The sequence below is a fragment of the bacterium genome, from assembly GCA_035454885.1.
Classification (GTDB): domain Bacteria; phylum UBA10199; class UBA10199; order JACPAL01.
The window spans coordinates 1-53939 of record DATIGE010000038.1 but is presented as its reverse complement, the minus strand read 5'-3'; the positions used below and the strand labels follow the sequence as shown (position 1 = coordinate 53939).

Here is a 53939-nt window from a genome sequence, read left to right as displayed (position 1 = left end):
GACGCGGCCGTCTAGTCGGACTTGGAGATCAGGGTCCAGGAATCGCGTATGACCCCGAATTCTTCGCGTTGGATCCAACGTTCGATCGCCCTCTTCTGGTGACGATTGGGCCTGGCCATCCAACGGACCCCTACCGGGATCCGGACGTCTTCGGCGGAGGGCCGGCCGGATGTGTAGATTTCGTAAAGCAAACGGGCCTGCGTCCCGATCTCGGGCGATCCGATCTCGTAGACGGTGCCGCGGGGCGAATTCCTTTCCGGCATCTGATAGACGAAACCCGCGAAGGCCCCGTTGTGGGCGACGGAAACGAAGATCACCGGCACGGGCATCAGCCTTTCCAACTCCTCCCGCGAGCCCGACTGGGCCGCCCGCGTCATGGATTCTGTCCAGAGCATGGTCACTCCCATGACGGCGCCCTCCGGCGAAGGCAGGACCTTTCGCGCATATCGGGCGTTGGATTCGTGCAAGGAAGGATCGATCTCGTGGATGACGCCTCCGTCGGTCCGGCGGCGGCGCATCGTGGTCCGCGGCAGGACGGGCTCGCTCCCGTGAATCGATTCCAGGAGGAAACGGATCTCCGAAGGCTGACCGGAGAGGTCCGGCCGACGCTCGCCCTCCGCATGCCGGTCCAAGCCCTGGACGACCAGCCGCTCGGGGCCGTAGCCGCTCAGATAGAATCTCCTCAAGTCGTGGCTGTAGACGAAGAAGGCATATTCCATCTCATCCGAGACTTTGAGGGGTGCAGTGTCCGGTTTGCGCTCCGTCGGCTGGACCGATCGCAAGACGCCGTAGCGTGGATCGAAGGCCGCGCGAAAATACAGAACACCGGCCTGTCCCGTCGGCGAATAACGCGTGTGGCGATAGCGCAAGGCCCGGAAAAGGGCGACGCCCAGCTTCTCGCGCCATGTCCAAAGCCGTTTTCGCGCCCGAGACGCAAGAAGAGATTCGGAGCGCCAGAGTGGAGGAAGAACCGATGATGAACTTTCGGCGTTCCTCGTCAAGGCAATCAACTGCCGGAGAGCGCCTTCTTGCGTTTCCCGGTCAGCGAGAAGCGCACGCAGACGGTCCGCCTCCGAGACATCCAAGCCCGGTCGGTCATCCGGGCAGGCATGCTGAAGGAGGTTCAAGGCCAGGCGCGCGGTAGGAAGGGCCGACGCGCTCTCTCCAGCCCTGACGAAACCGTCGATTCGGTTGCCGAGCAAGAGCAATTGATTCCAGACACCCGAGACCATGAACGCTCCGTGGCCGCATTATCGGTCCGGGAGGCCCCGGGTTGCTTACGGAATTTCCCCTACTCTGTGGGTTTCAGAAGCTGTTTCAAGGCGGCAAACCTCGAGTCCCCGGCCTGGGCGGAGCACCCGCAGGGGCCGAGGTTCAGGTTCTTGCCGCAGCGGGGGCAGAGCCCCTTGCAGGTCTCGGAGCAGAGGTACCGCAGGGGGATGTCCAGGACGAACATCTCGCGGAGGATTTCCGAGAGGTCGATCTCCTCGCCCTTATAGAAGGAGAAGGCGACGTCGTCCTCGTCCAAGCCCTCCTCGCTCTCGCCTTCCTCGAAATGCATCTGGTTGCGGGGCGCGAGGTTGACGTGCAGAGGGACCGTCGTATGCTTTTCGAAGACCTCGAGGCAGCGGTCGCAGGCCGGTTTGAGGTCGATTTCGGCGGTGCCGGAAACTTGGACGTTGTCGCTCGTCCGGAGCAGATGGAGGTTCAAACGGGCGGAATTGCCTTTCGGGAAGTCCTCCTCGAAGGCCTTCTCCACGACCTCCTCGAACCACCGGTCCTGAGCCTGGGACGAGGACGCGTTCAGCTCCATCCCGTCTTCGGGAATGTCGGGAACCTTGATTTTCATATACTTCCTAGGCCGCGTCGCGGCGGGGGCTGCGGATCAGAGACGCGAATCCGTAAAAGATCTTGTGCGCCAGATCCCCCATGGTCGGCAAATACTTGTGGGCATCGACGAGGATCTTGTCCGGATCGCCTCCGGAGGCGATGACCTGCTTGCGGGACCATTCGCCCTGGAGCCAGTTGCGGATCATGTCTTCCGTCATCTCCACGTGGAACTGGAGGCCGACGGCGTTGCCGTTGAAGCAGAAGGCCTGATTCTTGTAGTTGTCGTTCCAGGCGAGGCGATAGCCTTCGGAAGGAATCTCGAACGTGTCGCCGTGCCAGTGGAAGACCATGTGGGGCTTGGCCGGGTCGATTTGGAAAAAGCAAGGGTTGCGCTTGTAGAACCAATCGTCCAGACGGATCGGGAACCAGCCGATCTCCGGCCGGTCACCCGGAAACACGCGCCCACCCGCCGCCTCCGCGATCATCTGGGCCCCCAGACAGACGCCCAGGATGGGCTTTTTCTGGCGGAGCATCTCCCGGACGACCATGAGCTCTTTTGCGATCCACGGATACTTGTCCTGCTCGTAGACGCCCATCGGCCCGCCTAAGATGATAAAACCACCGTATTCCTCGAGCTTGACGGACGAGGGCCACAGCGTCTCGCCGGAGACCATGAGGGTCTCCCAGGGAAGATTCGCTTTGTTGAGTTCTTCTTCAAAGACGCCGAGCCCCTCGTTGGGGGCGTGTTGAAGGACGAGGATTTTGTTGGCCATGTGGTTCTCCAAATTATTCCCGATACGACGCGAAGGACGATTCGGTCTCCCAAACCCTCACTTCCTCGATCGGCAATTTTTTTTCTCTGCAATAAGCGTAGATTTTCTGAGCGATCGCCTCGGCGGTGGGATTCACATCAAAGACCGTCACGGGCTCGCCGAGCTTTCTCAAAGGCTCCAGCAAGGGGTCGTCCTTGCGGAGGAGCATGCGATGGTCCAAAGTGTCGTCGATCCAGGTCTTGACGATCTCCTTCAAGTCCCCGAACTCAAAAAGGATATAACGCCCGTCCAGCGTGTCGCCCTTCAAATGGATCTCGGCCCTTCCGTTGTGGCCGTGCGGGTGCATGCACGGGCCGTCGTAGCTCATCAGGCGGTGGCCGTAGCAGAAGGTGATTTCTTTGCAGACCTTAAACATACATTCGGGCGAACATAAGGTTCGTCCCTCCGCCTTTCGTTAGAAGCCTTTGAGAAACTCGCCGCCGTCAACCAAATGGTAGCTCCCGGTGATGAAATCCTGCTCGGCCAGAAAGACCGCCGCCCGCGCGATATCCTCCGGACGACCCCAATGGCCCACCAGAATTTTGCGGGCGGCCGCGCGCCGATCCGCCGTTTTCAACCACGGAGGCGGGAGAATTGCGCCGGGGCAAATGGCGGTGACTAAGATCTCCGGTGCCAGGGTCCTGGCCAGCGCCTGCGTCATCGTGATTAATCCCGCCTTGGAAACGCAGTAGGGGAGAAAGTCCTTATAAGGCCGAAGGGCGGCCCAATCGGCGATGTTGATGATGCGCCCCGCGCCCTTCTTTTTCATCGCGGGGGCCAGCGCCTGAGCGAGAAAGAACGGGGCCTTGAGATGGATGGACAAGACGTCATCCCAGTTCTTTTCCTCGATCTTCGCAAAGGCGATCGGATAAAAAATGGAGGCGCTGTTGACCAAAACATCCACGACCCGGACGTCCTTGAGAATCTCCCGGCACATGCGCCGGGTGTCGTCCATGTCCGTCAGGTCCGCTGAATAGATTCGGGTTCGGACCTTCTTTTTTCGGAGCTGCTTCGCGAGCTTCTCGGCCTCGTTCCGCGAACGATGGCAATGGAGCAGAATGTTCGCCCCGCGATCCGCGAAATGCCGGGCGATAACCGCGCCGATCCTCTTAGCGGCGCCGGTGACGAGGACGTTTTTTCCTTTCAGATCCATGAGGGCGCGGTATGTAGCGGAAACGATGAAAAAGGGCAAGATCGCGGTCTTGGCGAGCGGGGGGATCGACAGCAACGTCCTCTTGGCCGAATTGGCGAGGCGGGGACATGCCATTTATCCCGTCTATACGCGTTTCGGGCTGATCTGGGAGAAGGCCGAGCTCCATTGGTTGAAAAGATACTTGCGAGCCCTCCCCCCGAAGCTCAGGCGCCGGATCCGTCCGCTGACGATCCTGAACCAGCCGGTGTGCGACCTCTACAGGAACGGCTGGGCGTTGACCGGGCGCGGGACGCCCGGATACCGGTCGGACGATCGAAAGGTCTACCTGCCCGGACGAAACCTCCTCTTTCTCTCCAAAGCCGCCCCTTTTTGCGTCCTTCGCGGCATCCGGGCGATTGCGGTGGGAACGCTTGTCAGCAATCCCTTCCCGGACGCTTCCAAGGCCTTTTTTCAAAGCTTCGAGCGTTCGGCCTCGATCGCCCTCAAATCACCCTTCAAGATCCTCACCCCATTTTCCGGCCTGAAGAAGAGGCAAGTGATCCGGAAGGGACGGGGGTTGCCGCTCCACCTCTCCTTTTCCTGCCTGGCCCCAAGGGGATACAAGGTCTGCGGTCGTTGCAACAAATGCGCCGAGCGAGAGAAATCCTTCTCATGAACGCGACCTGGTGGAAGACACAGTCCGATCGCGGGCCGTTCACGGGTTACGGCTTGGAGAGGAAGGTGCCCCGCGAAGTCAAAGGCCTGATCCGATTGCTCCGGTTGAAAGATCCCAAGGCCATCCTGGATCTTTGTTGCGGGTCCGGACGACACGCCATCCCCCTGGCTCTCCTCGGCCACGATGTCACGGGATTCGACTGGTCCCGGCGGCTCCTGGCGGAGGCGCGTCGCGCGGCCCGTCGGTCGGGGGTTTCCCTGAACCTGGTCCGCGGCGACGCGCGGCGTTTGCCGTTCCGAGGCCGATTCGACGTCGTCATCAACATGTTCACGTCGTTCGGTTATTCCGAATCGGAAGACGAGGATCTGCGTGTCCTTCGGGGGGTCCGCAAATCTCTCAAAAAAGGCGGGAGTTTTCTGATCGACGTCCTCAACCGCGAATGGCTGGTGAGGCATTTCAGCCCGAGCTTTTCACAAAGGAAGTCGGAGGGTGGAATCATCAAGGCCTCCCATCGCCAAGACTTCGACCTCAGGACAGGCCGCCTGACGACGGAACGATCGCTGCTGCTCGTTGACGGGAAGGTCGTCCGGAGCGTTTTAAGCTTTACCGTTTATTCCCTCCGCGAACTTTCGCGCCTGCTCGAAGCGGCCGGTCTCCGCCTCGAAGGGACCTATGGGGATTTCGCGGGCCGTCCTTACGGCCTGGACACCAAGCGGATGATCCTGGTCGCACGGACATGACTCACAAGATTCTCGAATAGCCCTCAATCCCCTGCTTCCACACCGGCACCCCGCAGTAGCGGTCGCCCTCGGGGCAGTACGGGCGCTCGCCCGCCTTCATGCGGAGATAACACGGCGCCAGGATGTGTTCGGCGATCTTCGGATGGACCTCGTGCACCTGCCTCAACTCGTCGATCGTCGCGAAAAAGATCTCCTCCTGCGCCGTGTAGCACGACCGGGCCTTCCACTTGTGGTGGAGGTTCAGGAGATCGCCGGACTCTTCAAAACGGATCGGAAAGGCGTTGGGCAGGAGATACAGGGCGAACTCCGGCGCCACGCCGTCGTTTAGGAGCCGGTTGATCGTTCCGAAGAGAGTCTTCATCGTGTCGGCGTAAACCTCCCGAACTTCCTCGTTCTCCCGGACCAGCATCGGCTCGATGTAATCCGGCTCTCCTGAGTAATGCGCCCAGAGGACGGGACGCGACGCCGGCGTCATCCGGTGGCGCTGGTCCTGAGAGTCCGCCGTGTGCGAGATCTTTTTCCGGAACGTATAATGCGGATGCACCATCGCCCGCGTGAGCTTGGCCATCGTCGTCACGTTCAATGTGTCTCCGAAATAGCGGTTCTTCGAAGGATTCAAGAGCAGGTCGATGGCGTCGTCGTCCGATAGCCTGTCTCGCGTCAGCCCCAATGTATTCCGCACCGACTGTGAGAGGGAGTCCTCCGCGTTCTTCTTGTAATCGACCAGCTTCGAGACACGCCCCCCGAGAGATCCGTCGAATTCGGCGATGAACTCCTTGGCATGATGATCGTGGCCCCCGTTGCCGTCGAACTCGCGGAAGATTTTGTATTCCGGCGTCTCATCCAACGGCATGGGGTCCTTGAGATCCTTTTCGAAATCGGGATCGACCTTCAGGACCTCCTCCACCATGCGCCCGACAACGTGACGCTGCTCGAAGGGCGTGTCGAAGATGCCGCAGAGCCTCCGGTAACGCAGGAGAGTGAGGGCGCTGATCGAATGATAGAGATAGGCGTGGGTCGCCACCGGCAGGACGTAGCGCGCCACTTCATAGGCCCGTTTCTTGAGGGAGACGCCGTAATCGACGCCGTTCTTCGCGCGCGCGGGAAAGAGCCCGAAGAAACGCCTTTGGATATCCGGCATCAGGAGCTCGATCAGCTTGAGATACCGGTCCGTGGCGAAATCGACGGTCTCCGTGTAAGCCCGCGCCCGCCTCTCCCCGACAGGCGGAATCGTGTAGTGACCGCGCGCGACCTTCACGTAGCGCTGACTCACCTGCTCGGAATTGTAATAAGGATGGCTGTGCAGGAACGACCAGATGAACTGCCGCGAGACCTTGTCCAAGGCGAAAACGAACTGGGCGTGCTGGCGGGTGGTCAGGTGGCCGGCGGCGAGGGTCGACCCGCCGATCTTGTCCCGGAGGGCCAGGGCCTTCTCGTCCCTCGTCACGTCCTCGCGCGTGATGATGCCTTTTGCGGAATAGCAGGTCCGGGCCGTCGCGATCGCCAGGTTATAAGGCTCGGAGATGACTCCGGCGAGGGTGACGACGGGCGGTTCCGAGAGAAAGGTTCGTTCAGTCACGGTGCCGGGACGCTAGCTTCGCCCCGGACGTAAATCAAGGGCTCCTCCGCGCTTACGCCACCACCCGGTTCCTCCCTGCCGATTTGGCCGCGTAGAGCTTCTGGTCCGCGCGGGCGATCAGGCCGTCGAGATCCTTCGCCTCCGCGGGATAGGCCGCCACGCCGCAACTGATCGTCAATCCGTGATCGTGCGCGGCGGCGGCGGCGCGGAACCTCTCCGCGATCGCAGCGGCCTTGATCCCGTCCGTCTCGGGGAGCACGAGGGCGAACTCCTCGCCGCCGAAGCGCGCCGCAAGGTCGTATCTCCGGCTGTTCCTCTTCAGGAGGGCCGCCAAGGTCTTCAACGCCTCGTTGCCCGCAAGGTGCCCGTACGTATCGTTGAACTCCTTAAAATGGTCGATGTCCGCCAAAATGAGGCTCAAAGGCTTTCCCATCCTCCCGGCGCGAGTTAATTCTTCCTGGACGCGTTCCTGAAAGGCGCGAAAATTCAGGATGCCCGTGAGCTCGTCCGTCGTCGCCTCCAAGACGAGTTCTTCTTTCTGCTTCTTGATCGTCTCCGCCATGCGGTTGAAGGCGCGGATCAGGTCGGAAATTTCCCCGAATCCTCTGACGGGAATCGGCTTCTCCCACTTCTCCGCCTCCAGGAGCCGAACGCCGCGGGCGAGCCCCGTCAGGGGCGCGCCCAAGAGAGTCCAAATCAACGCGATCACGCCCGCCAGGGCCGCGAGGGAAGAGGCGAGGAAGATCAGGTCCTTTTCTTGCTGGGTCTGCGCGACGCGGCGTCCTTGCTGGACGATCTGCTCTTGAGCCTCTTCCTGCACCTGCTTCAGCGCTTCGATCTCGGAGAGAATCTGCCGGTAGAGCCCTTCCACGCGCTCCTTCTGGGCGGACATCAGCATGGATTCGCCCAGGAGGCTGCGCGTTTGCTCAAAATAAAGCTTCGACAGCGCGTCGATCCCCGATTTCTTGTCATGGAAAGCCTCCCGGCCGAACCGCGAGAGGATGTCATTGAACCGGCGCCGGTTCGATTCGAGCTTCCGCCGGTGACGCGCTTCCGGGGCCTGCCAGACCTCCTGCCAAATCGAGTGGTATTCCTGGACGACGTCCTGGAGATCCTCGATCTGCTCGACGTCCCTGCCCGCCTCGGCGGCCACGAAATTCGCGGCGTCCCGGATCTCCGCCACCGCCTCCACTTGGTAAACGCGCAGGGCGAACCAAAGACCGACGATCAGCAAGAAAACGATGACAAGGAGGCTTCGGACGGTCAGAAAGCGAGACGTGGTCAGGCCCATTTGATGGAACACCCCATGGCGTGGGTCAGGGGTGTGCGAATTTCGCGGCCGGCGGTTAAGTCCTCGAGAGCGTTCCTGAGATCGTGGGTCTTCGCCCCCTTGGCGTCTTGGTGATTGTCGTCCAGGCGGCCATGATATCGGAGTTTTCGCGCGGCGTCGAAGACGTAGAACTCCGGCGTGCAGGCGGCGTCATAGGCGCGCGCGGCTTCCTGGGATTCGTCCCTCAGATAGATCCAGTTGATGCCGATCTCCTTGGCACGGACGACCATCTTGTCGAAGCTGTCGTCGGGATAATGAACGGTCTCGTTGGCGTTGATGCCCGCGAACTGAACGCCTTTAGAAGCGAATTCCCTTTGAAGCGCGATCACGCGGCCGTCCCATCCCTGGACGTAAGGGCAATGGTTGCAGGTGAAGAAAACGACGAGAACCCGCTTGTCCTTAAAAGAAGCCAGCGAATATTTCTTGCCGTCGACGGCGGGCAGGTGGAAATCCGGCGCCCCGTCGCCCAAGCGAAGCCTGCAACTGTCCTTGGAGGGTGTTGCCATAAGGAGAGAATTATTCCGGAAAAAACGGAGAAAAGAAAGGGATTAGGTCGCTAGGCAGCGGCGGAGTCGAGTTCCTCGGACGGGTACGCATCCCGGTCGTCCCGGCGGTTCCGTCCCCGTCCGTCGCGCGAGCCGCCGCCTTCACCGTCGTCCGAATGCGAGCCGCCATGCTGGTCGTTCGCGGAATCGCGGCGCGCCAGGCGTTCGACGCCCCGGTCGGTCGCGCGGCCGTCGGCGCGGACGGTCACGGTGCCGCCGCCCACACTCACGCCTTGGAGATACTGTTGAGGCACGGGCACGAAGGCCACGATCGGACCGTATCCGAACTCGGGACCCGCGCGGTGGTCGTCGGAACCCAAACGGAAAAGCGAGAGCGCGCGGAACGAGCCGCTGAAATCGCTGAAGCGCGAGGGGCCTTCCCGATCGCCGCCGGAACCAAAGGAAGCCCCGTCGGCGACGGCGGGACGGATCGCGACTTCGATGCGCCGGCGTTCCGGGTCGTAACGGAAGCTCAGCGGAATCGACGACGTCTCAAAGGGCGATGCCGAACCGAAGGTTGCGCGGTAGGTCCGCAGGACGTCCGCCGTTGCGCGGCGGACTTCATAGACCTTCGAAGCGAACGCGGCCGTCGGATTCGTCAACTGATTTACGAGACCCGACGACGACGCATCCGTCGTCACGGGAAGGCGGTCGAAGAGATTCTGGAAGAACCCGGCCTCGGCGCGAACGTCGGAATGGCGAGGCGCCTCGAGGGCCCCCAGCGCCGCAGCCGGCAAGAAGGCGGGCATCGCGAGCGTGAAGGCGCTGAGCGCGACCGGAACGGAGGCGGCCGCGACCACCGGAAGGGCCGCGGCTTCATCGGAGTCCGACGGAACTAGGCCTCCGGAAGAAACCGGGCGATCACCCGCCGGGAGATTCACCGTCACGGCGAGAAGAGATTCTCCGGAGACGCCCAAACCCTCGGCGGGCGGAATTAAACCGTTAGCCCCCGGGACCGCACCGGCGCCCGTCGCTGCCACGAGGGGAGCCCCGCCGGAACGCGGCTCGGAACCCGAACCGGGATTCCCTCCGCCGGTGGAACCGCGGCCGCTGGAGTCGCTTCCGTTGGAGGATCCGCCTTGAGGCGGGAGCGAGCCTTTGACTTCGGAAAACGCCTGTTGGGCCCCAGTGAACTCGCCGGGATTCTCCTGGCCGATCTTTTCCAGGGCCTCGTGGACGCGATCGTTGAACTCCGCCTCTGCCTCAGGCCCCTGGGCGCGCGCCTGACGGGCGGCCTCGCGAAGGGCGGCGCGTCCCTCGTCGTGCATCGTCGGGTCGCACGACGCGGACTGGCGCAGGATCTCGTCCAGATTGTCCGGATTGCTGGGATCAAAGCAGACTTGGAGGGCGGGATCGTCCTCCGCGGTGACGCTGCAGGTGGCCGCCTCCGGAACCGAAGTCGCGCGGAAGACGCTGGGGGACGTGAAATGTCCGTTGCTGGAGACGAGGCGGGATCCCGCCTCGGCGAGGGCCAGCTCACTCAGGGGGGCAACCGTGCTGCTGACGCCCGTATCCAGGTAGGCGTCGGTCCCGTTGACGCCGACCAAGGTGACCGTTTGGCCGTTCCACAGAACGGCGTTCCCGATCAGTCCCAACTGCTGGATTTGTGCCGCCTCAAGACCCATAAAAAACGCGGACGTAGGACTCCTTACTGAAATTATCGGTCCCAGACCCCGACGTGTTTCGGCACTTTACCTGATTTTTTGCCGCCCTGCAGCAGAAAAATAATAAAGTTTGATCATTTTGATAATAATTATTCAAAGTAACAATAATCATAATAGTTACAAGCTTTTATACTTATATATTTCCAACATGGAGTTGGATTTGTTAAGATTTGCGTTATGAATCAGGGCTCAGAAGAATCCGGCCCCTCCTTCTTGGAGACCTACCGGGCCAAACACCAGCACCCGGTCAACCGGGTCCTGCACACGGCGGGGATTCCGATGATCGTCCTCTCACTGGGGGTCGTCTTTTGGGATTGGCGCTGGGGATTGGGGCTGTTCGCCCTAGGATGGATCCTTCAGTTCGTCGGTCATGTCTTTGAGGGCAAGGCGCCCGCGTTTTTCTCGAACCCGATCCATCTTTTGGTGGGGCCGGTTTGGTGGGCAAAGAAGATCATTTCTCGAGATCGTTCAAAAACCTCTGCAAGCGCCCCTTGATCCCCGCTTCGATCTGGATCTCGTCTCCGGTCCGGTAGAGCTCGCGCACCTTGCGGATCAAGCGATCGTACTCGCCGTCGATCTGCTCCAGGTCCACGTCCATGAGCTTGGGCCACTCCCGCTTGAGATATGGCTTCACGGCCTCCCAGTGTTTTTGCATGCGGTTCGGTGTGTTCATTTAATGAGTCGATCCGCTGTCGGCTCCTACACCTGCAATCGGGTACCTCTTGTTGTCAACGATTAGATAAAAATGGTCCCCGTGCGAATCGTACTGAATGTGCCTGGCCAGATCGAGATAGGACTTGCGGTTGAACCGCGCCGTGAAGGCCCCGCCCCGGACCTTGGCGTAGAGGACGTTATGAGGGCCGACATAGAGCGTCGCGGGGTCGAGGCTTTCCTCATAGCCGCCGGGGAACTTGAGCAGAACGGCATCCGCACGCACCTCCACGTCCTGGACGACGTACGGCACGTCTTCCGCCGTGATGAGACATTCCTCGCCCTGACAAAGGACATGGCAACGGCCATCAGACATTCTCTCCATCTTCTTCATGAAGAGGTTGAGGACGTCCGGGTCGTCGAATTCCGCGCCCCCATGCCAGAGACGTCCGTCGGAATCGATGAAGTAGTGCCAAACCCTCTCAGGTTCCTGCGGGGTGGGCATGAAGATAGGATAACGCGGCCGACCTATGGCTTCAAACCGGGATTCGGATGCTTCTTCTTAGGCGGGTCTTGCGGCGACCGGGGCGTCACCGCCGGGTTGTTCTTGAAGAGGGGCGTGAGTTCCGCGTTCACCTTCGCCCATTCCGGGGCGTCGTCGACCGAGGCGACGATGGCCTCCACCGGGCATTCCGGCAAGCAGGCGCCGCAATCGATGCAAACGTCCGGGTCTATCACCATGAATTTCTCGCCCTTGTAATCGCCGGGGTAGATGCAATTGACGGGGCAGACATCGACACAATCTGCGTACTGTTCCCCCAAACACTCCTGATTGATGACATAAGGCATGAATTCCTCCTCGGAATGACGCAAATCTAAGAGATCGTTTATGAGCCGTCAAGTTTTCTCAGGGCGTTCTCGATGCGATCGGCAAGATCAAAATCAATCCGCGTGAGCCCGCTCGCCTTCTGGCCGTCCGCCGTCCTCGCGTCGTGCGTCGTCAGCGTCAACTTCACCTTTTTATAGGCATGGAGGGTCATGTCCGGATGATGGTCCATCCCCTCCGCCAACTCCCCGACCCGGTTCACGAACCTCAAGGCCTCCGCAAAGCCCTTGAAGGAGAATTCCTTTTGGATCGCCTCTCCAACAAGCGCCCAACCATTCGTATTGATTAGCCTTTTTTTAATTTCTTCTTGGTTCAGCAGAACCGCCATAGAGCCCCCCTTTTCTCCAAAGGTATTGGATTCTTTCATTTTTTGGCGGTCGAAACAACTCAAAGGCCCGGGTGGGACGATGAGGCTGCCTATGTTTGCATCTTTTTTGGCAACATTCGCGTCTGCGGGCCGATAACCACAATGGAGTTGAATTCTTTTAGGAGCAAAAATGCCGCCTCCCTTGACTGGTGACGATGGATTGCTGAGACGGACGGGATTGCCCGAAACGGCGGACTCCTATTACAGCGGGGTCACTGTCGGCGGCCTCCCCGCTTGCGGTGGCGACGACACGCGCGTCCGCCGTCTCGTCGTGGGTGGCACCGGAAGCTCTTCTTATATCGACTTTCCGGAAGTCCGCAGCCTCAATCCTCAATTTCGCGGCACCAGCATCGACGACCCCCTCCTCCGGCGGATCCTCACGGCGACGGGGGGGTTGCGCTACACCGCCGGAGGGTCCGGCGGACGGGCGCCGGTCGACGGCATGCTTCACCTGTGCCGCGACGAACCTGCGACCGCCGGAGGACCGAACGCCATTTATGTTTCCGATAACGCTGTCATCAACAACACCCCCGCCAACAATACGCCCTTGTTCCGGCTCCCGGTGCCTCTGGAATACAGCGATGTCAGCGCGATCTTTCACAGCGGAGTGATTCAGCCGGGCCACCTCCAAATCGAACCGGCCGGACTGCCGAATTACCGCTATGTGAACATCATCGCCGACGTCACCGCGATCGACCGAGTCATCGCCTTCGTCGAAAGATCCGACTCCCCAATCCCCGCCGCGCGCCGTCCGGCCATCGTCACCGCGCTCCGCGCGGTCAGGCCCCGCGGTGAGGATTTCGCGCGCGACGGTTTGGAAATGCAGCGGCAAATGCGGACCGAGATGCGCTGGCAAATCATCGGGTCGACGATCATTGGCGCGGGCATCGGGCTTTACGGCATTATGCTCGCCTCCAACAAGGCGGGCCCCATCAACAACGCCGTCAGCGCGCCTTTTCGGGGCCTCTACAACCTCCTCCGCGCCCCCTTCGACCGGGGGGAGGGCCTGGCCCGATTCTGGAGGGACATGACCAGTCCCTTCCGTTACCGGGGCATCCCCACCCTGCTGAAGGTCGGCAACAACATGACCGAACAGGCCCGTCTCGGAGAATTCCGGCCGGTGGCGGATCCAACGACCCCGATGGTCGCCGAGCAGATCGAAAACACGATCAATTCCCGATTCAACACCATGAGCGTCCTGGTCGAGGGCCCTCCGGGCTGGGGTAAGGAAGAGGTCATGAGGACCTTGTCCCTCCGCAATCCGAACACGATCTACATCCGAGTCACCCCGAACGGGATGATGGGCGGGACGATGTACCGCGGACAGTTGGAGGAGAGGCTGACCGACATTCCCCGGGAGATCGCGCGGGCGCGGAAAAACGGCCAGCAAGTTGTCCTCTTCGTCGACGAATTTCACGAGGCCCTGTCCGCGGGACGAAGCATGGAAAGCACGACGTCCCTCCTGGAGCATTGGAAGGGCGAGTTGGCCCGCGGCGAGCTGAGGATCGTTGGTTTCTCGACCCCCCGCGAGCTCCTCAAGGCCCGTTACATCGCGGGCATCTACAACGACCCCGCGACCCGGGCGCGTTTGAGCCCCGAATTCCGGGAAGAAGTGGAACGCTTCGAGCGGGACGGTGTGCACCAAAACCTCGAGCTTCGCCCCCTGTTGAACCGCTTCCAACCCCTGGTTCTGCCGGCGCGTCCCGCGTCCGACATCGAGGTCATTCTCAGGGATACCATCGAGGCGCGACGCGGCAGCGGACTGGCGATCGAAATGAACGATGCGACCATCCGGCGGATCGCCGAGCTTTCGGCCTCCCCGCTCGCCTCCGAGGGCCATATTCCGCGTACCGCCTTCGCGATCTTCAACGGCGTCGTCGACGCCCATACGTCCAGTGGTTCCCCCACCGTGCGCGTGACGACGGCCATGATCGACGGCTACGTTCAAGCGAACTATCCCGATATCGCCCAGCGATTCCACGTGACGGGAGGGACGCCGCCTCCGTCTGCGCCGCCTCCTTCCGGCCTCCGTCTCGTGAGCGACACCGCCTCCGATCCCGCCCGATCGGGCTCGGACAGCGCCCCCCGCGTCGTCTCCAGCTCGGTGGATTCGCCGCCCGCCGACACCTCCGGCCCGCGCGTCGTCGCCGATACGAGCGGCGGGGGCAACGGCACTTCGACCGGCCCGCGCGTGGTCTCCACGTCCGGGGTCGTCGCCGATCCGGCCATCGTGGCCATGCCGGCGGAAGCGGCCGTCTTCACCGAAGACCGTTTCGTGGAACTCATCCGCGAGCGTTTTCCCGAATACCGGAACTCCGCCGGCGAGATCCACGGACACTTCCGGTCCTACGTGAACGCCATGGCCCGGATCGCCCGCAACCGCTGGATCGCCGAGGGATGTCCCTCGACCGAAGTCAGCGGCCTGCGAATCCCGCGCGAGAGCCTCGTCGTCGACGTCGTCCGGCAATTCACGGAAGCCGCCGAGGCCGCCGGCCGCGCCGACGCCGAACGTCTCCGCCACGCCTACGAGCGCCCCGCCGACGGTTACGAGCGCCGAGGGACGGAGGACATGCCCGACTCCCTCCGCGACGCCGGACGCCGGGTTTTCGAGATGACGACGAGACGGTAGCCTTTTCATCCGAAATTCTGTAGTCGGACGGCATGCAGGCCATCCGCATCCACGCTCACGGCGGCCCGGAAGTCCTCAAAATCGATGACATCGACGTCCCGGAACTCCGGCCCGATCACGCCCTCGTGCGCGTGAAGGCCGCGGCCATGAATCACATGGATTTGTGGGTCCGAAAGGGCATGCCGGGCGTGAAGATCCCGCTTCCGATCATTTTAGGCTGCGAAGCAGCCGGTGTCGTAGAAGACCCCGGCGATCTCCGGAATTTCAAAAAGGGGGCTGAGGTTGTCATCGCCCCCTCCACGAGCTGCAACATCTGCGAGGCCTGCCTGTCGGGCAACGACCACTATTGCCGCGAATACAAGATTTACGGCGAGCATCGGGACGGCACCGAGTGCGAAACCATGCTCGTCCCGGCCTGCAATCTCCTGCTCAAGCCAAAGCGTCTCTCCTTTGAAGAGGCCGCCGCGATCCCCCTCGCCTTTCTCACCGCGTGGCAGATGCTGGTGGATCGCGCCCAGGTCCGGTCCGGCCAAACCGTCCTCATCCTGGCCGCCGCCTCGGGCGTGAGCTCCGCGGGCGTGCAGATCGCAAAGCTCTTCGGCGCGCGCGTGATCGCGACGGCGAGCGACGAGACAAAATTTCCGAAGATTCAGGAGCTGGGCGCCGACCACGTCATCAATCACCGCAAACAGGACATTGCCGAAGAAGTGAAAAAACTAACCGACAAGCGCGGCGTCGATATCGTCTTCGAACACGTGGGCGCCGCCGTCTGGGAGAAGTGCCTCAGGTCCTTGGCCTTCGGCGGGCGGCTCGTCACCTGCGGGGCGACCACCGGCTACGACGTGAAGGTCGACTTGAGACACATCTTCATCAAGCAGCAGCAGATCCTGGGATCGACGATGGGACCGAAGGCGAGCCTCTTTAAGATTTTGAGGCTCGTTTCCGAGGGGAGGCTTTCGCCGGTTTTGGACCGGGTGTTTCCGTTTTCGCAGGCGCCGGAGGCGCACCACTACTTGGAGCAGGGGTCGCAGATGGGGAAGGTGGTGCTGGTTCCTTAGACTCGGATTTGGTCTCCGGCTTGGCCGAGGCATAACCGTCCTTGTACCAGCCCCCGCCCTTCAACTGAAATCCCGCGAGCGAGATCAGTTTCTTGAGCGTCCCCTTGCATTCGGGGCATCGGGTGAGAGGCGCATCGGTGATCCTTTGCGCGACCTCGTGGTGTCTTTTGCACTTCTGGCATTGATATTCGTAGATGGGCATACTTAGATCGCTCACTATGATTCCCCGCCACATCCAAAAAATCAAATCCTTCCTGGCGATGGATATTTTGGAGCGCCTCGAGGAGCGGCGCGCGGCGGGACGGCCGACCATCTCCTTCTCCTTGGGCGAGCCGGACCTGCAACCTCCCGACTCCGTCCGCCGCGCCTGCGTGGCGGCCCTCGAACAGGATTTTACCAAGTACACATCGACGCAGGGCCTGCCGGAGCTCCGCGAGGCGATCGCAAGGGACTATCAACGCAAATACGGCGTCGCCGTCGATCCGGACCAGATCCTCGTCACCGGCGGCACCTCCCCCGCCCTGCTCCTGACGTTTTCCGTGCTCCTGGAGACCGGCGACGACGTCATCGTCTCCAACCCGCACTACCCCTGCTACCCGGCCTTCGTCGAATATCTCAAAGGCAAGGCCAACTACGTGAAGGTTCATGAGGAGGATGGTTTCCAATACCGGCCGGAGGAGATCCGGAAAAAGATCGGCCCCAAGACCAAGGCCATCCTCGTCAACTCGCCGTCCAATCCGACGGGAACCCTTCTGCCGGAAGACTCCATGAAGGCGATCGCCGATCTTGCGGACAAGGACCGCTGGATCATTTCCGACGAGATCTACCACAACCTGGTCTACGAGGGCCGCGAACGCTCGATTCTGGAATTCACCGACAAGGCCTTCGTCTTGAACGGCTTCTCCAAATCCTACGCCATGACCGGTTACCGGCTGGGCTATGTCATCGCGCCCAAGCCGTTCATCAGGACGATGCGGATCCTCCACCAGAATTTCTACATTTCTGCCAACTCGTTCGTACAGAAGGCGGGCGTCGCGGCGCTTCAAGAAGGCGGCGAGTACTTGAAGAAAGTCCGAAGGACCTTCGACGAGCGTCGGAAGGCCATGCTGGAAGGCGTCGAGAGGCTGGGATTCAAGGTCGCCGTCAGGCCCACCGGGGCCTTCTACGTCTTCGCCAACGCCAAGCATCTCACGCAGGATTCGTACAAGTTCGCGCTCGACCTCCTGGAACAGACGGACGTGGGCGTGACTCCCGGCATTGATTTCGGTTCGGGAGGAGAAGGCTACCTCCGGTTTTCCTACGCAACGTCGGTGGAAAGGATCCGGGAAGGCATCGACCGCATCGCCCGTTATCTGGGGGCGTAGGCAAAGGATCCCTCGTGGTCATGTTTCCCTTCATCTACCGCCTATGGCGGTATTCCGGGCTGCCGGAGGACCTCACGACGTCCACCGTCACCCGCTTGGGCGAAATCCAGCCGGCCAAGCCGCTTCCCGCCTTGGGGATGGAGACGGAGCAGATCCTTCAGGGCGCCCTCCTGAATCCTTTTCATCTCTCCCCGCTCTGGCAAAGGCCCTCTCACGGCATCGACGGCATCGAAGCGAGGCCCGAAAAGATCCTCGTCGCCGACGACGGCTCGGAGGCCTCGGCGGCCGCCGCCCGCGACGCCGGGTTTCTGGCGGATCATTATGGGTGCAAGACGATCAGCAGCACCGTGGCCCGCGGACCCGTGACCAAGATTCTCCTCGAAACCGCGATCCGCGAGGGCTGCGACATGATCGCGGTGGGCACCCAGGCCCGCCCCCTCCAGGACAGGATTCACCACCCCAGCATTTCGGAACAGCTCGTCAAGGAGTCGGCCTCGCCGGTTTGGATCAGCCGTGCCGGCCCCACAGGATCGCTCCGCGGAAAACTGGAACGCATCTTGGTGCCCATGGACGATACCCCGCAGGCCTGGCGGGCGGCCTCCCAGGCCCTCATCTTCGCCCGGGACTTCGGCGCCGACCTCTTTCTCCTCCATGTCGCCCGGAAGGGACAGGAACCCTCCGGTCAAGTCGAAGGCCGCCACGCGTTGCTGGAAAAGATCCCCTGGAAGAGGACTCAAACCTTGGAGGTCGCCCAGCGGGCGGACCTGGCGGACACCATCGCGGGCGAGGCCGAGTCGCAGGACGCCGACCTGATCCTGATGGGAACCCACCGGGCGGAAACGGAGGCCGCCGTGATGGATTTCAGCCGCACGTCGCGGGTCGTGAGGGTCGCTCGAAGGCCGCTGCTCGTGGTTCATCCTTAAAAAAGGCAACGAGCGAGCAGGTCCATGGGATTCACCGAGCCGTTCCAATAACCCAAGGCGGCGCCGCTGAGGAGGGCGACTGCCGTACCCAGGACGTCTGCATCGCTGAAAAGTGTCCTGGCCCGGGGGTCGGCCGGGTTGTCCGCGCGGTCGTAGGCGCCGACACCCAGGGCCGCCGCGGCCCCCGCGCCGATCCCCGCCCCAACCAGCTGGCTCACCGAGCCGGGATCGTGCGAGAGACTGCCGCAGATCGACGCCAACAGCGTCGCGGACATAAAGGCGGGCGCCACGGCTTCGGAAGGCCGCTGATTCAATCTCAAGGGATAAATGCCGCCGGCAAAACCCAGAACCGCCGAAACGGCCCCGATCGCCGAGTGAATGATGCCGATCATAAAGGACCTCCGTACTGTGATTGCCTTGTCGGCAATTTCACCCGGACAATGCTCTTTTTCAAACCAAGGGACGGAGAATCCATTTTCTAATGAAAAGGAATAATTGAGTATTCCAGGATGTTATCATTAGATAACGCATTAATTTAGTTATACATTAGCAACTTCTTCTATTTTCAGCCGAAAATGGAAAAGTATGCCGCCGAACCCTTCCATCTATGACTACCTGGACTACCGGGGTTTCCTGAAGGACCGGTTCCTGGAGATTAAGAAGAGGAATCCCCTCTTTTCCTACCAGTCGTTCAGTCGGCTCGCGGGCGCCCGGTCGACCAGCTTCTTGAAGCTCGTCATGGACGGCAAGCGGAACGTCTCCGACGAAGGCATCGGGATGATCGCCCGCGGCTTCCGCCTCTCCGAGCCGGAGCGGAAATATTTCGAGTGCCTCGTCAAATTCAACCAGGCCAAGATCCACGAGGAAAAAGACCGGTATTTCCGCGAACTCGCCAAGAACAAACGCTGGCTCGCGGCCAAACCCTTGGCCGCGGCCCAGTACCGCCTGCTCTCACATTGGTATTATGTCGCGATCCTGGAGCTTGTCCGGATCCCATCGGACCTTCCCAAGGACGCCTGCTGGATTCAGAAAAGACTCCGTCCCGAGGTGGAATTGAAGGAGGTCAAGGCGGCGGTTGCGGAGCTCGTCCGGCTCGATCTCCTGGCGCACGACAAGGAGGAGGGACTCGTCAGGAGCGAGGCAATGCTCGCGACAGAGGACGCCGTGCGCTCGCTTTCGGCCGTGAATTTCCATGCCCAGATGAGCCAGCTCGCCGCCAAGGCGGTGGCGGAGCAGAAGGCCCGCGAGCGGGAATTCACCACGCTCACGGTCGTGACCTCCGAAAAGGCCTTTCAAAGGGCGCGTGAGGAGATCCGCAAGTTCCGGGACCACCTGCATTCCATTCTCGAACAGGAGAACGAGGACCCCAAGGATTTTGTCGGCCACTTCAATCTGCAGCTCTTCCGCCTGAGCGAAAAGGAAACCCTGTCATGAGCGTCCTGCGCATCGCCCCCATCCTGATCCTCGCTCTTCTCGCCGGCTGCCTGGCCGAGACCTATCCCGGCGTCGTGGTCGGCAATCCCGATGAGGAGGGAACGTCGGTCCCGGGCACGCCCGGAGTGAGCCCCGACTTTGATTTCCCGAACGGCGGCTCCTATCAGCCCCCGCCTTCCGACGATCCGTCCTCCGGCGACGACCCCTCGACTCCGGGGTCGGTCGACAAGGAACCCGAGGAGGAGACCACCGCGGACGCGGGCGATCAGGAAGTCCCGGGCGGCGACCGGATCGGCGAGCCGGATCTGGAGGACCCGCCTCCCACGCCTTCCAGGCCTGAGTACGCCCAACCGGAGGGGACACTCCCGGACAGCATCATGATGGTCCAGGAGAATTGACCTGGGTCGGTTCAAGATATGACCTCTTTCAGACCGATCATTCCCTCGTATGCCGTGGCCGGCGCCCTCCACTTCTCGGAACACGGAATCATCGCCGAGCCGCCTGGTTCCGATACCGCGAGCCCGGCCGGACGGTCGATCTGCCATATTTGGAACGAGAGCGATCGCGGGCTCGCACAAAACGGAATCCGGACGGAACTAACCGAGGCCCTCAAGGACCTGGGCAGCGGGACGGGCGAGTCGAAACCGATCGAAACGGCATTGGTGAAGCTGGAAAGAAACCACGGCCTCGACGCCACCTTGCGGGCGACGGGATGGGCGGTCCTTCGGGACGGCGGCCGCGGATTGTGGCCCACGGCGGCGTTCCGGGAGGCGTGGCTCGCGTTCAAAAGGGATCGTCTCAATCCCGATGACTTGAAGGACCGCGCCTTGGAGCTCAAGAGAAAGGACGATTTTGCGAGCCTCTTCGCCCTGTCTCTCTCCTGCCAGGAGGTCCTGGACCGGGACTTAAGAGGATACATCGAAAAGAGCCGCCGGGTGCGTCTGGATCAACATCGCAAATTGGTCATCGCCGACGACCTCCGGCCATTCGACGACGAGGGGTTCCGATCGCTCCAGATGGTTGGTTCCTACCTCGGTGGCCGCCCCGACCTGCCTTGGGGGTCCGCGGATATCGAGAGCATCGGCCCGGCCATCCACTCCATTCTACTCAAGACTGCGGACGAGATCATCGAGCATGATGAGGAAAGAAAGCGCAAGGGTGATTCCGGGCTGACGCCTCGTATGGCGACCTGGGACGAACTCTACCGACCGGCCGTCGCGCTCGACGGGGGCCATGCGTTTCGGAATGCCGTTCATATCGCCCGGTGGATACGGGAAGGGATCTGGCAGCTACCCATGCCCGTCTCGGCCGCCCGCCTGAACATCGAATTGCCCTGCGACGAAGCCTCCACGCATCTGGCCTTGACGGCCCGTGCCCTCGCGCGCCTCGTCGCCGACGGGCACCATATATCGGCCAAGTTCACGATGAGCGACCACCGCGGCGACTTTTGGTACCGTCTCTGCATCTACGTTCCGACTTGCGCGATTCCCGCGACGATGAAGGCGTTTTTACCGTTGTTCTACGGCGAGAAACTGAGTTGGACGCAAAACCTGGTGGACGGGCATTTCCCGGGCGAGTTCAACATCCTCCTGCCCCGGTATTGCTCGCTGCGAGGGACCGGCGAGGGAGGGGTAACGACCTGGGCACAATTCAAAGAATCGCTCGCCGCGGTCGCCTCGCTCGGGATCACGCACCAAGTGTTGAGAACGCTCAAATGAGTCTCGGTCTCACGCCGTCTTCGGGCGACGGCTTTTCAGGAAAAGGACGACGCTCCCGGCCAGGAGGACTATCGCTCCTCCCGCCCCCATCATCCCCGATTGCTTGGCGTTGCTCAGCATGTCGAGGTCCAAGTCCATCCGGAACTTGATGTCCTCGAGGGCCTTCATGTCGTTCGTGTCCTGCATCGAGGCCATCGACCGGTCGACCATCCGCCGGTAATCGGCCGCGGACGAGAATCGGTCCAGGGCGTAGGCGACGCAGACGCCGCCCCCCAGAAAGAGAACGATCGCGAGCAGCAAGAGTCCTTTTTTCATGAGGGACCTCCTAGAAGATTGATCTTTTAGAATGAATGGGTTCGCTCATAAAGCATTTTCAAAAGAAAATGATTTCTCCCGCCGTCCTTCACATTCCTGCAACCTCCCGCGCGGATCATGCGATGGATGCGGCAAAGGACAAAAAACCATCCCATGATTTTATCGAACTTTCCTCTATCGCGCGTTTTCACTCAGGCCTTCGATCCCCTTCCTCCTCCGGACGGGAACGCGTTGTGCGTCAAGGACTACAGATCCGAATTGGCCGGAAGCGGAACGCCGAGCGAGAGACAAAGCGAACGGCGGATCGCCCCCGGAAAGGTCACGCTGACCTCGCGCATCCCCGGATCCGGCGAGGTCCCGAGCGGCAACTACCTGACCGAACCGGCATCCCCTGCGCAAACCACCGCTGCGCATGACGACCCCTTCGGCCTGCATCTCGAAACCGGCGCTCGGCAGAATTCTCAGGCGGCCGCGGCTCCGGCGGTCGAAGACGTCCGCCTGGCCGCGCCTTCCGAAGTCGATTTCGGTGAAATTCCCGTCGGCGAGGTTAACCGTCATAACGTTCACGTCTACAATCTTCACGGAACCGGCAGCGCCTATGTCGATGCGCTGCTCGCGGGCAGTCATGAAATTCAGTTGGGCCATAGGAGTTCCAATCGCCTGCGGCCGAGCCGCGAAGACCCCGGCATCCCGATTCCCCTCGTCTACCAACCGGCCAAAAGCGGGCCGTTGAACGCGAAACTGACCGTCAATGCGACGTGGGAGCCCTACACGGGCTGGGCGCACAAGACGGTCGAAATCCCGATCCGGGGAGCGGCCTACGTCCACGGCGAGGACCCTCCCTCCGTCGTCGCGGCCAGGCGCTTGAAGGAAGAAGAGGAAGCCAAAACGAAAAAGGCCGATGCCGCGCGGGCCACCGAGGTCCTCGCACGGATCGACGCCGATCAAGAGATCGCCAGGCCGTACCCGCAGAACGCCTTGAACAAACTCGACAACGCCTTCCTGCGAGCGAAGAACGCCCTCGAATATTTCAATGAGCGGCGCGAGATCGGTATCGGCGTGGCGGCGGAGGAAGCCGAGGCGTTCCGAAAAAAGCTTCCGAATGCGAGTTCGACCCTACTCTTCGACCTCGCGATGTACGCCCTGGACATGGCGACCTACGGGCTGTCCGGACAGGCGGCCCAAGTGGCCAAACTGCTTCTCAGCCGGAACGAAAAAACAACGGCTGTGGGGGCGCTTGTGGGCGACATGATCAAAGGCGGCATCCGAAGCGCGGGTCATTCGGTTCGGGACGCGCTGTTTCAAGGACCCACACGGCCCGGCACGGAGGACGCCGACCAGCCGCGCATTCGTTTCTTCGCCCTCCAACAGAATGCCTTGGTCAACTCGCGTGACGAACGGCGCGAGGCGCTGGTCCGCGCCCTGATTGCGCTCCGGCCATTGCTCCGAAGCGAGCACCCGGAGGAGGCCGCCGACGCCATGAACGCGATCGCCGAAACGCTCCGGACCACCTCCGCTACGGCCGTTCAGGAACAGGCGGACGCGTCGCGCTTCGCTTGGATGCGCTTCCTCGCCCAAACCGATCTGGGCTCGCTCGCCTCGGGCGAAGTCGATCTCCGAAGCGCCTTGAACCTGCCGAGGGAGCACGACCCTTTGCCCCGTTACGATGGCCTCCTCGATCTGGAAATCACCCTCGACTCCTTCAACCCGCTGGAGTCCGCCAAGATCACCCGCGCGAGGATGAACGGCGTCACGCCCGCGACGGCCGAGAGTTTGAGCACGACCGAACTCGGCCGGCTTCTGCAAAAGGGCGTCATCCTCCGCGTGCATTTTAAAGACCCGCGTCTGGCCGTCCTCAAGGCCGTCGTCGTCTTCGACGGGGACGACGTCGTCTTCGAGGACGACACGGCGCCGGCGGGCCGGGAGTCCGACTGGCTCTCGCGAATGGGCGGCTATACCGGACGGCCATCTCCCGAAAGGCAGAGATTGGGGGCGATCGCGCTGCGGGAGCGATTATTGAGGACCACAGTGCTCGGCGAATTGGGGTTGCAAGTGAAGACCGACCACCTACCGAGGAAGTGGGGCGAACCATGAGACTCGCCACGTTCGCCTCATCGGCCTTCTTGACGGGTCTCGCCGCCGAATTCGGCTGCGGCGGACCGGCGGCGCCGGCATCGGAATTGCGCGAAGTTTTTGTGCCGGCCGGTACATTCATCGCAGGAGCGGACTGCAACACGGCCAAGGTCGAGCCCGGTTGCGACCGGTCCTTTCGCGACCGCCGCTCTTCCATCGCCCTCGACGCGTTTTACATCGACCGCAATCTCGTCACGCGCGGCGAGTATGGGATGCCGGACCGCCTATTGCCCCCCCAATTCGCCGATCCGGAGGCCAACCGGTATATCGAGGGACTGGCCATCGTCACCTATGAGAAGGCCCAAGCTTATTGCGCGAAGCTCGGCAAACGCCTGCCGACGCCCGATGAGTTCGAGCGCATCGCCCGGGGCACCGACGGGCGCGTCACGCCCTGGGGGACGCGGGAGTCGCCGTGCTTAGGATCGCAGCTCACGCTCGGTTGTCTCGCCTACGTGGGTCCTGCGGGCGCCCGCTCCGTCGCCCACCTCCCGCAGTGGGTCGAAGGGGGTCTCGTTTACGGGGGCTATCATACATTCGAGGCCTTCAAAGGCGACGAGCCGGCCGCCTACGCCTTCCGCTGCGCCCGCTGAATCACTATGCCCATCACCTCAGTCATGTTGCCGGCCTTTCCCTTCGTCCTCGGACCCGCTCATTCCGGACATCGCTATCAAGGCATTACCAGGATCGCCGAGGGCGGCATGGGCGCCGTCTACCGCGGCCATCGCCTGGCGGCGGACCATCCGCCCGTGGCCATCAAGCTCTTGATCGACCGCTCCGAAAAGATGGCCGCGCGTTTCGAAAGGGAGATCGCAGTCGCAGAAGGCCTCGACCACCCCCACATCGTCCGGACCCTGGATCACGGCTGCGACGTAAGATTCGGCCCCTTCATCGTCATGGAACTGCTCACGGGGAGGACCTTGGACGAGGTCTTGGGCGGCCGGCCCTACGGCCGGCTCGCGGCCGAGGAAACCGCCGCGATCGTGTCTCAAATCTGCGGCGCCTTGGTCTATGCGCAATCGCGCGCTTTGGTGCATCGCGACATCAAGCCGGAAAACATCTTTATCCGCGGCGAAGATCCCTGGAGGCTGAAGGTCATGGATTTCGGCATCGCCCGCGCCTTTGACGCGGACGAAAAGGGAATCGGCCCGAGAAAAAAACTGACCGAGGCCGGAATCGCCGTCGGGACGTTCCGTTATATCGCGCCGGAGCAATGTTTGGGCAGGCCGGGACTCGCGTCGGACGTCTACGCCTTGGGCGTCATGACCTACCTGATGATCGAGGGACGTTATCCCTTCCCGGACCATTTGAGCGAGCCGGAGGATTTCGTCGCCTGGCACTTTCACGGCATTCCGAGGCCGATGACCGAATGCCGGTCTCCCGTCCTGCAGGACCTGGTCCTGAAAATGCTGGCCAAGAAACCGAAGGAGAGGCCCAGGCCGGACGAGATTCGAAAACATGTGAATGATATTCTGAATCCGGCCAGTCCGCCGGTTCCGGCGAGTCCCATTTCGGACGCGGAGACGGTGAGGATCACCGGCCCCATACCCCTCGCGGAAGCCGAGACGATCCGGCATCAAGCGCCGGGGATGGCCGGGTTTCATCCGAAGGCGGTACCCGTCATTCAGCTGCGCTCCGTCGAGGCGATCCCCCAAGCCATCGCGAATCCCGACGCCGACCGCACGGTCAAAACGCAAGACGCCCCGCCGCCGCCCAACTGGACGCCAAGAGCCGCCTCCGGGGAAATTGCCCGGCATTCGCCTCCGGCCCCCGACAAGGTCATCGTCGCATGGGACGCCCTGAAACCCCGACGCCCCGAAGCATCGCACTCGATTCTCGTCTTCGTCCTGCTTCTGTTGGCGGGTTGGATCCGAAAACTGGTCAGGAACCGGGAATAGACTTGTTTTTCCTTGGTAAATCTTGGATTATAAAGTCATGGGCGAAACCGTCACCCTCTCCACGGATATCGACGCCCAGGTCAAGAAGGCCGCGGTGGAGTTCTGCCGGCGGAGGGGGCTTAAGCTCCGCCACTTGGTCGAGCAGGCGCTGATCGAGCAGATCGAGGATGAAATGGATCTTGAGGCCTACCGCCAGCGGAAGTCCGAGGAGACGGTCCCGCTGGAGGACATCCTCTCCGCCCGAAGGAAGAGCCGCAAGTCCTGATGCCGTCCTACCGCATCGAGTTCGTCAAGAGCGCGAGGAAGGAGTTCGACGGGCTCCCCGCGAAAATCCAGCCCCGCGTCCTCGAGGCCCTTCAACTCCTCTCCACCAATCCCTTTTCAGAACTATTGAGATTCAAAAAACTGAAAGGCGCGGAGTCCCTCTACCGGGTGCGCGTGGGAGACTACCGGATCGTCTACGAAGTGCGCGGCGCCGTCCTCCTGATCCTCGTCATCAAGATCGGACATCGGAAGGACGTCTACCGGAATCTCCCCTAAAGTCTCCTTTTCAAAAGAAAATGATTTCCGCCCCACCGGTGTCTTCCCCCCGCACCTATCGTTCCTTCGCGGCGATAAGAAACGACAGAGATTATTATGACCATCATGTCCCCGTCCCCACTGCTCGCGCCAGCATTTCCGCCGCCGCTCGACTCCGCTCCCCCGCGCTTCGCTTTCGATTCCGCGCTGGACGGTGTTCCGCTTTCCGGCCCGGGGTCGTTATGCTCGATCCGCCGCGAGCCGGACTCTTTCGCGGGAGGCGCCTCGGAAGAAGGCGAACGACTGGATCTTTCCTCTGTGAGAAGCCTCACCGTCCTTTCCCGGGAACGCGGCGTCGATCTGCCCGTTCAAAAGTGGGAGTGGGAGAGGCGCGTCCCGAACGTCCTTCAACTGTCCGGCTTGGCGTTGGGCGCCGCCCTCGGACCCGCCGGGGTGATCGACATCCTGATATTCGCCACGCTTCTGACGCTGCCTTGCCGCTACGGAACTCTGGTCTCCTCCATGAAGTGGGAACGCGACCTCCGAGGGTCGGACCGGGACCTCGCCAAGATCAGGAACGAGATCGGAGGAATGATCGGTGGTTTCGCGATTGCCGAAGCCGAAGCGGCGCGGCCCGGAAGAAATACGAGGGACACCTGTACGCCTGGAAGACGATAGCGGCCACCCTTGAACTTTTCAAAACCACGGAATCATGGTCATCCCTCCTCCGGCATTTCCGCGCATTCCCCTGTTGCCGCAAGCCGCGCCGCCTCAGGAAACGGCTCTCCCGTGCCTCCCCGACGGGACCGCGATTTCGACCGCCCTCGTTCGGGCGGATAATTCCTTCTCGGCGAACAGCTTGATACTCCGCAAGGAGATCCTTCGCCCGCCACCCCCGCCCGTGTTGACCGGCATGGGCATCGGCGCCAATTTTTTCGCGGTCTTAGCCTTCTGGGACCTGGTCATGGGCGCTTCGGGCTTGCTGGGTGCGGGCGTCGCCGTCTTTGCCGTCTGCACGTCGGCGGGCCTCGCCTGGGAGCTCCCCCGGCACGCCCGACACAAGATCGCAAGCCCAGTTTTCCAACCCCGCTTGAAGGAATCGAAATAGCCCGTCATTTTCAAAGGAGGTCCTATGCCCGTCGTTCCCAGTCTTGTTCCCGCGCTTTCCTCGGCGCCCTACCCTACTCGACGCCTTGGCCACCCGGTCCTCTTCGCATTGGAATTCGTCCCGCGGAGGCTCGCCGTCCCCCCAGGAGTAGCAGGGCGCTGATTTCGTCGGGGATGACGGATACGATGGTGTCGCCCATGGCTCGTCCCTGCGTGCTGACGGAGAAAGTCTCGCAGCGGAGGATAAGAAAGCATCCCCAATTCGGATCACGGGAATTCAAAATGTTTTCCCGAGAAAACAGCACGGCACCGAGGAGGAGCAAGACGGGATCATCGGCTAGATTTTATGAAAATTTAATAATATCAAATAAGTGGTCGAGTTCATATTTATGTTTATTATTTGAAACAGTCTATTTTTGATTTTGATAAGCAACGTTCTCTCGTTCTCCGCCGAAAACATCCTTGAAGCGGCGTCTGCTCCGTTTCATGGGAACCGAGGCGATGAACTCGATCTACGACTACACCGGCTACCGGGCGTTTCTGCGCGACCGATTCGCGGAGATGAAACGGAAGAACCCGCTCTTCTCCTACCGCTCATTCAACCGGCTGGCGGGGGTGAAGTCGTCCGGGTTCCTCAAGCTCGTCATAGACGGGAAGAGGAACCTCGCGGACAAAGGCATCCGGATGATCGCCCAGGGCTTCCGCCTGAGCGAGCCAGAGCGGAGGTACTTCGAGTGCCTCGTCAAGTTCAACCAGGCCGCGACCAGCGCGGAAAAGAACCGCTGGTTCCGCGAACTGACCCAGAACAAGCGCTTCCTCGCCGCCAAGCCCGTTACCGCCGCGCAGTTCTCCCTGTTTTCGCACTGGTATTACGTCGCCATTCTCGAATTGATCCGCGTGCCTTCGGACGGCCCCAAGGGACTGGAATGGATTCAGGCCCGCATCCATCCTGAGATCGGGCTTCGCGATCTTAAAAAAGCGATCGCCGACCTCACGGCCCTGGACCTCATCGAAGAGGACCCACGGGAGGGTCTCCGGCGGAAGGAGTTCATGCTGACGACGCCGGACGAGGTGAAGTCGCTTTCGGTCACCAACTTTCACGTCCAGATGAGCGAGCTCGCCGCGCGGACGGTCCTGCGGGAAAAGGTCCACGACCGGGAATTCTCCGCCTTGACCGTCGTCATGTCGGAGGACGGATTTCAGAAAGCGAAGGAAGAGATCCAAAAATTCCGCAAGAAGCTGCATTCCCTCCTCGAACAGGAGGACGGAAGGCCAAAGAATTTCGTCGGACACATCAATCTCCAACTCTTCAAACTCAGCAAACTCGGGGAGGCCGCATGAAAAGCCGCATCGCAATCGCCCTTCTGGGGCTCTCCCTTTTTGCGGCCGCCAGTTGCAACACCCGGCCGAGTCCGGGCATCGAGGCGGGCAATCCGGACATCGACGTCAAATCCATCCGGGTCGTCACGTCCGCGGCGGTCTATGATATCTCCTTTGTGGACGAATCGACCGCGGTCGTCGCGCGCACCTCCTCGGGAGCGGACGCCGAGTCCGTGGCGGTCCCGTACCGGCGGGAAGGGATGGCCTTGAATCTCGAGGCCGGCTTTGAGGATGGAGAAGATGCGGAAGTCTCCACGATCGTCGACGGCGGCGGCAACATCGTCTCCGGAGTCTTGAAGATCAACGGAGAGCCGGTCACCGCCTGCTTCGAGGTGCCGGGGCTTTCTCCGAAATGTCCGGAGTCCGGCACCGGCCCTGAAGATTCGGTCGATTCCCCGGCGCTGGTGGCCCCTACCGAAGGAACCTGGGGGGAAGACGCTCCAATGACCTATGAGGTCGGAGAGCACTCCGTCAAGCCTTCCGAAACCCCCACGGATTCCGTGAAGGGAGCGGCGGAAAACTTCGACCAGCCGCAACTCTCGGGTCTCGGCGGCGGGGAACCCGAGCCGGCGAGCCTCCCCTTCTTGGCCCCTACGAAGACCGCTCCCGCCATCCCCCATCGCCCTCTTCAATTGGCGCGATAAAAGAACAATTCCTACTCAATCTCGGTCGGTATTGGATCTTCGATTAAGAGTCCTTCTTCAGGACTCTTTGCGATAGGTCGCCTAATTCTCTCCGGTGAGCGCTCCGGTTTGAAGCGGCGTGTTTCTTCTCGGGATCTCTCATGCCGATCGCCCACTGGAACGCTCTTTGTCCGGAGCGACCCGTGACAGATCAACAAAAACATCCGATAAAGCTCGGTGGTTCGGCAAGACAACCCTGCACCCTCGGAGACCTCTCTGAGAGTCTTGGTGAATTCCCTGCATCGGACGCCGTCGTCCAGCGAAGTATAAGCACAGAAATGATTTAACAGATTGGCCGTCACCTTCGTTTCGTCTCCCATATTGTCCTCCCTTTTGATGGCGGCTTCGAGGGAATCAACAAAAGGTCGTGATGGCAAGTCTCCTCGACCTTTTCCGTTTTCTCTAGGAAACGGTTTCCGATCCATCTCCGACATTTCACAACACCAAACCATTCACGACTACGAGGCTCTATTTGGAGGATTTTTTCGAAAGGAAAGGCGGCAAGATCGCGGTCAACCTGGGGACGATGGCCGACGGCGACAGCGCTGAAATCACGATCGTGGTCTCCCTGATCGACGCGGGCGACGTGACCAACACCGCCACGGTCGCCGTCGCCGGGCAGGCCATCGACGAGGTCGCGACCAATAATGCAGCCGCGGTGACCGTCACGTCGCCTTCCGGCGGCGGCGGTTGCCAGTTGGTGCGTTAACGTCTCGCGGCAGGAATCCCCCATCAGCTCATCGCCAAAGCCAAAAGTATGGGACACTTCGAGCCCGTTCAGATTCACCGCACCTCTTGGACCGTAAATGACAGGAGATTGTTTTCTTAGGAAAACACTTTGCGCCTGTCTTTTGCTTTCATCCGAATCAAAACGACGTCCAGGACGATGCCTTTCTCAAAAGGGGCCTAAGTATGATTTCCATCACTGCCCTCGCGACGCCGGCGTCCGTCTATACATCCTGGGTTTTCGCCCAAATGGAGCAGGTGGGTTCTATTCCGAAGGCAACACCCGCCCACGAGGCGTATCGACTCATTCGGGAGCGTCCCGACCGCTTTCTTGAACGCCTCATCTCACACGGTCAATCCCCTCAAGACGCGCTTCACCGGTTTCACAATGATGGCATGCGGAAGGGTCTTCGCATTTTCTTTCCGGCCCCAGCCTTGGAAGTCCCCCAGAAGAGTCAGGATGGCGGGCAACGGAGCGCCGCGGAGATCGCAAGGCGGTATTTCGATGGCCTCCAGGACCTGCTGTTGAAGGGCGCCCTGATTCTCGAGGGGAAACCTGGCTCTCTCTCGTGGCGGGAGATGGCACGATTTGAGACGCGCCTCTCAAGAGCCCAGCGTTCCCGAAACAAGTGGAACAATCTGAACGAGCTGATGTGGAGCTGGATGTATCGGAGGCAGGTCGATCAGGCGCTTCCGCTGACGAAACGTATGATTTCGGTGACACGGGAAATCGCTCCCGAGGTCATTCCCCAAGCCGTCCTTAATGTCACGAACTGGCTCGACAGCGAGGCCGTTTCCAAGCCGAAGACAAAGCCGATCCTCGCAGCCCTCCTGGAGGCGGCCCGGGATCTGCCCGCAGAGAAATTCCGGGCCCAATGCCTCGCTCGAATCGGAAGGTCCTTCTCGAGGATCAGAGAACAGACTTCCGCCCTCCGACTTTGCATGGAGGCCATCGATGATCTGTTCATGGAAAAAGGCTGGTCCCTGGAACTCGTCTATCGGCAGGCCGCCATAGTCCTTGCGGAGGCACCCCCAAGCCGGACTCGTGGGGAACTTCAGAGCGCCCTGGGCCTGGCGCTGGCCGACCTCGATCTGACAGAAAATAAAAGAGGATTCGTCGAAGCCACCGGCTACTACGCCTATTCGTTGGCCCGCGTTGGAGACTGGCAGGAGGCGATTTTATATTTTAATGATGCCATCTCGAAGCTGGAAAGGGATTGGTCACGCTACGGCGATCCCTGGGTCATCGCGAGATTGGCGGGCGCCGTCGCCGAGTCCGGGCTCCAGCCCGAAGCGAGCCGCTATCTCGAACGCCTCATCAACCTGACGCGGGAAAAAGTGGCGAAGCGGGATCTGACCACTGCTGCGCCGGTCCTCGTATACGGTCTTCATCGATTCGGCGAAGGCAACAAGGCCATCGCGCTTTTCGACGAATCGGTCCGGATTCTCGGGGGCTATCGTTCCGCCGCCGATTTGATTCAAAGGATTGCCAACTGTTGGGATCAAAACACCCCGAGGGAGACCTTGGTCCCCCTCTTCCTTCGGCTGATCGCCTCGGCATCGACCCTTCGAGATCGAGGCATACGCGTCGAAACAGCCGAGCATCTGGCCTCCACCCTGCAGAAACTGGATCTCTACCACCTCTTCTCGAATCATTCTTTGTTTAAGTGAATCTCCTCCCAAATCGTTTTCACGCCCGCTTCCGATAGACCTCCTTCGCAAACGCGTGGAGAACCGCCTTCCCGCGTGGATGCCCTTCGAAATCCTCGCGCAGCCGGGCGTAGAAATCGTCGACGAAGCTCTTGATGTCCTCCGTGGACTCCCGGCCAAGATAGGCGTTCATCTGGCGAAAGAGCCTCTCATAGAGAAGCCCGGGCGAAAAGTGCCGGGCGTCCATCTGGTCGTCGAAGGGACCCTCCAGGGCGATCTCCTCGATTCCGTCCCGCCTCGGGACCGAAACCCCGACCTTTTGAAGACAGTCGAAGACGGCGACCAAATCCCGGCGGATCGCGGCCGGGATCCGGGCAAGACGGAGGGCATGGAGGAGATCGTGCAACGCGCCGATGTAAGGATGCTGGGCCTTGCGTCCGTGAACGTCGTAGGGCGCCGCGTCCAGGCGCCAAGGCCGGCGATTCTCCATCAGGAACGCCCGCACCTCCAGAGCTGTGCTGGCCGTGGCTGTCGGCTGCACGCCCATGGCCTGGCCGTCGCCGAAGACCGCCAGAGCCCCGAGATAAGCGGACGGCGGCGGAAATCGCAGGATGACGGGCCCGGACGGGAGATATTCGAAAAGGAAATCCCGGACGCCCAGGAATTCGCCCAGCTTCCGGAGAAGGTCCTCCAGAAAGGGGCCCTCTCCATTGAGAAAGATCCGGCCGAAGGCGTACCAGTCGTTCTTGGAGATCTTCACGACGTCGATCAATTCGCGCTCACCCTTTCCGAACAAGGCCGCCGCCGCGCGCGACGGCGCGGGACGGTGCGACGCCTGCCCGCCGCAATAGTCCAGCTCATCCAGAAAATCCTCCTCCAGGGACTGCATGAGGTATTGGGATGCGCGGAGGACCTCTTCGTCCGTGCGGCTTTTTTGCAAGACCTCGGAACAGATCGGTTGAAGGGCGAGAGGAAAGGCGGAGTCGGCGAGAGGGATCTTTTCCAGCATCTGCGCCACGAAGAGCCCATTGGCGGCGGACAGCGGCATGGCTTTAGAAAAAATCCTCGTGGAGGGAGCCGGAAAGGTCTCCCGAAAATTCCAGGGACTCCTTGACCCTCCGCATCAGACGGCGGGTGACGCGCCTCAGCCTCCATCGGATGAAGGGCTTGATCATACGGTGAAGGAGATGATCCAGGGCCAGTGTGTTCGACTGGGACCAGACGGTCCCCTGTCCCCTTGCCTCGTAGGTCCAAACACCGCTCAAGGGGCCGCAATTCTTGAACCGCACGAGCCGATGAGTCTCGTTCTCCGTGAACTCAGGTTCGGGGCGGTACGATTTCCAGAGCGGCCGATGGAGCTCACTCTGCGTGAAATCCCAAACCTCCTCGGGACTGGCGGCGATATAAAGACGCTCGGTGACGGTGACGTTCTTGTTCATAAATTATGAGAATACCAGGCTGACCCCGCTTATCGAAGCTATTTTGGAATAATTGCTAACAATATGATACATCCAATACGTGTTATTTTTGGAAACAATTTTCCCCGTCCTCCGATAAGGAACGTCATGAGTTCCTCTATCATCGTCATTTCTTCCGTCTGCGCGGCGGCGGCGAGACAGCAGGCCGAGACGTTCATGGAGCAGGCCTCGCGCACCTCCGGCGCGGCGTCCATCCTTCCGCTCTCGGTCGCCGCCGCCGCCTTTCGGAACCTTCAAGACGGCGTCCGTGCCTCCGAGGCGGGGTCCCGGTTGATCAAGGTGCGATTCTCTCACGCCTTGGAGCAACTCTTCGAGGAACTTTTGGGGGATTTTTTTTCGGAGGCGGGGCCGGAGGAATCGGCACGATACTTCCGTTTGGTCCTTTCAGAGGCCGAGGATCTCGGAGGCAAGACGGTCCCGGACAAAGACGTGAACGACATGGTCCGCTACGCGCGGCGGTTCGTCGACCGGGCGGAAACCGGCCACTGGGATCATCTGGCCCGATGGTCCCTCGCCCTGGACGCTGCCGCCTCCGCGTTCTCACCGGAGGCGCGGGCGGGGCTTCACCTCTTCGAGGCCTGGCTCCAATGGCTGCGCCGGGACTTCGACCGCGCGCCTCGACAGATCGAAAACGCCCTTCGTGCCCTGCGGACGGACCGCGGGGAGGAGCCCGTCGCGTTCCATTGGGAGAAGGCCGGTCGCCTGCATTACAATGCGGGGCTCACCCTCACGCTGTCGCCAACGGCGCCCATGGGAGAGTTGCAGAAAGCCGCCCTGCATTTTCACGACGCCGGGGCCTGCTGGGACCGGGCCGGCAGCCCCTCGCAACCCGCGCGGAAACTCCTCGCTCAGACCTACCGCCGCCTCGCCCAACAACACACCGAGGGAAACCCGGCCTTGAGGATCCATTTCGAAAAACAGGCCTTTCAGGCCCTGATGGACCCCGAGCCTCTCCTGCCCGAGGCGCGGGTCGTCCGGCGGCCGCGAAGGTCTGGATACTTTTCGTGGCTGCCGCGATCTTGGAGATGAATCGTGATCTCGACGTTGCGATATCCGGCCGCCGTCCCCGCCCCGTGGCCTCCCCTCTCGGACGCGTCCTTCGTCCATCTTCCCCTCTGTCTTGAAACGGGCTCCTTCACCCCCATGGGGCTTTGCAGCGTCGACGGCCCTTCGGGCCCGGCGGGAGGGAGGATCCTGGGACCGGCGGAAGCCGCGATGGGTGCCTGGAAACTTCGCGCCTACCAAGAGGGGATGGTCGAGGGATTGAGGAACGACGTCCGCGCCCAGGCCTCCCCGTGGCTCGGTCTCTCCTCCCCCATGCAGACGGGCAAGAGCCGGCTGACCGGCCCCATCGTGCACATGCTCCGTCAGGAGATGGGCGACGACCTCCGCGTTCTGATCCTCACCTCCGGGCGCGTCATCACGGGACAGATGATGGAGGACCTGGCGGAGGGCCTTCCGCCGGGCGAAGTCGGGCGGTACGACGGCCTGGTCAAGACGCCGAAGTCCGTGACCGTCACCGGCACCTTGGCCCTCGTGAGGAACCTCGACCTTTTTCCCGCGGGGCCCAAGACCGTGGTCATCCTCGACGAGGCCTACGCGACTCAATCGCCGTCGGTCGGCAGGATCCTCGAGCATTTCGGTCTGGCCCGGCGGGCCTCCAAGGAGGAAGGCGGACTCCTCGTCCCCGTCGCCGGCAATGGCCTCGTCATCGGCTTTTCCGGGACAGGTGCGGGACTGGACGGCTACAAGATCAGCGGGAGCCTGTCCCTCTTGGAGGCCATGGAGGCGGGCTGGATCCGCCACATGAGGGGCGAGCGCCAGCGCGTCCACATCGAAAGCCAGAAGATGACCTCGAAGGGCGGCGAGCGGATGGTCTGGTGGAAGGCCACGCCGGCGAACGCGGAGTTCCTGGCCGAGCTCTTCGACCAAAAGATCCATTCCGCGTCGCGACGCTCCCTCGTCTTCGTCCCCACCATCCGGCACGGGCGATTGCTCAAGAAGGCGCTGGAGGCAAGGCACGGACAGGGCTTTGTCCGTTTCGTGCATTCCGGGACGGACATGGACGGGTACCGCGTCAACGCTGAGCTGCAGCTCTGGAAGGAACGGGGCGGGGCCTTGATCTCCGTCCGCATGATCTCCCGGGGTTTCCGCGCCACCGGCGCCGACGCCGTCTTTCACACCTACCAGACCGACAGCCTGGAGCTCTTCGGCCAGAGGACGGGGCGGGCCTGGGGCGTTTTGGAGGGGATGACTCTTGCCGACCTGTCCGTCTTGGAACTCGCCTGGGGACTCCAAGGCTCCTTTGCCAACCTGCCCCGGCTGGCCGGGTTGGTCGACTACCCCAAGAGCGTTTTCGAGACCCGCTCGCTCAAGGGTTCCTTCCGCGGCTTGGAGACGAAGTCTCGGCAACGTCGCGAGCGCGCGCAGTGCATCCGCGCGGGCAGGGTCTCGCCGCTCTTCGCCCGGGTCCCATTGAGCCAAGAGTGGCAGAGGCTCTTCGCGGGGATCCTCGAACGCGAGGGTGGTCTCTCCGGCGTTGCAAAAAAAACAGGGATACACCCCAAGACCGTCGCCGCCTTCGAACTGGGCGTGATCCCGACCCACCTGATTCAAATGGAGAGGCTGCAGCGGTTTTTGGGGGGAAAGGAAGCCGCGGTGGAACTTTGGCTCCGTCTCTGGAAGACGGCGGTCGAGGAGATCCGGACGCAGCAGGAGGAGGTCGACGAAACGGTCGGGCCGTCCCTTCTCGAATGGTCCGGCGACGTCGAGCGCTTGGAGGAGATCTTGGCCGGCCGCTTTACGAAAGGGGTCGGGCCGGAGCCGTTGACCGAACGCCTTTTTCAAGGCGCCAGAGACCTCGCCCCGACAACAGTATCCGACGAGGAATTGAGGGCGGTCATCGTGAGCCACCTCGCTCAACCGCCGCTGGAAGGCCGACGGCTTGAAATCTTTCAACGGGCCTTCATGAGCGGCGAGCCCATCTCCCTTCAGACCCTGGCGGAGGAGTATGCGGTCGAGAGATCACGAATCGGTCAAATCATCAAAGGGATCACCGACCGTTTGGAGGTCGCCATCTACTCGGATTTGATCCGGCGAATGCCCAGGCCGCCGGAGGGCGAACCTCTCACACTGGCGTACGACCTGTTTTTCGTCTTGGTCGCGAAACTGCCTTTTGAGGGCAGGGCGAAGAACTATTTGAAGAACTCGAACATCAAATATCTGGGAGAGCTCCTGGGCAAATCCGCATCAATGCTGCTGAAAACGAAAAACTTCGGCCGAAAAAGTCTGATGGAAATCGAAGAAGTCCTCGCCGATATGGGTCTTTCCCTCGGCATGCCGGTGTCCATCGAACCCGTTCACAAGGTGCCGTAACTCGGACGCAACCTCCCGGAGATTCCGGCGAGAATCCCGCCCGGGAGGTCATTATGCTTTCCGTCACCCAAATCCGGAATATTCAGGGCCTTTTGGCCCCCTTGCTCGCCGCCGACGCGCGCGAGCGGGTGGGACTGAACGACACCCTGCAATTGGCGTCGCAACTTCCGGACCCGGAAATCGTCGATTGCCGGTTGGTGGACCTCCGGGCAAAGCCCTCGGTGGAGACCGCCGCCGTCTACTTCCGCCGCCAGTCCGACCCTGCTCACTCCGCCCATCTGATCCCAGCGGACAACCGCGAGCCCCCAACGGCCATGCACATCGCCCTGGGGGAGAACGAGCGGTATCCCACACTCGTCGGGCTTCATTACGTCCACATGACGAGGCGAAAGGCCGGCGTCGCCCGCTACCTCCTGGTAGGGGCTCTGGCCACCTATGAGGACCCGGATTTCGAGTACTCCCGGCTGAAAAGGTTGAGCGAGCCGATCGAGCAGCTGGCGGCGTTTCTGTACAACCTCAACACGCCGGTCGCGGACCTGCCCTACCCCACGGGACGCAAGCTCTCGATCCTCGCCGCCTTTAAGAAGATGGAGATCCGTTACGTCGGCGAGCTGGCCCGCCGGTCCGAAGACGATCTGAAGGCGCTCTTGAGCGAGATGGAGTGGATCACCGTCCGGTCGATCCTCCTCGGACTGAAACTCCCGCAGGGCCTTCCGATCCCCCACTGGAAACCGCCTCGATCATCGGAGACTCCATGAACCTGATCCAACCCTCACCCATCAACATCGGCCTCGCGGCGATTCAACGCCTGGGATCCCTGCTTGGGACTCTGACGGCCTCCGGCCCGGTCCACTCCCTTCCGCCCAATGTCCGTTCCGGCTTTCTTTCGAAGGCGAACTCCATTTTGGGCGAGACGTCTCTTTCTCCCGCCGGGGCGGCGGTGACGCCCATCGGGAGGGCGGCGTACGGCTATCTCTTCCGCCTTCCGGAGGATCCCGAACCGTTCTCGCGCCTGGTGATGCCGTCCAACCGTTCGCATTCGGGAACCCTCGAGATCCAGGTCGTCCCAGGCTACGCCAATCCCCTCGTCGTCGCCCTCTACTACGTCTTTCCCGAGGCGGACCGGCCGATGCTTCGCCATTATATTCGCCTGTCCTCTTTTTTCTGCGGGGTCTCGCAGACGAACGCCTTCGCCGAGGTTCAATCCATCCATGCGGGTACCGAACCCTATCAGGCCCTCATGCTTCTGCTGGGGGCGATGGAGACCCTCGGCGCCAGGCCTTTCTCCGACCAGCCTCCCGCCTCCGAAACACGAGCCAAGCGGGGACCCAAGCCCAAGACGGGGACGGAGCCATGACGGTTTCTTTTTTTCAGGCGGCCAACCGGCTGCATCAGTTGCTCACGCAAACCTTCGCCGGTTTGACGCAGCAGGCTTCCGGCTCCGCCCTCGACGAGCTCCGAAACGACCGCGAATTCCGCGATCTCGCGTCGCTCCGCGAATTGACGGAGCCGGCACATCTGATCGGTCTCCTCATTCATAGAGACCGTTATGAGACCGTCGCATCGCGTTTGGGACTGTCCGCCGATCAGGCCCGCGCGATCTTCGGCGGTGAAACGCGGGCATCCCGGCTCCTTCCCTCGTTTTGTTCCCTCTCCCTGCAGCCCCGGCTCTGGCTCGGAGACGGCCTCCGGCGGGACCTTGAGAAAACGTGCGTGGCCGCGACCGACACCGCCATGGAGGAATGGAGATCCTCAAACGTCCGGCGGATCGCGCCTCGCGGGAGTGAACCCATCGGATTCTGGACGGCGCAGCGCTCGCTGCTGATCGGCCCGAATCCTTTGATCGCCGAGTACACCGTCCAGATTCGGGAAGACTTGGAGGCCGTCGAAACTTTCGTCGTCCAAGCCAGGCTCAAGCTCACGGATTGGAAGGGGCGGATTCTCAGGCAAGAACGTGTGGCGGAGATGACGCGAAACCCCTTTCTTGGGACGCAGTGGAGCCGGGAAGGCGGCATCGAGAGCCGATTCGAGGGAGTCGCGGAATCGGGCTATCCCTGGCAGATTTGGTTCGTACCGCGGAATCTCGCGATCAACGTCTTATCCCCCTGCCTTCATCGGAAACAACGCAAGGACTTCGATGCCTTTTTCCGCGCCGCGGGCGCCGTCTGCCAGGACGTTCTGGGATTTCTTCTGACATCCCACGGTCCGCACTGAGCCAAGCCGTCGTCCTCCCGGGGCGTCGCCAGTTAGTTTCCATTACTTTACATATTATTTTGAATTATTATAGAAACTTCCTTGGCATTTTGTCGATGGGACCCGGAGAGGTTATCCCTATGGCCCCCTTTGCCGTGCCCCCGACCGCGACCGACATCGCCTCGATCCAGTCGATGCTTTCCGTGAGCATTCCCGGCCTCGGCCGCGAAATGATGGAGGGGGATTCGAGGATCTGGAAACCGACGGCCGACAGCCTCGTCGGGGCGGCCGAGTCGCGCATTATTTTTCCGGTCACCGGCGGACCGGGCTATCTCTACCGGCGCCCCGCCGACCCAACGGGTCTCTTCCATCTCATCCTCCGCCCGGACCGGTCGGGTTTTCCGAATTTCGAGATCCCGAACGATGAGGCCCCGTCCGCGCGGATGATCGCCCTTCACCTTCTGGAGAAATCGACGGGGCTCGCCGTGACCCATCACTTCGTGGCCGTTGGCTTCATCGCCAGCGTCACCTGCCGCGAAACCGAATTCTTCCGGCTTCCGTCCGACTTGAACGACCCGGTGTTCCGGCTCCTCGCGATGATGACGGGGGCCTCGAACGTCTTTGACGCCCCCGAGGAAAAGACCCTGCGCGACCGGCTCCGCGGCCTCAAGCGGGATGTGGAAAACAGGATTCTCGGCTTTATCGTTGAGAAGATGGGATTGGATTAGGGGGTGTATGGCGACGACCGTTCTCATCCCCGGATTCCTGAACCAGGCCCTCATCTACGGCTTTCGGATCGGCGGGACGCAGATCGCCGGGAGCGCCGGCATCGAGGCCATGCTGTCCGACGGACAAACAATGGCCGTGGACGACCCGTCCGCGGTCCGTGAGGCCTTGAGCCGGCTGGATGCGGGAATGACCCCCCTTTCGACGGGGATATTCGCCCACCCGAAGCCGCAGCCGCGCGCAACGCATTCCTCGTCTTCGAGTCAAGTCCGGCGAGCACTGCCCCCCTCTCCGGACGACGCCGGCGCCCCAATCCAGGAAGCCATTTCCAAAGCGACGTCGGCGAGAGATCGAATCGCGGAAGGGTTTACGGCGCTCATTGAAATCCTGGCCGAGAGGATGGAGTCCGACATCGAGGCGGCGACGCTCGCCTTCCATACGGGCCGGATTCCGAGGGCCATCCACGACCCGTCGGAATACGACCCCGTCTCCATCGCTTTTGTGGACGCCGCCGATCAGGCGCGTCGGGAGACGGCCGCATCCGCGCTTGCGACCGACACCGCGCTCTTCCTCGACCAGCTTCAAGGTTTTCCGGATGCGATCCACGCGGAGAACCTGATGGACATCATCGCTTGGAGCCTACGGACGCGCCTGTACCTGCCCGCGGAATGGGAGCTTCCCGCCGTCATCCTCCAGCTCCTCACGGCGCAGATCGAGTGGAAGATGTCGCACTTCGGCGCGGCCTCCGATTCGCTCAAGGACCTGGCCGATCAGATGGCGCGCCTTCAGGGGCCCCAACACGAATGGGAGCTCGAGGCCCATCTTCACTATCTGGCGGGCACCGCCTTGTTCGTCATGAGCTTTATGGAGATCAATGACCGATTCGAAGACGCAAGCATCCAGTTCCGGAAGGCGCTTCGCTGTTTTGAGCATCGCAACGAGGTCGATCCCGCTCTCCGCGAGCGGTTTGCGCTGGGTTTTTTCTCGATGGCGGAGGTCCTGGCTTCGCGGGGACGCATGGAGGAGGCGGCCGTCCAATATAATCTCGCAGCCTCGGAGATGGCGAACGCGTCCCAGCGCGCGTCAGCCGAGGATATCCGGCTCTATGCCGAACAGGTCGTGTCGGGGGCGTGCCCCGTACAATCGATGTTTGCATCGCCATCCGCCGGTTCCGGCCCGCCGTCGGGGATGAAGAATTGAGGAAGGCCCCATGGGTAACGAATCTTAAGTATGATCCCCTTTCCCACGCCCGCATGGGCGCAAGTCACCGCCGTTCAGAACGCCCTCTCGCCTCTCACGTGGGTCATGCGGGGAAAGACCTTCGCCTGGGTACAAGGCTTGAGGCTCGTCGAGGAAGCCCTGGCCGACGGACCGCCCGTTAACCGGTCCCTACTCGCCACGAGAAACGAGGGGGAGATGTGCTGTCTCTTCCGCTACGCATGCGACCCGGAGGGTTTCGCCCGGATGGTCGTCAAAAAAGACGAGGCGATCGGGCCCCGATTCAAGGTCGTCAACAAGGACAAGAGGAATTGGCTAAAAACCCCGCCTCTCGTCATTGCAACGCACGCGCCGGGTGAGCATGAAACGGTTAACACGCAGCTCTACCTCCAGGCGAACGTGCTCATGCCCCTCGCAGGCCGCGACAAGGAGTTTTTTGCGGCCGAGGACTTGACCGGCGGGACCGAGGCCTTCCGCCTGGTCTCGATCTTTCTCTGGGCGGGACTGGGAGTGAGCCTCGACCTATGACGCTAGGCCTACACATCAGCCCCCTGACTGCTCTTTCCGCGCTGGCTGCGCTTGAACATATGGGGGCCATTTTGCCCGCCACAACGGTCCATCAAGCGGTCTTTAACCTGAAAAATAAACCAATAGCGCTCGCCCGGGAGATGTCGCTTGAGGCGGCCTCTTTGAAGGAAGATCCCACCGTCGCGATTTTTCGGCTGCATCACGACAAGGGCGGGGTGGCGCAGCGACTCCACCTGATGGGAACGCCCGGTGCCGCCGAAGCGCTGTTACGGGGCGTCAAGGAACGTCTCGACGCCACCGGTGTCGGCGCGGCGGAAATTTGCGAGGCGTATCTTCACGGATTGGCTCTGATGATCGAAGGGGCTCTCAATCTCTCCTGGGAAGGAACGACCTGGCAGGACAAATTCAAGATCCGTGTGACCGAGGCGGCGCTGTTGAACGACCCCGACTGCCGCCCCGACGCCGATTTCGTGCATGCGGTGAACGCCTTGTGGCAATTGGGAATCGCCGTGGCGGCCGCCCGAAAGATTGGCAGCGCACGCGCCAAGCCGCTTTTCGAGGTCGCATTGGACGAAGCGGGAGGGATCTCAGATCCTGGCCACCGGAGGCGAATCCGGGATGACATCCGGGAAGAGGCCCGACGACTCGGGGTCGAGGGGATCTAATGCCGGCCCCCTTCACAAATTTCGGACGCCTTTTTCGCGGACTTAATCCCCTGGCCTCGTTCGTGGAGGCGGGCGGTCTGGCCGAAGCCGTCTCCCGGCCCCTCGGGACGCAGATCGCCTCCTATCTGGACGATATCGGGATCGACGGGCACCCGATCTTCGACTTCTATTCGGGTCCCATTCAAAAGAGACTCCGGAGCCCCGATCTCGAAGAGAGGGTCCACGGCCTCCGGCAATTCCAACTCGGCCTCCAGGTCGGCGGTGCGGATCGCGGCACGTCAACCGACTTGGCAAGGACGCTCCGAGAACCGGAACGGAAGGGATTGAGGAAAACTCTCGCCCAAGAATACCGGCAAGCCCGGCGCGTACTCGCGTCTCTCGAACCGGGGGCCCATCTCCCCCGCGATACCGGGTTCGAAGGACGCATACGCAGCTGGCTGGCCGGCGCGTCCAACAGCGACGAGAACATCGGCAAGCTTCGCCTTTGGTGCATCGTCTCCCAAGATCTCCACGCCGCCAGGCGCCTCTACGCCTTCCGGCGGACCCACATGGATTGGCACGCGGGTTACACCGATCTGACGGCCGTCGTCCGTCCCCGGGAAACCTCGCTCGGTTGGTTCTTTCTGTCCGCATTGGCGGAACCTTGCGCCGACAAATACGATGTCACCCGCCTCCGACAGGAAATCTACACGATGATCCGGCTGACGGACGGGATCCCCCGCCTGCGGGCCCTCGCCCTCGATGCGATCCTCATGTACATGTTCCATTGCCGCGACTGGATTCCCTTTCTCGTCCTCCGGCAGGGCGCCGTTCATGCCGCCGGCGAAGGGGTCCCCGAGGATATTTCCCTTGCCATCGGCCATGGCGTTCACATCTGGCTCCTTTCGGTCCGCACCTTCGGGGCGTTTCAAGAGTTTGAATCCTGCCTCGCCGGTCATTTCGCGGGGGAATTGACGTTGGACAGCATCAATGTCCTGGCGGCAATCGCGTTGAATCGCCCGAATCCCGTCACGGCGATACTCGCGGGGGAATCCGGCGATGAGATCGCCCAATCCGCCCGCAAGGCGCTGATGAAGATCGCGGATGCGAGGGACGATGTTCGGTCGGCATTGAAGGAAGTCCTGGGTCCTCTTGAGAGGGTCGAGGGGTTTTGAGACATGGCATCCACTATTCTTCCGACGGGCTTCCTGACCCAGGCTCTGACCTACGGGTTTCGGATCGGGAACAATCAGATCCCGGGAAGACCGGACATCGAGTCGCTCATCCAACAGGGCTCCGCGCCTCTGTTGATCGATCCCGCGGCCTTGGCCCGATCCCTAAAAACTCTGCGCGGGACGTCTTCCTCTCCGGCACTGCCCCCTCTTATCCTGACGGGCGGGCCCGAGCGGTTCACTCGTCTCCTTTTTCCTTCGGACGGCCAAAAACTCTCCCCCCCAAACGATCAGGATGAGGAGCTGGGTCTCGTCGGCCCTTTTCGGGACCAAGGTCTCGACCGACCGCTGCGGCTGCAGGAATTGAAGAACACGTTCCGATCTTTCTCTCATCCGATCGACGAACGCATCGACGCCATCGAACAATTCACAAACCTCGCCGCCGTCGACGACACCGAGCAAAACATCCAAGCGCTCCTTAAGCTCGTGGAAGAACCTGAAGCCGGCCTCTCCTTCTCGGTCTTCCAAGCTCTGAGCGCGGAGTGGCGGCTCCATAACCATGTTCGAATCAGTCTGCTCTGGATGCACGGGTTGGCGGCGATCTTTCATTTATCAAGACGGGGGGAGATCGAGGACCACGACAGGAAAACGATCCTCGATTTTGTCATCCGCATCTGCCTGAACCATCCCTGGGGAATCGCCTTGGTGCGGCTCGAAGAGGATCCACCGGCCGACGATCCGCACCGCGTCGCGCCCTACGTGATCGACCTAGACCGTCCGCAACGTCTGCTGCTCGGAGAGCTCATCAACCAACTGACCGAAGGGTTGGGATATGACCCGCGGAGCCATGAAGATCATGAACGTTACAACCGGATCAGCCACGCCCGGCAGATCCTGCAGGCCAACGAGCTCGCCGTCCAAAAATATCTCAAGGAATACGATCCGAAGCCCGATCGGCCCGCGCGCTTTGCCTGGCTTCGCAACCTTCTGATTCCTTCTTCCAGGAAAAATCACCGCGGCAAGCGTCTCGCCGCCGTCCTTCAGCAGTACCGCGACCTCTTTCGAAGGCTTCCGGGACGGACGGAAACACTCTTCCGCCATTACCCGTTCGCCTACAATACATCCTCGACCCGGAAGAGGCTGCCTTGACCTTATCGATGCCGCTTCAACCCGATCCTCCCGCAATACCGCTCCACCGGGCACTTCGAGCACCACGGAGACACCGGAACGCAAAGATTCTGACCAAAAGTGACCAAGAGGTCGTTGTAGGTCTTCCAGTGTCTTTTCGGGAGCTTCTTCCTTAACGCGAATTCCGTCTCGTCCGGTTTCTTCGTCTTCACGTAGCCGAAGAGGTTCGTGATCCGGTGGACGTGCGTGTCCACGCAGATGCCGTATTGGTCGTGGCCCAAGGTGAGGACCAGGTTTGCCGTCTTTCGGCCCACGCCCGGGAGGGCCAAGAGCTCCTCCATGGTGCGGGGCACACGCCCACCGTGTTGATCGATGAGGATCTTGCACGTCTTCAAGAGACTGACGGCCTTGTTGCGGTAGAAACAGACCGGATAGATCAATTTTTCGATTTCCCGGGCCGTCAGTGTCAGCATCGCCCGGGGCGTGGGGGCCTTTGCCAAGATTCGACGGCTCGCGGCGTCCGTCACCTTGTCCTTGGTCCTTAAAGACAGGATCGTCGAGACCAGGGTCCCGAAGGGACGGTCTTTTTCAGTCTGGACCGCCTCCTCGGCGATGACGCCGACGGCCGGGACTTTCCATTTCTTGATCTCTTTTCGGAGGACCTTGAGGACCTTTTCGAGGGTTTGAGTTGTCATGGGGGATGCCATTTGTTAGCCGATAGGCATGAAAATCAAGTCGATTGCGTTCCTCATCCTGCTGCTCGTCCCCCTTTCCCTATTCGCCGGCTCGGGCGGCCCCCGCTATTTCTTCGAAGGCGACGGCGTCGTCAAGATGGCAAGCCGGAAGAACGGCAAGGGCGGCCTCTTCGTCTACCGCGACAAGAAAGGCGATTACGACCTCCCGACCTTGGACAAGATCAACGAGGTCTTCGGCCTCAAGACCGCCCCCGACGAGTTCATCCATCCGCGGCTCATCGCGCTCCTCGATTATCTACAGGATCAGCTCAAGGGCGGAACTATCCGGATCGTCTCCGGCTACCGTAGCCCCGAATACAACGACGGCCTGCGCAGGAAAGGCAAGCTCGCGGCCAAGTCCAGCATGCATATCGAGGGGATGGCGGCGGATATCGACATGGACGGGATCGACGGGAAGAAACTTTGGGAATTCGTCCGCGGACTCGACTGCTGCGGCGCCGGCTACTATCACGCCAAGGGCATCCACGTGGACGTGGGGCCGAGCCGCTTTTGGGACGAAACGACGACAAAGGTGGAACAGAACTTGGGCTCTCACAACAAGCTCATCATCTCGCGCACGAATTTTGATTATTACCGGCCCGCGGAGAGGGTCTACATGACCTTCGTTCGCATCAGCGATTATCCGATCGGCATCCGCCCGAAGGTCAAACTCGAGACCGAGAAGGGAAAGGACGTCGCCACGCTCGACATCGACCGGAAGGACCTGAAGGAAGAAAACGGCTGCCTGATGATCCCGAACCGCGCGTCCGCCCGTTCGGTCGAGTTCGATCTACCGGAAAAGATCAAGGCGGACGGCAAGATGGCCGTCCGGATCGACTTCTGCGAAAAACCCTTTCCCGAGATGCCCGATTCCATCCTGTCCAACACGTGGATCGTCCGGTCGGACCAATAGGCTTATCAATTTGATAAGAACGGTGGCCGCGCCGCGTCACGAGTGGGTCGCCGTCCACCCACTCTCTGCCATCGGGAGCCAGATAATATCCCCTTATCTTTTCGCACGTTACCGCTGACCACCCCTTGGAAGGCCATTTGGCACACGACTTGCTGTGTTGCCGGTCGGGGCAAGTTTTTTCGACACAAGAAAAAAGGGGGCAGGGATATGAAGGGCACTCAAAGGTTCGTAGGACTCGTCGTTGCCGTCTTGGCGATGGGATTCGCCGCCGATCTGCTGGCCGTGCAGCCCGTGAGGGATGGCTGCGCCGAACGCTGCGGCCAAGGGGACAGGAAGTCGCTCTTCTGCCATGTTCCTCAGGGCAACCCTGAAAATGTCCAGGAAATCTGCATCGCGGACAGCTCGGTTCCCAAGCATTTGGAGGAACATGAAGGGGATCACTGCGGTGCCTGCGAAATCACCTGCGAAGAGATCGTTTGTTGTCCGAAACAGACGCCGGCGGAGGTTGCGGATCTGTCGCTGCAAAGCGGAAAGCTCCTGTTGGAGGATTCCGACGGGGACACGGGCGAGCTTTGCTGCGAACCGGACCGAGACGGCGACGGCCAATGCGGCGGCGGAGACCTCTGCCCGAACGACCCGGACAAGACGGTTCCCGGCGCGTGCGGCTGCGGCGTTTCCGACGCCGATACCGACAAGGACGGCGCCCCCGATTGCAACGACGACTGCTCGGGGGATCCCGCCAAGACCAACCCCGGAATCTGCGGTTGCGGCGTTTCGGACAACGATTCCGACGGGGATACGGTCCCGGATTGCAACGACGTCTGTCCGGATCAGCCGAATATCGATACCGACGGCGACGAAACGCTGGATTGCCTCGAGCTCTGCCCCGATGACCCAGCCAAGACCGAGCCTGGGGTCTGCGGTTGCGGCGTCCCGGATGCGGATACCGACGGCGATGGGACATTAGACTGCAACGACAACTGCCCGAACGATCCCGCCAAGACGAGCGCCGGGATCTGCGGCTGCGGCACTGCAGACACGGACTCCAACGGCGACGGCATCCCCAACTGCAACGACGACACGGGCGATCTGGCGGGGGAGTCGTGCATCAGCCTACCCGGCAATCAACCGGCGGCCGTCACCTTCTCGGAACCCCGGCACAAGGGAGGGACCATCCAGATCCCCTACGAGATCACGGATCCCGAGGGTAACGAGGTGACCGCGAAGGTCTCGGCCGCGGTGGGGACCGCGGAAATCGACGATGGCGTCGTCGTCTATACGGTGCCGAGGCCTCTCAGCAAGGATGCCAGCGACGAGATCCAACTGAACATGATCGTCTTCGATTCGGGGAGTTGCCAAGAAGCAAAGTTCACGACGACCGTGCGCTTGAGCGCCGCGGGAAACTCCGTGGGCGGGTGCTCCCTGATCCGATAACAAGGACGAATCATTCCTTCAGTTCGATCGGCTGTCCGCAGGCCGAGCCGCCCGCGTTGTACTCGTAGACCATCCGCCCGCCGAAGTCGGCGCCCTTGGCGATCACGGCCAATAAGACAACGAGAAGGATCAAGAAGAAAGACTTCCCCCTTTGCGGCATGGGCCGACGCCACCCGGCCCAGAGCGCCAGGACGACGCTCAATCCCGTCGCCGTCAGCATCCATTGTTCGTGCGGCTCCAGAAGGGCCGCGCGCACGGAGCGGCCGACCATGACGCCTTCCTCGGCATAGAGCCCGGTCCCCGCCGCCACCAGCGCCGAAATTGCGCCCAAGAGGAGACAGGCAAACGCCGACTTGGCCATGCCCTCGCGGCGGACGGCGATCGACAGCATGTAGAGGAAGACCGCGCCCAGAAGGAAGGCGATAGGAAAATGCACGACGAGCGGATGCGGGTTCTGCAACGACTTCAAGCCGGGGAGGAGAGACTCGAGCATTTATTGCACCGAATCGACGGTCAAAAATTGGCTCCCGCCGTTCTTGTAGATTTTGCCGGTGACCGTGGCCTTGCGGCCCATCTTGTCAATGAGCTCGGGCGGCAGGGTTCCTCTGTCCTTCGCGGGGAGGAGGACGTAGACCTGGTTCGTCTTCTCCTCCAAGAGCCCGACCGGGATCCCCTTCTTGGCGCACTCGAGCCCGCAGGGCCTGTGGCTCTCCCCCTTCGCGCCCATGGCGGCGAAACAGAAGGTGTCCAGGACCTCGCCGGTCACCGTCGCGCTCTCGGAACGCACATCCGCCGACCAAAGGGCCAGCAAGAGAAGGACGGTTGGGAAAATCCATTTCCTCATGAAACCCTCCATGTTAATAGTAGCCGTGAACCTGGGTGAAGATCTGATCCTGCCCGAGCGCGCCGTTCCCGACCCTCATCCGGTAGATCGTGGAAACCTCCAAATACGGTAACGGGTAGATTTCAAAGCCGGCGCCGACGCGGTGATGGAGGCCGCTCGCCGGCAACTCGTCGTCGACGGCGTCGTAAGTCCCTTTGAAGACCAGGCCGGGAATGATGCGCACGTCCGCCTCGCCATAACCCACTTTGACCGTCCTCCCGGAGCCCGTCGCCTTGTCGTGGATGTTCTGGACGTCGAACTCGCCCAGGACGGCCACGCGCCAAAAGTGCACGCCGACGAATCCCCCGCCGGTCAGGAGCCGGTTCGGCGATTGGTCGTTCCACTGGAAGGATCCGCCGAGACGGAAGTAACGCGTGATCCAGGCCCCCGAGGACGTGACCGCCTTTTGCTCGTTGTCGTCGGCGTTACCGCCCGGGATCCCGTTTGAGTATGCGACCGCGAAGGTGAACGGACCGGGTTCGATCCCGACCTCCACCCCCAAATCCTGAGAGCCGAACGTGAATCCCAGATCGCTTCTGATAAAGGAGGAATCGTCAGGGACGCGGAGGCCGTAGGGCAGGTTGATCCGCCCGAACTTGACCCACAGGTTGTAAGGCAATTCATGAATCAGTCCAAAAATCTCGCGGCTATCGAGATTGGCGAGGTCGGTGTCCGCGTAGAGCGTGAAATGCTTGATGGGCCTGGCGCGGACGTAGAGCGAACCCTGCGGCACCGAAAAGTCGTTGGAGGTGGGAGACTGGACATTCGCGAGGTGCCGGAACCGGAAATCGGCCCCGACCGCGAAATACTTGGTGAGCTGGCCCTTGAACTCGTCGTCGATCAGGTCCTTCGTCGCCTCCAGGGAAAGCTCTTTGTAATAGCCGACACCGTGTTCCTTGCGCATGCCCGCCCCCGTGGGGCTCTCGTGGCAGAGGCTGCACTTGGCGCCTTCCATGACCGCGAAATACGGCACCGCCAGGGCGCGCTCGGGATGCAGGACGATCCCCGATGCCAACGCCAGGGCGCACCCAACAAGAATGATTTTCCTCACGGGCTTTTTTCATACTCCGAAGTTCACTGGACATCAATCCTCGAGTCGCTTAATTTGGCACCCGAGTTTCTTGACGGACAAGGAGGAGAACCTATGACATCCGGAACCAGGGCGGTCCTGACCGCGGTCGGCATCCTTCTCGCGGGCGGCGTTTTCTTCACCGCCGTTTCCTGCAACAACAGCACCGCCTCCGGCGGAACCGCCTGCACACAGACCATCACGATCGACGACTTCGTTTTCTCGCCGCTGAACCTCAGCGCCAAGCCGGGCGAGACCGTGTGCGTGGTCAACAACGACACCTCGGCCCACACGGTGACCTCCGAAAGCGCGCCGGACGCCTTTGACGACGACGGGCGCTTCGACTCGGGCCTCCTCAACGCCGGCGATGACGGTTCGATCACGGTCCCGGCCACGGCCGATGCCGGCGAGGTGATTCCCTATTATTGCGACGTGCATCTCGGCGCGATGGTCCCGCCCAACGGCTCGATCACCGTCAGCGCGCCTTAACATTTGAACACTTCAAGGAGACCTCCGATGACATTCCGGACCGAAAGCGATTCCATGGGGGAAGTCAAGATCCCCTCCGAATACCTGTACGGCGCCTCGACCCAACGCGCCGTGGAGAACTTCGAGATCTCCAAGCGCCGCTTCGACCGGCGGTTCATCGAGGCCCTGTGCCTCATCAAGTGGGCCGCGGCCATGGCCAACAAGGACCTGGGCAAGCTCGACGCCAAGCTCGCCGACAAGATCGCCGAAAAGGCCCTGGAGACGGCGGAAGGCAAGCACGACCGGCATTTCGTCCTCGATATCTACCAAACCGGTTCCGGCACCTCGACGAACATGAACGCCAACGAGGTGATCGCCAACCTCGCCAACCCCGAGCTCGGCGGCGCGGTCGGATCCAAAAAGCCCGTGCATCCCAACGACCATGTCAACATGGGCCAGTCCTCCAACGACGTGATCCCGGCGGCCATCCACCTGGGCGCGGCGCTGGGAATCGCCAAGGGCCTGATCCCGGCCTTGAAGACTCTGGAAGCGTCCTTGAACAGGAAGGCCAAGCAATTCGCCGACCTCGTCAAGGTGGGTCGGACCCACCTCCAGGACGCGACGCCCGTCACGCTCGGGCAGGAGTTTTCGGGATACGCCTCGCAGGTCCTTCACGGCATCCAAAGGATGACCCAGGCCCTCGAGGGCCTGATGGAGCTCCCCATCGGCGGCACGGCGGTGGGCACTGGGATCAACACGCACCCCAAGTTCGCATCCAAGGTCTGCGAGCTTCTCTCCCAGAAGACGGAAGTGACGTTTTCGGAGGCCAAGAACCACTTTGAGGCGCAAGCCGCCAAGGACGCCTGCGTCTTTGCCAGCGGCGCCCTCAAGTCGGTCGCCGTCTCCCTGATGAAGATCGCCAACGACATCCGGTGGCTGTCCTCCGGACCGCGCTGCGGGATCGGCGAAATCTTTCTGCCCGAGCTTCAACCCGGCTCGTCGATCATGCCGGGGAAGGTCAATCCCGTCATCCCCGAGTCGGTCATGCAGATTTCCGCCCAGGTGCAGGGGAACGACCTGGCGGTGCAGATCGGCGGCCAGCACGGCAACTTTGAACTGAACGTCATGATGCCGGTCATCACCGGGAATCTGTTTGAGTCCGTCGAACTGCTTCAAAATGGCGCGAGGATGCTCGCCGAAAAATGCGTGGACGGCATCGAGCCGAATTCCGGCCGCATGAAAGAGCTTCTGGACAAGAGCCTGATGCTGGTCACCAATCTGAACTCGGTCATCGGCTACGACAAGGCGGCCCAGATCGCGAAGAAGGCGTTCCAGTCGAACAAGACGATCCGCGAATTGCTGCTGGCGGAAAAACTCCTTCCCGAGGACCAGATCAACAAGCTGCTCGACCCCAAGACGATGCTGAGTCCGAAGAACGGGTAAACGTTAGATCTCGGCGGAAAGGCAGCGATCACCATGCTCCACCCTCAACCCGGCATTCTCCCCGAACCCGGCCGGAGCGCCCTCTTTATCATCTTGCGGGTCGACGACCCATCGACGAACTCGTCATCCGTCGCTCGGGTCGCCGGCGAAATCCCCTTTTACGTAAAGAACGTCGCCAAGATCGATCCCAGGGCCAGGACCGTCTGCACCGTCGGGTTCGGCTCCGATTTCTGGGACCGGATCTCACCCAACCGGCGCCCGTCCGGCCTCCGCCCCTTTCGCGCGATCGAAGCGGAAGGAAGGCGGGCCCCGGCAACCGGAGGGGATTTGCTGCTTCATCTCCTGTCCGGACGTCACGATCTCAACTTTGAGCTGGCGCGCCGGATCCGGAACCGGCTGGGCGGCGCCGTAGAGGTCATGGAGGAGGTTCACGGGTTCCGCTACCTCGATTCACGAGACATCACGGGTTTCATCGACGGCACCGAAAATCCGAAGGGAAAGCATCGAGCGGCGGCGGCGCTGATCGGAAAGGAAGATCCCGGTTTCGCCTGCGGGAGTTATGTCTTCACCCAGCGCTATGTCCACAACCTGGAGAGCTGGTCGCACCTCTCCGACAAGGAACAAGAGAAGGTGATCGGACGGCGGAAGCGGGACAGCAAGGAACTGCCGGAAAAACTCAAACCGCCGACCGCCCACATCAGCCGGGTCGTGGTCGAGGAGGAGGGTCGGGAGTTGGAAATCGTCCGCCACAGCTTCCCCTACGGGACCGTCACGGAGGCGGGCCTCTTCTTCATCGCCTACACGAAGGACTTGTCGATTCCGGAAAAAATGCTGGCACGAATGATCGGCACGAACGCCGACGGCTTGCACGATCACCTGATGGACCACACCTGCGCGGTCTCCGGCGCGACCTTCTTCGCCCCGTCGCTGGAGTCATTGAAATCTCTGGGAAGAGCCTGAGAAACTCGGGATGAGGCGCGGCGGCATCCGCCGTCAGGGCGCTTCCTTGACGCAGCTGACGCCGAAGGGCTGAGATACTGCGACTACAAGGAGTAAAGTTTCCTCTTACAATCCACATATTGAAGGACTTGCTCGAACTGGGAGCGAGACATCAATTCGCCTCGAGAACCTTTCGCTTCAATATCGGCCAGCCAGTCGAAGTTCATCCAAGATTCATGTATGAGGACTCTAAATCCGAAAGCCCGGCAGATTTGAGAGGCGGCATGGTCCAGTCTGGTCCCGTTATAGATGGCTGAATCCGTCGCCCGGCTCAGACGCACGCGAACGTGGGTGTCCTTTTCGGAATCGAACGCCCACCGGAGCCCCTCAAAGTCCGCCTTGAGTTCGACGATTCGTCGGCGAAGAAATCCGTAATAGTCCTTCGCAAGCCAACGGCTTTCGTTTTTCTCAAGGAGGAAGTCCGCCATCGCAGGAGAAGACGCATCACCGATCCACTGTCCCGTATAATGGTTGGGGGCCTCGGGGAGCAGAGGGCCCCAATGGGTCTTTTCTTCGGGGGCTTCTCCCCGGATGTGATAAAGAGGGGACCTCATCCGCCCCAAAAGATCCTGCACCTTTTCCTCGCTGAAGAGCATTCTCTGCGAAAATGAGAGACTGACCGCGAATTCGACGAGCGCCGGGGCATGCAAAGAACGCGGAAGAGAAAGGCCGTCCAGGACGGCCCTCAATCTCCCCACCTCTCCGTCGACAATCCTGTCGCTCACATCCGGAGCCATACGGACCAAAACATCCACGGCTATCGGCAGGCCGACGGCCGCCGTGAGAGGAAAAGAAACGATCGATGGATGCATGACGTGAGCCTCCGTGAATGTGCTTTTATCGACAAAATCAAGAGAATGTTTCGATGAAACGAAATGAAAATGAATCGGTTGCATTTGTTATGCCCACTCGAATCTCAATAGGGCCTATAGACCTTTGGCTTGACGGCCCAGCACCCTCCCCGTTTCGAGAGTCAGGCTGACAAATCCGCCGATTCCAGCTAGGCGCTCGGCCAAGCTCTCCTTCCCCGTCGCTTTCACGCTGATCGGCTTATCCATCCGACATCGAAGACGCGCGCAGCGCCTTGGCGAAGGGAACCGCCTAGCCCGCCGTCAGGGCGCTTCCTTGACGTAGATGTCCCGCACGATTTCGTGATCCAGGGCGACGTCCGTCTCTCCAATGCGGAGGACGTACGCCGGCTTCTTCTGATGGATGCGAATCTCGCTCCCGGGAAGGATTCCCAGGACCGCCAGACGGTCCAGGCGAAGTCCGCTCTTGGGCGTGATGAAGACGATCCGGTAACGGGAGGCGATGCGCGCCTCGGTCAGCGGGATGACGAAGGATTTCACTTCCAGACGGAATTCCGCACAGCACGGTCCCGGGGGGATCGGCCTCCCATGGGGGCAGGTGGGCGGGTGCCCCAGGAAGGCGCAGATCGCATTCACCGCCTCCTCCGTCAGGACCGTCGGATGTTCGAGCTCGCAGGCCTCACGCTCCCAAGTCTCCTCGCGCGTATTGAAGACGTCCGCGAAGAGGCGTTCCGTCAGGCGGTGCCGTCGAATGATCCCCGACGCCTCCTTTTCGCCCGCGGGGGTCAGGCGGACGCGTCCCCCGGTTTCGCTCACAAGCCGTTCCTGCTCGAGCTTCTTCAGCCAGCAATCGCCCTCCCCGGCCGGCAAGGCGGTCAGAACGTCCTCGCGGGCGTCCCTCCCCTTCTCCCTCTCCGTCCAGACGCGTTCGAGAAGCTCGTCCATTTCTTGAGGTCTCATCGTTGCGCTCTCCTTCCCA

61 protein-coding genes and 1 pseudogene (1 of these 62 running past the window's edge) are annotated in these 53939 nt (G+C 61.4%); 38 read left to right on the top strand and 24 right to left on the bottom strand.

The genetic code is table 11. The features are described 5' to 3' along the window. Positions 1–15, top strand: the final stretch of a protein-coding gene (locus VLJ37_06735) for an efflux RND transporter permease subunit (GenBank protein HSA59365.1). Its footprint begins 3129 nt before the window's first position; 15 of the gene's 3144 nt are visible here — the last part of the coding sequence; its start codon lies beyond the left edge, outside the window; its stop codon occupies positions 13–15. Here VLJ37_06735 and VLJ37_06730 read toward each other — a convergent pair. Genes VLJ37_06730 through VLJ37_06710 form a run of 5 tightly spaced genes read right to left on the bottom strand, consistent with a single transcriptional unit; the run spans position 12 to position 3795 of the window. After that, a complete protein-coding gene (locus VLJ37_06730) occupies positions 12–1232 on the bottom strand; it encodes a hypothetical protein (protein HSA59364.1) in 1221 nt (406 codons plus the stop codon). The two genes, VLJ37_06735 and VLJ37_06730, sit on opposite strands and share 4 nt — an antisense overlap. Before the next feature lie 59 nt (positions 1233–1291). After that, positions 1292–1849, bottom strand: a complete 558-nt coding sequence (locus tag VLJ37_06725; GenBank protein HSA59363.1) for a DUF177 domain-containing protein — start codon at positions 1847–1849, stop codon at positions 1292–1294. A 7-nt stretch (positions 1850–1856) separates the two neighbouring features. Then, the gene (locus VLJ37_06720) at positions 1857–2603 is read right to left on the bottom strand and encodes a gamma-glutamyl-gamma-aminobutyrate hydrolase family protein (GenBank protein HSA59362.1); all 747 of its coding nucleotides are present in this window, start codon (positions 2601–2603) and stop codon (positions 1857–1859) included. Between the two features lie 13 nt (positions 2604–2616). Further along, complete coding sequence (locus tag VLJ37_06715) at positions 2617–3018, bottom strand: 6-carboxytetrahydropterin synthase (protein ID HSA59361.1); 402 nt, start codon at positions 3016–3018, stop codon at positions 2617–2619. Positions 3019–3057: 39 nt separating this feature from the next. Then, on the bottom strand, positions 3058–3795 hold the full coding sequence (locus tag VLJ37_06710) for an SDR family NAD(P)-dependent oxidoreductase (GenBank protein HSA59360.1): 738 nt from the start codon (positions 3793–3795) through the stop codon (positions 3058–3060). 25 nt (positions 3796–3820) lie between these two features. Between VLJ37_06710 and VLJ37_06705 the strand changes: the two genes are divergently transcribed. Continuing rightward, positions 3821–4450 (top strand): 7-cyano-7-deazaguanine synthase, encoded by a 630-nt coding sequence (locus tag VLJ37_06705; protein ID HSA59359.1) that lies wholly within the window; start codon positions 3821–3823, stop codon positions 4448–4450. Next, on the top strand, positions 4447–5190 hold the full coding sequence (locus tag VLJ37_06700; GenBank protein ID HSA59358.1) for a class I SAM-dependent methyltransferase: 744 nt from the start codon (positions 4447–4449) through the stop codon (positions 5188–5190). Before VLJ37_06705 ends, VLJ37_06700 begins: the two co-directional genes overlap by 4 nt. 1 nt (position 5191) lies before the next feature. On the opposite strand, the gene VLJ37_06695 is transcribed toward VLJ37_06700, so the two are convergent. The 4 genes from VLJ37_06695 to VLJ37_06680 are packed head-to-tail and all read right to left on the bottom strand — an operon-like array spanning position 5192 to position 10269. Then, positions 5192–6769: an FAD-dependent thymidylate synthase gene (locus tag VLJ37_06695; protein ID HSA59357.1), complete on the bottom strand. Its 1578-nt coding sequence runs from the start codon at positions 6767–6769 to the stop codon at positions 5192–5194. Between the two features lie 52 nt (positions 6770–6821). After that, the gene (locus VLJ37_06690; GenBank protein ID HSA59356.1) at positions 6822–8060 is read right to left on the bottom strand and encodes a GGDEF domain-containing protein; all 1239 of its coding nucleotides are present in this window, start codon (positions 8058–8060) and stop codon (positions 6822–6824) included. After that, a complete protein-coding gene (locus tag VLJ37_06685; GenBank protein ID HSA59355.1) occupies positions 8051–8605 on the bottom strand; it encodes a thioredoxin family protein in 555 nt (184 codons plus the stop codon). Before VLJ37_06685 ends, VLJ37_06690 begins: the two co-directional genes overlap by 10 nt. A 50-nt stretch (positions 8606–8655) precedes the next feature. Beyond that, positions 8656–10269 (bottom strand): hypothetical protein, encoded by a 1614-nt coding sequence (locus VLJ37_06680; protein HSA59354.1) that lies wholly within the window; start codon positions 10267–10269, stop codon positions 8656–8658. Positions 10270–10485: 216 nt separating this feature from the next. On the opposite strand from VLJ37_06680, the gene VLJ37_06675 reads away from it, so the two are divergent. Further along, a complete protein-coding gene (locus VLJ37_06675; protein HSA59353.1) occupies positions 10486–10803 on the top strand; it encodes a DUF962 domain-containing protein in 318 nt (105 codons plus the stop codon). On the opposite strand, the gene VLJ37_06670 is transcribed toward VLJ37_06675, so the two are convergent. Genes VLJ37_06670 through VLJ37_06655 form a run of 4 tightly spaced genes read right to left on the bottom strand, consistent with a single transcriptional unit; the run spans position 10760 to position 12173 of the window. Beyond that, positions 10760–10981, bottom strand: coding sequence for a hypothetical protein (locus VLJ37_06670; protein HSA59352.1), 222 nt, complete (start codon positions 10979–10981; stop codon positions 10760–10762). The two genes, VLJ37_06675 and VLJ37_06670, sit on opposite strands and share 44 nt — an antisense overlap. After that, the gene (locus tag VLJ37_06665) at positions 10982–11464 is read right to left on the bottom strand and encodes a hypothetical protein (protein ID HSA59351.1); all 483 of its coding nucleotides are present in this window, start codon (positions 11462–11464) and stop codon (positions 10982–10984) included. It abuts the gene before it with no gap. A gap of 23 nt (positions 11465–11487) precedes the next feature. Then, positions 11488–11808, bottom strand: coding sequence for a ferredoxin family protein (locus VLJ37_06660; protein HSA59350.1), 321 nt, complete (start codon positions 11806–11808; stop codon positions 11488–11490). A 38-nt stretch (positions 11809–11846) separates the two neighbouring features. Further along, complete coding sequence (locus VLJ37_06655; GenBank protein ID HSA59349.1) at positions 11847–12173, bottom strand: 4a-hydroxytetrahydrobiopterin dehydratase; 327 nt, start codon at positions 12171–12173, stop codon at positions 11847–11849. A gap of 169 nt (positions 12174–12342) precedes the next feature. Here VLJ37_06655 and VLJ37_06650 point away from each other — a divergent pair, with 169 nt between their 5' ends. Together VLJ37_06650 and VLJ37_06645 are read left to right on the top strand one after the other, a co-directional pair. Next, the gene (locus VLJ37_06650) at positions 12343–14841 is read left to right on the top strand and encodes a hypothetical protein (GenBank protein ID HSA59348.1); all 2499 of its coding nucleotides are present in this window, start codon (positions 12343–12345) and stop codon (positions 14839–14841) included. Between the two features lie 32 nt (positions 14842–14873). Then, on the top strand, positions 14874–15899 hold the full coding sequence (locus VLJ37_06645; GenBank protein HSA59347.1) for a zinc-binding dehydrogenase: 1026 nt from the start codon (positions 14874–14876) through the stop codon (positions 15897–15899). Between the two features lie 109 nt (positions 15900–16008). Here VLJ37_06645 and VLJ37_06640 read toward each other — a convergent pair. Next, positions 16009–16101: pseudogene (locus VLJ37_06640) on the bottom strand (FmdB family zinc ribbon protein). 16 nt (positions 16102–16117) lie between these two features. On the opposite strand from VLJ37_06640, the gene VLJ37_06635 reads away from it, so the two are divergent. Both VLJ37_06635 and VLJ37_06630 read left to right on the top strand, forming a co-directional pair. After that, positions 16118–17263, top strand: a complete 1146-nt coding sequence (locus VLJ37_06635; GenBank protein ID HSA59346.1) for a pyridoxal phosphate-dependent aminotransferase — start codon at positions 16118–16120, stop codon at positions 17261–17263. 20 nt (positions 17264–17283) lie between these two features. Beyond that, on the top strand, positions 17284–18186 hold the full coding sequence (locus VLJ37_06630) for a universal stress protein (protein HSA59345.1): 903 nt from the start codon (positions 17284–17286) through the stop codon (positions 18184–18186). Here the strand turns inward: VLJ37_06630 and VLJ37_06625 are convergent. Continuing rightward, positions 18183–18578, bottom strand: a complete 396-nt coding sequence (locus tag VLJ37_06625; protein ID HSA59344.1) for a hypothetical protein — start codon at positions 18576–18578, stop codon at positions 18183–18185. The genes VLJ37_06630 and VLJ37_06625 overlap by 4 nt on opposite strands. A 193-nt stretch (positions 18579–18771) precedes the next feature. Here VLJ37_06625 and VLJ37_06620 point away from each other — a divergent pair, with 193 nt between their 5' ends. The 3 genes from VLJ37_06620 to VLJ37_06610 are packed head-to-tail and all read left to right on the top strand — an operon-like array spanning position 18772 to position 21338. Continuing rightward, positions 18772–19620, top strand: coding sequence for a TIGR02147 family protein (locus tag VLJ37_06620; protein HSA59343.1), 849 nt, complete (start codon positions 18772–18774; stop codon positions 19618–19620). After that, the gene (locus VLJ37_06615; GenBank protein ID HSA59342.1) at positions 19617–20018 is read left to right on the top strand and encodes a hypothetical protein; all 402 of its coding nucleotides are present in this window, start codon (positions 19617–19619) and stop codon (positions 20016–20018) included. Before VLJ37_06620 ends, VLJ37_06615 begins: the two co-directional genes overlap by 4 nt. An 18-nt stretch (positions 20019–20036) precedes the next feature. After that, a complete protein-coding gene (locus VLJ37_06610) occupies positions 20037–21338 on the top strand; it encodes a hypothetical protein (protein HSA59341.1) in 1302 nt (433 codons plus the stop codon). A 9-nt stretch (positions 21339–21347) separates the two neighbouring features. Here VLJ37_06610 and VLJ37_06605 read toward each other — a convergent pair whose 3' ends face one another. Then, positions 21348–21653, bottom strand: a complete 306-nt coding sequence (locus VLJ37_06605; GenBank protein ID HSA59340.1) for a hypothetical protein — start codon at positions 21651–21653, stop codon at positions 21348–21350. Between the two features lie 153 nt (positions 21654–21806). Here VLJ37_06605 and VLJ37_06600 point away from each other — a divergent pair, with 153 nt between their 5' ends. The 11 genes from VLJ37_06600 to VLJ37_06550 all read left to right on the top strand — a co-directional run bounded on the left by VLJ37_06600 (position 21807) and on the right by VLJ37_06550 (position 31767). Further along, on the top strand, positions 21807–23747 hold the full coding sequence (locus tag VLJ37_06600) for a hypothetical protein (protein ID HSA59339.1): 1941 nt from the start codon (positions 21807–21809) through the stop codon (positions 23745–23747). Continuing rightward, on the top strand, positions 23744–24376 hold the full coding sequence (locus VLJ37_06595; GenBank protein ID HSA59338.1) for an SUMF1/EgtB/PvdO family nonheme iron enzyme: 633 nt from the start codon (positions 23744–23746) through the stop codon (positions 24374–24376). Before VLJ37_06600 ends, VLJ37_06595 begins: the two co-directional genes overlap by 4 nt. A 6-nt stretch (positions 24377–24382) precedes the next feature. Further along, entirely contained in the window at positions 24383–25681 is a 1299-nt protein-coding gene (locus VLJ37_06590) for a serine/threonine-protein kinase (GenBank protein HSA59337.1), read from the top strand. Positions 25682–25718: 37 nt separating this feature from the next. Continuing rightward, a complete protein-coding gene (locus VLJ37_06585) occupies positions 25719–25946 on the top strand; it encodes a DUF6290 family protein (GenBank protein HSA59336.1) in 228 nt (75 codons plus the stop codon). Further along, complete coding sequence (locus tag VLJ37_06580; protein ID HSA59335.1) at positions 25946–26221, top strand: type II toxin-antitoxin system RelE/ParE family toxin; 276 nt, start codon at positions 25946–25948, stop codon at positions 26219–26221. Before VLJ37_06585 ends, VLJ37_06580 begins: the two co-directional genes overlap by 1 nt. A 105-nt stretch (positions 26222–26326) precedes the next feature. Next, positions 26327–26878: a hypothetical protein gene (locus VLJ37_06575; GenBank protein HSA59334.1), complete on the top strand. Its 552-nt coding sequence runs from the start codon at positions 26327–26329 to the stop codon at positions 26876–26878. 34 nt (positions 26879–26912) lie between these two features. After that, a complete protein-coding gene (locus tag VLJ37_06570; protein HSA59333.1) occupies positions 26913–27308 on the top strand; it encodes a hypothetical protein in 396 nt (131 codons plus the stop codon). Between the two features lie 461 nt (positions 27309–27769). Then, the gene (locus tag VLJ37_06565; protein HSA59332.1) at positions 27770–28648 is read left to right on the top strand and encodes a TIGR02147 family protein; all 879 of its coding nucleotides are present in this window, start codon (positions 27770–27772) and stop codon (positions 28646–28648) included. Beyond that, positions 28645–29331, top strand: coding sequence for a hypothetical protein (locus tag VLJ37_06560; protein HSA59331.1), 687 nt, complete (start codon positions 28645–28647; stop codon positions 29329–29331). The genes VLJ37_06565 and VLJ37_06560 overlap by 4 nt, the downstream gene beginning before the upstream one ends. Before the next feature lie 511 nt (positions 29332–29842). Further along, complete coding sequence (locus tag VLJ37_06555; GenBank protein HSA59330.1) at positions 29843–30079, top strand: hypothetical protein; 237 nt, start codon at positions 29843–29845, stop codon at positions 30077–30079. A gap of 203 nt (positions 30080–30282) precedes the next feature. Next, positions 30283–31767 (top strand): hypothetical protein, encoded by a 1485-nt coding sequence (locus VLJ37_06550; GenBank protein HSA59329.1) that lies wholly within the window; start codon positions 30283–30285, stop codon positions 31765–31767. A gap of 19 nt (positions 31768–31786) precedes the next feature. Here the strand turns inward: VLJ37_06550 and VLJ37_06545 are convergent, their stop codons facing one another. Together VLJ37_06545 and VLJ37_06540 are read right to left on the bottom strand one after the other, a co-directional pair. After that, a complete protein-coding gene (locus VLJ37_06545; protein ID HSA59328.1) occupies positions 31787–32794 on the bottom strand; it encodes a hypothetical protein in 1008 nt (335 codons plus the stop codon). Positions 32795–32798: 4 nt separating this feature from the next. After that, a complete protein-coding gene (locus VLJ37_06540; protein HSA59327.1) occupies positions 32799–33185 on the bottom strand; it encodes a hypothetical protein in 387 nt (128 codons plus the stop codon). A 126-nt stretch (positions 33186–33311) separates the two neighbouring features. On the opposite strand from VLJ37_06540, the gene VLJ37_06535 reads away from it, so the two are divergent. From VLJ37_06535 to VLJ37_06485, 11 genes are all read left to right on the top strand, one after another. Next, complete coding sequence (locus tag VLJ37_06535) at positions 33312–34253, top strand: hypothetical protein (GenBank protein ID HSA59326.1); 942 nt, start codon at positions 33312–33314, stop codon at positions 34251–34253. Positions 34254–34367: 114 nt separating this feature from the next. Next, positions 34368–36599 (top strand): DNA-directed RNA polymerase subunit alpha C-terminal domain-containing protein, encoded by a 2232-nt coding sequence (locus VLJ37_06530; GenBank protein ID HSA59325.1) that lies wholly within the window; start codon positions 34368–34370, stop codon positions 36597–36599. Between the two features lie 53 nt (positions 36600–36652). Continuing rightward, complete coding sequence (locus VLJ37_06525) at positions 36653–37357, top strand: hypothetical protein (GenBank protein HSA59324.1); 705 nt, start codon at positions 36653–36655, stop codon at positions 37355–37357. Next, entirely contained in the window at positions 37354–37956 is a 603-nt protein-coding gene (locus tag VLJ37_06520; protein ID HSA59323.1) for a hypothetical protein, read from the top strand. Before VLJ37_06525 ends, VLJ37_06520 begins: the two co-directional genes overlap by 4 nt. Further along, positions 37953–38813, top strand: a complete 861-nt coding sequence (locus VLJ37_06515) for a hypothetical protein (GenBank protein ID HSA59322.1) — start codon at positions 37953–37955, stop codon at positions 38811–38813. Before VLJ37_06520 ends, VLJ37_06515 begins: the two co-directional genes overlap by 4 nt. A gap of 119 nt (positions 38814–38932) precedes the next feature. Then, the gene (locus VLJ37_06510) at positions 38933–39520 is read left to right on the top strand and encodes a hypothetical protein (GenBank protein HSA59321.1); all 588 of its coding nucleotides are present in this window, start codon (positions 38933–38935) and stop codon (positions 39518–39520) included. A 7-nt stretch (positions 39521–39527) separates the two neighbouring features. After that, positions 39528–40718, top strand: a complete 1191-nt coding sequence (locus VLJ37_06505; protein HSA59320.1) for a hypothetical protein — start codon at positions 39528–39530, stop codon at positions 40716–40718. Between the two features lie 30 nt (positions 40719–40748). Beyond that, entirely contained in the window at positions 40749–41264 is a 516-nt protein-coding gene (locus VLJ37_06500) for a hypothetical protein (protein ID HSA59319.1), read from the top strand. Positions 41265–41335: 71 nt separating this feature from the next. Next, positions 41336–41929 carry a hypothetical protein gene (locus VLJ37_06495; protein HSA59318.1) on the top strand — a complete coding sequence of 198 codons (594 nt, stop codon included), beginning with the start codon at positions 41336–41338 and terminating at the stop codon, positions 41927–41929. Next, positions 41929–43083: a hypothetical protein gene (locus tag VLJ37_06490; protein ID HSA59317.1), complete on the top strand. Its 1155-nt coding sequence runs from the start codon at positions 41929–41931 to the stop codon at positions 43081–43083. The genes VLJ37_06495 and VLJ37_06490 overlap by 1 nt, the downstream gene beginning before the upstream one ends. Positions 43084–43086: 3 nt before the next feature. Continuing rightward, positions 43087–44229: a hypothetical protein gene (locus VLJ37_06485; protein HSA59316.1), complete on the top strand. Its 1143-nt coding sequence runs from the start codon at positions 43087–43089 to the stop codon at positions 44227–44229. Positions 44230–44231: 2 nt separating this feature from the next. Here VLJ37_06485 and nth read toward each other — a convergent pair whose 3' ends face one another. Beyond that, entirely contained in the window at positions 44232–44903 is a 672-nt protein-coding gene (nth, locus tag VLJ37_06480) for an endonuclease III (protein ID HSA59315.1), read from the bottom strand. A 28-nt stretch (positions 44904–44931) separates the two neighbouring features. On the opposite strand from nth, the gene VLJ37_06475 reads away from it, so the two are divergent. Both VLJ37_06475 and VLJ37_06470 read left to right on the top strand, forming a co-directional pair. Further along, positions 44932–45855 (top strand): DUF882 domain-containing protein, encoded by a 924-nt coding sequence (locus tag VLJ37_06475; protein HSA59314.1) that lies wholly within the window; start codon positions 44932–44934, stop codon positions 45853–45855. A gap of 207 nt (positions 45856–46062) precedes the next feature. Next, positions 46063–47289 carry a hypothetical protein gene (locus VLJ37_06470; GenBank protein HSA59313.1) on the top strand — a complete coding sequence of 409 codons (1227 nt, stop codon included), beginning with the start codon at positions 46063–46065 and terminating at the stop codon, positions 47287–47289. Positions 47290–47299: 10 nt separating this feature from the next. Here VLJ37_06470 and VLJ37_06465 read toward each other — a convergent pair whose 3' ends face one another. The 3 genes from VLJ37_06465 to VLJ37_06455 are packed head-to-tail and all read right to left on the bottom strand — an operon-like array spanning position 47300 to position 49223. After that, the gene (locus VLJ37_06465) at positions 47300–47782 is read right to left on the bottom strand and encodes a DUF2231 domain-containing protein (protein ID HSA59312.1); all 483 of its coding nucleotides are present in this window, start codon (positions 47780–47782) and stop codon (positions 47300–47302) included. Next, the gene (locus VLJ37_06460) at positions 47783–48133 is read right to left on the bottom strand and encodes a hypothetical protein (GenBank protein ID HSA59311.1); all 351 of its coding nucleotides are present in this window, start codon (positions 48131–48133) and stop codon (positions 47783–47785) included. Between the two features lie 13 nt (positions 48134–48146). Continuing rightward, the gene (locus VLJ37_06455; protein ID HSA59310.1) at positions 48147–49223 is read right to left on the bottom strand and encodes a hypothetical protein; all 1077 of its coding nucleotides are present in this window, start codon (positions 49221–49223) and stop codon (positions 48147–48149) included. A 93-nt stretch (positions 49224–49316) separates the two neighbouring features. On the opposite strand from VLJ37_06455, the gene VLJ37_06450 reads away from it, so the two are divergent. Genes VLJ37_06450 through VLJ37_06440 form a run of 3 tightly spaced genes read left to right on the top strand, consistent with a single transcriptional unit; the run spans position 49317 to position 52112 of the window. Next, the gene (locus VLJ37_06450; protein HSA59309.1) at positions 49317–49730 is read left to right on the top strand and encodes a plastocyanin/azurin family copper-binding protein; all 414 of its coding nucleotides are present in this window, start codon (positions 49317–49319) and stop codon (positions 49728–49730) included. A 27-nt stretch (positions 49731–49757) separates the two neighbouring features. Further along, positions 49758–51152 carry a class II fumarate hydratase gene (locus tag VLJ37_06445; GenBank protein HSA59308.1) on the top strand — a complete coding sequence of 465 codons (1395 nt, stop codon included), beginning with the start codon at positions 49758–49760 and terminating at the stop codon, positions 51150–51152. A gap of 33 nt (positions 51153–51185) precedes the next feature. Next, positions 51186–52112 carry a Dyp-type peroxidase gene (locus VLJ37_06440; GenBank protein HSA59307.1) on the top strand — a complete coding sequence of 309 codons (927 nt, stop codon included), beginning with the start codon at positions 51186–51188 and terminating at the stop codon, positions 52110–52112. Between the two features lie 83 nt (positions 52113–52195). Here the strand turns inward: VLJ37_06440 and VLJ37_06435 are convergent, their stop codons facing one another. Both VLJ37_06435 and VLJ37_06430 read right to left on the bottom strand, forming a co-directional pair. Beyond that, on the bottom strand, positions 52196–52963 hold the full coding sequence (locus VLJ37_06435; GenBank protein ID HSA59306.1) for a hypothetical protein: 768 nt from the start codon (positions 52961–52963) through the stop codon (positions 52196–52198). A 300-nt stretch (positions 52964–53263) separates the two neighbouring features. Then, positions 53264–53920: a metal-dependent transcriptional regulator gene (locus tag VLJ37_06430; GenBank protein ID HSA59305.1), complete on the bottom strand. Its 657-nt coding sequence runs from the start codon at positions 53918–53920 to the stop codon at positions 53264–53266. Positions 53921–53939: the final 19 nt, after the last annotated feature.

What these genes read in the sequence shown, in the direction of transcription:
- VLJ37_06730 (HSA59364.1), bottom strand. Translation starts at nt 1,232, where the DNA reads ATGGTCTCGGGTGTCTGGAATCAATTGCTCTTGCTCGGCAACCGAATC.
- VLJ37_06635 (HSA59346.1), top strand. Translation starts at nt 16,118, where the DNA reads ATGATTCCCCGCCACATCCAAAAAATCAAATCCTTCCTGGCGATGGAT.
- VLJ37_06485 (HSA59316.1), top strand. Translation starts at nt 43,087, where the DNA reads ATGGCATCCACTATTCTTCCGACGGGCTTCCTGACCCAGGCTCTGACC.
- VLJ37_06645 (HSA59347.1), top strand. Translation starts at nt 14,874, where the DNA reads ATGCAGGCCATCCGCATCCACGCTCACGGCGGCCCGGAAGTCCTCAAA.
- VLJ37_06535 (HSA59326.1), top strand. Translation starts at nt 33,312, where the DNA reads ATGAGTTCCTCTATCATCGTCATTTCTTCCGTCTGCGCGGCGGCGGCG.
- nth (HSA59315.1), bottom strand. Translation starts at nt 44,903, where the DNA reads ATGACAACTCAAACCCTCGAAAAGGTCCTCAAGGTCCTCCGAAAAGAG.
- VLJ37_06560 (HSA59331.1), top strand. Translation starts at nt 28,645, where the DNA reads ATGAAAAGCCGCATCGCAATCGCCCTTCTGGGGCTCTCCCTTTTTGCG.
- VLJ37_06430 (HSA59305.1), bottom strand. Translation starts at nt 53,920, where the DNA reads ATGAGACCTCAAGAAATGGACGAGCTTCTCGAACGCGTCTGGACGGAG.
- VLJ37_06445 (HSA59308.1), top strand. Translation starts at nt 49,758, where the DNA reads ATGACATTCCGGACCGAAAGCGATTCCATGGGGGAAGTCAAGATCCCC.
- VLJ37_06475 (HSA59314.1), top strand. Translation starts at nt 44,932, where the DNA reads ATGAAAATCAAGTCGATTGCGTTCCTCATCCTGCTGCTCGTCCCCCTT.
- VLJ37_06685 (HSA59355.1), bottom strand. Translation starts at nt 8,605, where the DNA reads ATGGCAACACCCTCCAAGGACAGTTGCAGGCTTCGCTTGGGCGACGGG.
- VLJ37_06620 (HSA59343.1), top strand. Translation starts at nt 18,772, where the DNA reads ATGCCGCCGAACCCTTCCATCTATGACTACCTGGACTACCGGGGTTTC.
- VLJ37_06700 (HSA59358.1), top strand. Translation starts at nt 4,447, where the DNA reads ATGAACGCGACCTGGTGGAAGACACAGTCCGATCGCGGGCCGTTCACG.
- VLJ37_06665 (HSA59351.1), bottom strand. Translation starts at nt 11,464, where the DNA reads ATGCCCACCCCGCAGGAACCTGAGAGGGTTTGGCACTACTTCATCGAT.
- VLJ37_06710 (HSA59360.1), bottom strand. Translation starts at nt 3,795, where the DNA reads ATGGATCTGAAAGGAAAAAACGTCCTCGTCACCGGCGCCGCTAAGAGG.
- VLJ37_06490 (HSA59317.1), top strand. Translation starts at nt 41,929, where the DNA reads ATGCCGGCCCCCTTCACAAATTTCGGACGCCTTTTTCGCGGACTTAAT.
- VLJ37_06680 (HSA59354.1), bottom strand. Translation starts at nt 10,269, where the DNA reads ATGGGTCTTGAGGCGGCACAAATCCAGCAGTTGGGACTGATCGGGAAC.
- VLJ37_06545 (HSA59328.1), bottom strand. Translation starts at nt 32,794, where the DNA reads ATGCCGCTGTCCGCCGCCAATGGGCTCTTCGTGGCGCAGATGCTGGAA.
- VLJ37_06470 (HSA59313.1), top strand. Translation starts at nt 46,063, where the DNA reads ATGAAGGGCACTCAAAGGTTCGTAGGACTCGTCGTTGCCGTCTTGGCG.
- VLJ37_06600 (HSA59339.1), top strand. Translation starts at nt 21,807, where the DNA reads ATGATTTTATCGAACTTTCCTCTATCGCGCGTTTTCACTCAGGCCTTC.
- VLJ37_06630 (HSA59345.1), top strand. Translation starts at nt 17,284, where the DNA reads ATGTTTCCCTTCATCTACCGCCTATGGCGGTATTCCGGGCTGCCGGAG.
- VLJ37_06725 (HSA59363.1), bottom strand. Translation starts at nt 1,849, where the DNA reads ATGAAAATCAAGGTTCCCGACATTCCCGAAGACGGGATGGAGCTGAAC.
- VLJ37_06550 (HSA59329.1), top strand. Translation starts at nt 30,283, where the DNA reads ATGATTTCCATCACTGCCCTCGCGACGCCGGCGTCCGTCTATACATCC.
- VLJ37_06525 (HSA59324.1), top strand. Translation starts at nt 36,653, where the DNA reads ATGCTTTCCGTCACCCAAATCCGGAATATTCAGGGCCTTTTGGCCCCC.
- VLJ37_06530 (HSA59325.1), top strand. Translation starts at nt 34,368, where the DNA reads ATGGGGCTTTGCAGCGTCGACGGCCCTTCGGGCCCGGCGGGAGGGAGG.
- VLJ37_06440 (HSA59307.1), top strand. Translation starts at nt 51,186, where the DNA reads ATGCTCCACCCTCAACCCGGCATTCTCCCCGAACCCGGCCGGAGCGCC.
- VLJ37_06450 (HSA59309.1), top strand. Translation starts at nt 49,317, where the DNA reads ATGACATCCGGAACCAGGGCGGTCCTGACCGCGGTCGGCATCCTTCTC.
- VLJ37_06505 (HSA59320.1), top strand. Translation starts at nt 39,528, where the DNA reads ATGGCGACGACCGTTCTCATCCCCGGATTCCTGAACCAGGCCCTCATC.
- VLJ37_06605 (HSA59340.1), bottom strand. Translation starts at nt 21,653, where the DNA reads ATGAAAAAAGGACTCTTGCTGCTCGCGATCGTTCTCTTTCTGGGGGGC.
- VLJ37_06460 (HSA59311.1), bottom strand. Translation starts at nt 48,133, where the DNA reads ATGAGGAAATGGATTTTCCCAACCGTCCTTCTCTTGCTGGCCCTTTGG.
- VLJ37_06715 (HSA59361.1), bottom strand. Translation starts at nt 3,018, where the DNA reads ATGTTTAAGGTCTGCAAAGAAATCACCTTCTGCTACGGCCACCGCCTG.
- VLJ37_06520 (HSA59323.1), top strand. Translation starts at nt 37,354, where the DNA reads ATGAACCTGATCCAACCCTCACCCATCAACATCGGCCTCGCGGCGATT.
- VLJ37_06690 (HSA59356.1), bottom strand. Translation starts at nt 8,060, where the DNA reads ATGGGCCTGACCACGTCTCGCTTTCTGACCGTCCGAAGCCTCCTTGTC.
- VLJ37_06705 (HSA59359.1), top strand. Translation starts at nt 3,821, where the DNA reads ATGAAAAAGGGCAAGATCGCGGTCTTGGCGAGCGGGGGGATCGACAGC.
- VLJ37_06670 (HSA59352.1), bottom strand. Translation starts at nt 10,981, where the DNA reads ATGAACACACCGAACCGCATGCAAAAACACTGGGAGGCCGTGAAGCCA.
- VLJ37_06655 (HSA59349.1), bottom strand. Translation starts at nt 12,173, where the DNA reads ATGGCGGTTCTGCTGAACCAAGAAGAAATTAAAAAAAGGCTAATCAAT.
- VLJ37_06510 (HSA59321.1), top strand. Translation starts at nt 38,933, where the DNA reads ATGGCCCCCTTTGCCGTGCCCCCGACCGCGACCGACATCGCCTCGATC.
- VLJ37_06625 (HSA59344.1), bottom strand. Translation starts at nt 18,578, where the DNA reads ATGATCGGCATCATTCACTCGGCGATCGGGGCCGTTTCGGCGGTTCTG.
- VLJ37_06575 (HSA59334.1), top strand. Translation starts at nt 26,327, where the DNA reads ATGTCCCCGTCCCCACTGCTCGCGCCAGCATTTCCGCCGCCGCTCGAC.
- VLJ37_06435 (HSA59306.1), bottom strand. Translation starts at nt 52,963, where the DNA reads ATGCATCCATCGATCGTTTCTTTTCCTCTCACGGCGGCCGTCGGCCTG.
- VLJ37_06590 (HSA59337.1), top strand. Translation starts at nt 24,383, where the DNA reads ATGCCCATCACCTCAGTCATGTTGCCGGCCTTTCCCTTCGTCCTCGGA.
- VLJ37_06615 (HSA59342.1), top strand. Translation starts at nt 19,617, where the DNA reads ATGAGCGTCCTGCGCATCGCCCCCATCCTGATCCTCGCTCTTCTCGCC.
- VLJ37_06585 (HSA59336.1), top strand. Translation starts at nt 25,719, where the DNA reads ATGGGCGAAACCGTCACCCTCTCCACGGATATCGACGCCCAGGTCAAG.
- VLJ37_06595 (HSA59338.1), top strand. Translation starts at nt 23,744, where the DNA reads ATGAGACTCGCCACGTTCGCCTCATCGGCCTTCTTGACGGGTCTCGCC.
- VLJ37_06650 (HSA59348.1), top strand. Translation starts at nt 12,343, where the DNA reads ATGCCGCCTCCCTTGACTGGTGACGATGGATTGCTGAGACGGACGGGA.
- VLJ37_06610 (HSA59341.1), top strand. Translation starts at nt 20,037, where the DNA reads ATGACCTCTTTCAGACCGATCATTCCCTCGTATGCCGTGGCCGGCGCC.
- VLJ37_06675 (HSA59353.1), top strand. Translation starts at nt 10,486, where the DNA reads ATGAATCAGGGCTCAGAAGAATCCGGCCCCTCCTTCTTGGAGACCTAC.
- VLJ37_06515 (HSA59322.1), top strand. Translation starts at nt 37,953, where the DNA reads ATGACGGTTTCTTTTTTTCAGGCGGCCAACCGGCTGCATCAGTTGCTC.
- VLJ37_06500 (HSA59319.1), top strand. Translation starts at nt 40,749, where the DNA reads ATGATCCCCTTTCCCACGCCCGCATGGGCGCAAGTCACCGCCGTTCAG.
- VLJ37_06580 (HSA59335.1), top strand. Translation starts at nt 25,946, where the DNA reads ATGCCGTCCTACCGCATCGAGTTCGTCAAGAGCGCGAGGAAGGAGTTC.
- VLJ37_06465 (HSA59312.1), bottom strand. Translation starts at nt 47,782, where the DNA reads ATGCTCGAGTCTCTCCTCCCCGGCTTGAAGTCGTTGCAGAACCCGCAT.
- VLJ37_06570 (HSA59333.1), top strand. Translation starts at nt 26,913, where the DNA reads ATGGTCATCCCTCCTCCGGCATTTCCGCGCATTCCCCTGTTGCCGCAA.
- VLJ37_06660 (HSA59350.1), bottom strand. Translation starts at nt 11,808, where the DNA reads ATGCCTTATGTCATCAATCAGGAGTGTTTGGGGGAACAGTACGCAGAT.
- VLJ37_06720 (HSA59362.1), bottom strand. Translation starts at nt 2,603, where the DNA reads ATGGCCAACAAAATCCTCGTCCTTCAACACGCCCCCAACGAGGGGCTC.
- VLJ37_06540 (HSA59327.1), bottom strand. Translation starts at nt 33,185, where the DNA reads ATGAACAAGAACGTCACCGTCACCGAGCGTCTTTATATCGCCGCCAGT.